Source organism: Microcoleus sp. Pol7_B2 (assembly GCF_036701035.1).
Classification (GTDB): Bacteria; Cyanobacteriota; Cyanobacteriia; order Cyanobacteriales; family Microcoleaceae; genus Microcoleus.
On the sequence record NZ_JAUBQB010000050.1, the window covers coordinates 1 to 52,765 of the forward strand.

Annotated in this window: 41 protein-coding genes, 1 tRNA gene and 1 pseudogene; 19 read left to right on the forward strand and 24 right to left on the reverse strand. The window is 44.8% G+C overall.

Translation table 11 applies throughout. The annotated features are described in order from the left end of the window. Positions 1-229: 229 nt before the first annotated feature. Positions 230-583: a metal-sensing transcriptional repressor gene (locus QUA57_RS18430; protein WP_242723064.1), complete on the reverse strand. Its 354-nt coding sequence runs from the start codon at positions 581-583 to the stop codon at positions 230-232. A gap of 177 nt (positions 584-760) precedes the next feature. Here QUA57_RS18430 and QUA57_RS18435 point away from each other — a divergent pair, with 177 nt between their 5' ends. The 3 genes from QUA57_RS18435 to QUA57_RS18445 all read left to right on the forward strand — a co-directional run bounded on the left by QUA57_RS18435 (position 761) and on the right by QUA57_RS18445 (position 4,451). Beyond that, positions 761-2,005 carry an HhoA/HhoB/HtrA family serine endopeptidase gene (locus QUA57_RS18435; RefSeq protein ID WP_333062835.1) on the forward strand — a complete coding sequence of 415 codons (1,245 nt, stop codon included), beginning with the start codon at positions 761-763 and terminating at the stop codon, positions 2,003-2,005. Between the two features lie 243 nt (positions 2,006-2,248). Next, positions 2,249-2,899 carry an RNA ligase family protein gene (locus QUA57_RS18440; protein WP_333062834.1) on the forward strand — a complete coding sequence of 217 codons (651 nt, stop codon included), beginning with the start codon at positions 2,249-2,251 and terminating at the stop codon, positions 2,897-2,899. 316 nt (positions 2,900-3,215) lie between these two features. Next, entirely contained in the window at positions 3,216-4,451 is a 1,236-nt protein-coding gene (locus QUA57_RS18445; RefSeq protein WP_333062833.1) for a DUF4062 domain-containing protein, read from the forward strand. A 27-nt stretch (positions 4,452-4,478) separates the two neighbouring features. On the opposite strand, the gene QUA57_RS18450 is transcribed toward QUA57_RS18445, so the two are convergent. From QUA57_RS18450 to QUA57_RS18470, 5 genes are all read right to left on the reverse strand, one after another. Then, positions 4,479-5,351: a macro domain-containing protein gene (locus QUA57_RS18450; RefSeq protein ID WP_333062832.1), complete on the reverse strand. Its 873-nt coding sequence runs from the start codon at positions 5,349-5,351 to the stop codon at positions 4,479-4,481. Positions 5,352-5,415: 64 nt separating this feature from the next. Then, on the reverse strand, positions 5,416-7,005 hold the full coding sequence (locus tag QUA57_RS18455) for a hypothetical protein (protein ID WP_333062831.1): 1,590 nt from the start codon (positions 7,003-7,005) through the stop codon (positions 5,416-5,418). 137 nt (positions 7,006-7,142) lie between these two features. Further along, positions 7,143-8,336: a glutathione S-transferase family protein gene (locus QUA57_RS18460; protein ID WP_333062829.1), complete on the reverse strand. Its 1,194-nt coding sequence runs from the start codon at positions 8,334-8,336 to the stop codon at positions 7,143-7,145. Between the two features lie 235 nt (positions 8,337-8,571). Next, complete coding sequence (locus QUA57_RS18465) at positions 8,572-9,453, reverse strand: tetratricopeptide repeat protein (RefSeq protein ID WP_445251925.1); 882 nt, start codon at positions 9,451-9,453, stop codon at positions 8,572-8,574. A gap of 358 nt (positions 9,454-9,811) precedes the next feature. Next, positions 9,812-13,069, reverse strand: coding sequence for an ATP-binding protein (locus QUA57_RS18470; RefSeq protein WP_333062826.1), 3,258 nt, complete (start codon positions 13,067-13,069; stop codon positions 9,812-9,814). 396 nt (positions 13,070-13,465) lie between these two features. On the opposite strand from QUA57_RS18470, the gene QUA57_RS18475 reads away from it, so the two are divergent. The 7 genes from QUA57_RS18475 to QUA57_RS18505 all read left to right on the forward strand — a co-directional run bounded on the left by QUA57_RS18475 (position 13,466) and on the right by QUA57_RS18505 (position 20,309). After that, complete coding sequence (locus QUA57_RS18475) at positions 13,466-14,401, forward strand: circadian clock protein KaiA (RefSeq protein WP_333062825.1); 936 nt, start codon at positions 13,466-13,468, stop codon at positions 14,399-14,401. Between the two features lie 187 nt (positions 14,402-14,588). Beyond that, on the forward strand, positions 14,589-14,903 hold the full coding sequence (kaiB, locus tag QUA57_RS18480; RefSeq protein WP_006632119.1) for a circadian clock protein KaiB: 315 nt from the start codon (positions 14,589-14,591) through the stop codon (positions 14,901-14,903). Between the two features lie 346 nt (positions 14,904-15,249). Continuing rightward, a complete protein-coding gene (gene kaiC / locus QUA57_RS18485) occupies positions 15,250-16,812 on the forward strand; it encodes a circadian clock protein KaiC (protein WP_333034672.1) in 1,563 nt (520 codons plus the stop codon). A 412-nt stretch (positions 16,813-17,224) separates the two neighbouring features. After that, positions 17,225-17,392 (forward strand): hypothetical protein, encoded by a 168-nt coding sequence (locus QUA57_RS18490; protein WP_333034675.1) that lies wholly within the window; start codon positions 17,225-17,227, stop codon positions 17,390-17,392. Between the two features lie 78 nt (positions 17,393-17,470). After that, a complete protein-coding gene (locus tag QUA57_RS18495) occupies positions 17,471-17,689 on the forward strand; it encodes an EAL domain-containing protein (protein WP_333062836.1) in 219 nt (72 codons plus the stop codon). Between the two features lie 182 nt (positions 17,690-17,871). Beyond that, positions 17,872-18,687, forward strand: coding sequence for an alpha/beta hydrolase (locus QUA57_RS18500; protein WP_333062823.1), 816 nt, complete (start codon positions 17,872-17,874; stop codon positions 18,685-18,687). A gap of 5 nt (positions 18,688-18,692) precedes the next feature. After that, the gene (locus QUA57_RS18505) at positions 18,693-20,309 is read left to right on the forward strand and encodes a diguanylate cyclase domain-containing protein (protein WP_333062821.1); all 1,617 of its coding nucleotides are present in this window, start codon (positions 18,693-18,695) and stop codon (positions 20,307-20,309) included. A 72-nt stretch (positions 20,310-20,381) separates the two neighbouring features. Here QUA57_RS18505 and QUA57_RS18510 read toward each other — a convergent pair. Next, positions 20,382-20,454 (reverse strand) — tRNA-Arg (locus QUA57_RS18510). A gap of 367 nt (positions 20,455-20,821) precedes the next feature. Between QUA57_RS18510 and QUA57_RS18515 the strand changes: the two genes are divergently transcribed. From QUA57_RS18515 to QUA57_RS18530, 4 genes are all read left to right on the forward strand, one after another. Next, entirely contained in the window at positions 20,822-23,692 is a 2,871-nt protein-coding gene (locus QUA57_RS18515; RefSeq protein ID WP_333062820.1) for an ATP-binding protein, read from the forward strand. Continuing rightward, on the forward strand, positions 23,685-25,121 hold the full coding sequence (locus QUA57_RS18520) for a response regulator (protein WP_333062819.1): 1,437 nt from the start codon (positions 23,685-23,687) through the stop codon (positions 25,119-25,121). The genes QUA57_RS18515 and QUA57_RS18520 overlap by 8 nt, the downstream gene beginning before the upstream one ends. Positions 25,122-25,247: 126 nt before the next feature. Continuing rightward, positions 25,248-25,643, forward strand: coding sequence for a response regulator (locus QUA57_RS18525; protein WP_333062818.1), 396 nt, complete (start codon positions 25,248-25,250; stop codon positions 25,641-25,643). Then, positions 25,640-28,246, forward strand: a complete 2,607-nt coding sequence (locus QUA57_RS18530) for a PAS domain S-box protein (RefSeq protein ID WP_333062816.1) — start codon at positions 25,640-25,642, stop codon at positions 28,244-28,246. The genes QUA57_RS18525 and QUA57_RS18530 overlap by 4 nt, the downstream gene beginning before the upstream one ends. A 102-nt stretch (positions 28,247-28,348) precedes the next feature. Here QUA57_RS18530 and QUA57_RS18535 read toward each other — a convergent pair whose 3' ends face one another. The 6 genes from QUA57_RS18535 to tkt form a co-directional block, all read right to left on the reverse strand. Continuing rightward, entirely contained in the window at positions 28,349-29,437 is a 1,089-nt protein-coding gene (locus QUA57_RS18535) for a response regulator (protein WP_333062814.1), read from the reverse strand. 125 nt (positions 29,438-29,562) lie between these two features. Then, positions 29,563-31,065 carry an ATP-binding protein gene (locus QUA57_RS18540; RefSeq protein WP_333062813.1) on the reverse strand — a complete coding sequence of 501 codons (1,503 nt, stop codon included), beginning with the start codon at positions 31,063-31,065 and terminating at the stop codon, positions 29,563-29,565. Between the two features lie 91 nt (positions 31,066-31,156). Further along, entirely contained in the window at positions 31,157-31,306 is a 150-nt protein-coding gene (locus QUA57_RS18545; RefSeq protein ID WP_333062812.1) for a hypothetical protein, read from the reverse strand. A gap of 305 nt (positions 31,307-31,611) precedes the next feature. Continuing rightward, positions 31,612-32,058 carry a response regulator gene (locus QUA57_RS18550; protein WP_333062810.1) on the reverse strand — a complete coding sequence of 149 codons (447 nt, stop codon included), beginning with the start codon at positions 32,056-32,058 and terminating at the stop codon, positions 31,612-31,614. 48 nt (positions 32,059-32,106) lie between these two features. Beyond that, complete coding sequence (locus QUA57_RS18555) at positions 32,107-34,905, reverse strand: PAS domain S-box protein (protein ID WP_333062809.1); 2,799 nt, start codon at positions 34,903-34,905, stop codon at positions 32,107-32,109. Positions 34,906-35,395: 490 nt separating this feature from the next. Further along, entirely contained in the window at positions 35,396-37,411 is a 2,016-nt protein-coding gene (gene tkt, locus QUA57_RS18560) for a transketolase (RefSeq protein ID WP_333062807.1), read from the reverse strand. 482 nt (positions 37,412-37,893) lie between these two features. On the opposite strand from tkt, the gene lysS reads away from it, so the two are divergent. Beyond that, positions 37,894-39,447, forward strand: a complete 1,554-nt coding sequence (gene lysS / locus QUA57_RS18565; protein WP_333062805.1) for a lysine--tRNA ligase — start codon at positions 37,894-37,896, stop codon at positions 39,445-39,447. Positions 39,448-39,591: 144 nt separating this feature from the next. Here the strand turns inward: lysS and QUA57_RS18570 are convergent, their stop codons facing one another. From QUA57_RS18570 to QUA57_RS18590, 5 genes are all read right to left on the reverse strand, one after another. Beyond that, positions 39,592-40,191 carry a TerD family protein gene (locus tag QUA57_RS18570; RefSeq protein ID WP_333062803.1) on the reverse strand — a complete coding sequence of 200 codons (600 nt, stop codon included), beginning with the start codon at positions 40,189-40,191 and terminating at the stop codon, positions 39,592-39,594. Between the two features lie 81 nt (positions 40,192-40,272). After that, a complete protein-coding gene (locus QUA57_RS18575; RefSeq protein WP_333062801.1) occupies positions 40,273-41,727 on the reverse strand; it encodes a TerD family protein in 1,455 nt (484 codons plus the stop codon). A gap of 96 nt (positions 41,728-41,823) precedes the next feature. Further along, on the reverse strand, positions 41,824-42,396 hold the full coding sequence (locus tag QUA57_RS18580) for a TerD family protein (protein ID WP_333062799.1): 573 nt from the start codon (positions 42,394-42,396) through the stop codon (positions 41,824-41,826). A gap of 54 nt (positions 42,397-42,450) precedes the next feature. Then, positions 42,451-42,984, reverse strand: a complete 534-nt coding sequence (gene def / locus QUA57_RS18585) for a peptide deformylase (RefSeq protein WP_333062798.1) — start codon at positions 42,982-42,984, stop codon at positions 42,451-42,453. Positions 42,985-43,066: 82 nt separating this feature from the next. Then, the gene (locus QUA57_RS18590; RefSeq protein WP_333062796.1) at positions 43,067-44,314 is read right to left on the reverse strand and encodes an HhoA/HhoB/HtrA family serine endopeptidase; all 1,248 of its coding nucleotides are present in this window, start codon (positions 44,312-44,314) and stop codon (positions 43,067-43,069) included. A gap of 206 nt (positions 44,315-44,520) precedes the next feature. Here QUA57_RS18590 and dnaA point away from each other — a divergent pair, with 206 nt between their 5' ends. After that, a complete protein-coding gene (gene dnaA / locus QUA57_RS18595) occupies positions 44,521-45,894 on the forward strand; it encodes a chromosomal replication initiator protein DnaA (protein ID WP_333062794.1) in 1,374 nt (457 codons plus the stop codon). A 65-nt stretch (positions 45,895-45,959) separates the two neighbouring features. On the opposite strand, the gene QUA57_RS18600 is transcribed toward dnaA, so the two are convergent. The 4 genes from QUA57_RS18600 to QUA57_RS18615 all read right to left on the reverse strand — a co-directional run bounded on the left by QUA57_RS18600 (position 45,960) and on the right by QUA57_RS18615 (position 47,929). Continuing rightward, positions 45,960-46,247 (reverse strand): hypothetical protein, encoded by a 288-nt coding sequence (locus tag QUA57_RS18600; protein ID WP_333062792.1) that lies wholly within the window; start codon positions 46,245-46,247, stop codon positions 45,960-45,962. A gap of 77 nt (positions 46,248-46,324) precedes the next feature. Beyond that, complete coding sequence (locus tag QUA57_RS18605) at positions 46,325-46,732, reverse strand: biopolymer transporter ExbD (protein WP_333062790.1); 408 nt, start codon at positions 46,730-46,732, stop codon at positions 46,325-46,327. Next, entirely contained in the window at positions 46,710-47,378 is a 669-nt protein-coding gene (locus tag QUA57_RS18610) for a MotA/TolQ/ExbB proton channel family protein (protein ID WP_333062789.1), read from the reverse strand. Before QUA57_RS18610 ends, QUA57_RS18605 begins: the two co-directional genes overlap by 23 nt. Before the next feature lie 395 nt (positions 47,379-47,773). Beyond that, the gene (locus QUA57_RS18615; protein WP_333062788.1) at positions 47,774-47,929 is read right to left on the reverse strand and encodes a hypothetical protein; all 156 of its coding nucleotides are present in this window, start codon (positions 47,927-47,929) and stop codon (positions 47,774-47,776) included. A 362-nt stretch (positions 47,930-48,291) separates the two neighbouring features. On the opposite strand from QUA57_RS18615, the gene dnaN reads away from it, so the two are divergent. Continuing rightward, positions 48,292-49,431: a DNA polymerase III subunit beta gene (dnaN, locus tag QUA57_RS18620; protein ID WP_333034715.1), complete on the forward strand. Its 1,140-nt coding sequence runs from the start codon at positions 48,292-48,294 to the stop codon at positions 49,429-49,431. A 216-nt stretch (positions 49,432-49,647) separates the two neighbouring features. Here dnaN and QUA57_RS18625 read toward each other — a convergent pair. Beyond that, positions 49,648-49,878 (reverse strand): annotated as a pseudogene (locus QUA57_RS18625) (sensor histidine kinase); the annotation flags it as partial. A gap of 79 nt (positions 49,879-49,957) precedes the next feature. Here QUA57_RS18625 and QUA57_RS18630 point away from each other — a divergent pair. After that, a complete protein-coding gene (locus QUA57_RS18630) occupies positions 49,958-50,452 on the forward strand; it encodes a hypothetical protein (RefSeq protein ID WP_333062787.1) in 495 nt (164 codons plus the stop codon). 216 nt (positions 50,453-50,668) lie between these two features. On the opposite strand, the gene QUA57_RS18635 is transcribed toward QUA57_RS18630, so the two are convergent. Next, entirely contained in the window at positions 50,669-52,108 is a 1,440-nt protein-coding gene (locus QUA57_RS18635; RefSeq protein WP_333062785.1) for a HAMP domain-containing sensor histidine kinase, read from the reverse strand. A 340-nt stretch (positions 52,109-52,448) separates the two neighbouring features. On the opposite strand from QUA57_RS18635, the gene QUA57_RS18640 reads away from it, so the two are divergent. Then, a complete protein-coding gene (locus QUA57_RS18640) occupies positions 52,449-52,598 on the forward strand; it encodes a hypothetical protein (protein WP_333062783.1) in 150 nt (49 codons plus the stop codon). Positions 52,599-52,765: the final 167 nt, after the last annotated feature.

A 52,765-nucleotide genomic window follows, 5' to 3' on the forward strand; every position in this document is an offset into this window, starting at 1 on the left:
TGGTTAATCCACAGCACTTTAAAAACTGGTTTACAAGCTGCTGCTACTGTACTTCATAAACCTGGAATCGGCTGTAAATTATGTGTTGTGGCAATGGGGGTGAGGGGGAGAAGATGTGATGCTTTTCCCGCGTTTTAGAAAGATGCTCAAAAAAAGCGCCAGAAATCATAACTTGCAAGTTTTGTTTAATTTGCAGGTTTTGTTATATGGAGGTAAAAATTGGCAACTGCTAAGGCAAAAACCGATCCAAAGCCGCTTTCAACTCTTCGATTTCCGTATCGATATTGCCTTCTTTAGCGGCTCTGGCAATGCACTCTGTTAAATGTTCATCAAGAATGATTCTCGCCACGCGATCGAGCGCGCCTCGAACCGCCGCAACTTGCACGAGAACTTCGGGACAAGGACGGTTTTCTTGCACCATTGTTTTAATACCTCGGACGTGTCCCTCAATCCGAGACAAGCGATTTACCAGCCGCCGCATCGATTCTTCATCGTGATGGTGAGGGTGGGCTGATTTATCGTCGTGATGGTGGTGGGAATTGGAGGGCAAGGATTTGTCAGTAGAAGTATCAGATAGAATCATTGGGGTTACGAAGGAAATTTAAAAGTTAGAATTCAGAATATGTTGAGTTGGTGCGGGCTGGTGACTCATGTATTGTAACTGTCAAAATATATTTAGGATCTTCATAGTGGCAGATTATTGAGCCCGCACGATCGCACACGTTTACCAGACTAACCCAGACTAACAAAGATTGACGCTATGCGACTATTTAAGTTTTTTCGCCCCGCACCTCGAATCGGTACTCGTTGGTTCGCCCTAATTTTAGCAATGACGATCGCCCTGAGTGCGTTCGGTATCAATGCTGCACCCGTTGCCGCTGCTGATGGCACAAACCCGCCCAACTTACAGTTCCAGAATTCCCCAGCCACTCCCCCGAATCCCCAACTGTTAGCACTGCGGGGCGGGGAACTCCCGGCGGATACGGCCAGTTTTGTGACGGCGGCTGTCGATCAAGTCGGGCCGGCTGTTGTCCGCATTGATACCGAGCGCACTGTCAGTCGCAACCTCGACCCTTTAATGGAAGACCCCTTCTTCCGTAGATTTTTGGGAGAAGATTTACGGAGCATGACCCCCAGACAAGAACGCTTACGCGGTCAAGGTTCCGGCTTCATTATTGACAAAAGCGGGATTGTTTTAACCAACGCTCACGTAGTTGACAAAGCCGATCGAGTGACTGTCACCTTAAACGACGGCAGGACATTTCCAGGAGAAGTGCAAGGTACTGACGAAGTAACAGATTTGGCTGTTGTCAAAATTAATACTAAGCAATTAGACTTGCCGACTGCCACCTTGGGAGATTCCGACGCGGTGAAAGTGGGAGATTGGGCGATCGCCGTGGGCAACCCCCTGGGATTTGACAACACCGTCACCTTGGGCATTATCAGCACCCTCAAACGCTCCAGTGCAGCCGTCGGCATTCCCGACAAGCGGCTCGATTTCATTCAAACCGACGCCGCCATCAATCCCGGCAATTCTGGCGGCCCGCTGTTAAACAGCAGAGGAGAGGTGATTGGCATCAACACGGCGATTCGAGCTGATGCAATGGGTATTGGGTTTGCGATTCCGATCGACAAAGCCAAGGCCATTTACGCGCAGTTAGCCAAGGGAGAACAAGTCAGCCATCCGTTTTTGGGGATTCAGATGATTGCTTTGACTCCTGAAATGGCCAGAGAGAATAATTCTGACCCCAATGCTCCTTTGATTGTCCCGGAAGTTAAGGGAGTGTTAGTGATGAGAGTTGTGCCCAACACCCCTGCTGAGAAAGCAGGCCTTCGCAAAGGGGATGTGATAGTTCAAATTGACGGTGAGGGAGTGACTGAGGCGGAACAGTTGCAAAGTTTGGTGGACAACAGCAAAATCGGTCAAATTCTGAAACTGAAAGTGCGCCGCGGTTCCCAGATTAAAGAAGTAGCCGTTCAAACTGCTCAACTGATGGATTTTTAGAAGTGAAGAGGAAGGGGGGAAACTGTTAAAAACCACATAAAGTTTGTATGTAGTGAGGATTTTAGTCAAATCTTAATATGTTTAGGTAAGCTGTTGTGCATTTAAGTTGTATGTTGACGGCGGGTTTTCCTGCCCACCTCACAGGAGTGAAAAACTATTTTACCAGGAATTTAAATGCACACACAGCTTAATAGTCACTAAAATCTTCACTACAAACGAGTTTTATTATTGGTGATTGATAATATGACACGAGTTCAACTTGCCTATCCCAAAATTCTCGATAGTAAAAATTGCCCTCATGAACTATGTATAGCTTTTGAGAAGTACGATGGCACTAATTTGCATTGGGTTTGGGAAGTTGAACTTGGTTGGTATGCTTTTGGTACGCGCCGCAGTAGATTTGATTTGGATGAGATGGGAATTGCAGAATTTAATGCTGCACATCCAGGTTTAGAAACAGCACCTGAAATATTTAAAAGAGACTTTTCTAGTCCCTTAGAGTCTATATTTCGAGAGAACGAACAGTATCACTGCGCTGAAATTACTGTGTTTACAGAGTTTTTTGGTGCTCACTCGTTTGCGGGAATCCACCAAAAGGACGATCGCAAACAACTGGTGCTTTTTGATGTGGAAACTGAGAAAGGTATGGTTGTTCCCGATCGGTTTATTCAGGATTTTGGTAAATTAAATATTGCGCGAGTGATTTATCGCGGCCAACTGACGGCCAAGTTTATGGACGATCTTCGCAAGGGGAAATACGGTGTAGATGAAGGTGTTGTGTGCAAGGGAGGCCGCAATGCTAATAATCTGTGGATGGTGAAGATTAAGACTGATGCGTATATGCAGAGATTGCAGCAAGCTTTTAAGGATGATTGGGAAAATTACTGGGAGTAATATAAAATCTGAAGGCTAACTTTTTCCATGAATCGATCGAGTAGTGCGATCGGTGAAACCTCATTTTTTGCTCCCCCTTTACCAGAAGTGTTGACAAAGAACCTATCTTGTGCTGAGATGGCAGTGCTGAAGGTGCAAAGCGGAAGTATCAATTTTTGATTTGGAGAGTGGGACGGCGCGATCGGTTTACATCACGCAGCAGTCTGTGTGCGGTCTGTTAAAATCTTTGTAACTTCTGTGTTTTTACCTATAAACTAACCAAATGGGGAAAAATATCACAGTAGAAAGTTTCTGAATTAATTGTCACAAATATCCAATGGGTTACGATAGCTGGAACAACCTCTTAATTGACACAACAGCACGTCCCCAGCCTTTAGCTGAGGAGCGCTTCCGCGAGTGGGTTGCAGGTAAGGGAATTTTCATTAGTTCTCGGAGAGATGCCGAGATGAATCCTGTACGACAAGCTGCTCGAAAATATTTATACGAAATAGGTGCTCATCCAATTATGTGGGAGGAGATGACACCAAGAGATGAAGCTTCTGAACAAGCTTATTTAAACGGTGTCGATCAATCAGATATTTTTGTGTTATTAGTTGGTAGAAGTTACGGTATCGCCGATTTCACAGGCTATTCACCCATCCATAAAGAGGGAAATCAGGCTACTAAACGCAAGATCCCACGCTTACTTTTCATGCTAGAGGGAATTCAAGACTCTGAGCGAGACGGGCGATTAAATGATTGGCTGTTGTCGCTCTACAAGGAAGTTTCTGTTGCATCTTTTTCAACGACGCATTCTTTTGTTTCTCAGCTTGATGCTCGATTGCGAGAGATGGCTGCACGAAGTTACCGCTTTTGGATTAAACTCGGTAATCTCGTCTTTCCCGGTTTAGTCAAGAGTGAATCAATTCCATCAAGAGGGGGAAATCATTTTACTGTAACTGCACGAGTAACCCAAGGAAGTGTGCGTCATGCCCTTCTAAGCCTGGGCAAACCATATAGATCCGACCAAGCATATATTAATTCCATAACTTGGTCCGATCAAAGTTTCCCCATCCAAGTCGATTCTGTTTCAACAGACTCGGAGTTTACAACGGAGAACTTAGTACGTATTGAATGTACAACACCTCAGAATTTTCATGGATATTCGGGAGATACCAGCAGGATGATATCAGTCGGTGGAGGTGTTCGTGGAAACTCTTTAGGACCAGCCGATCTTGCGTATATTTGGGCAACCTTGGCTATTTTTGGTAAAGAGGTGGAGATAGATAGCAGTCTTCTAAGTCTGGCGCAATCATTCACAAGACCTGATACATCACCGTTGCCCGAACTCCTGCGTAAAACAAAGGCATCAGGCTGGATTGCTGAAGGGTTGACAAGACTGTACATAGTTGAGGAGTTTCTACAACGGTATCCTGGGTATTTTGAATACTTGAATGTTGAACCTGCTACAGCAACGGGAGTCCGGGTTGATGCTTCTTTTGTAATTGTGTCAAGCTCAATAGCCGATAAGAAACCTATTCGGATTCAAGGATTTGTTCCTATAGTAGGTTAGTTTTTGTTAGCAGAATTTCAAAAACTCTCAGAAGCAGATAGATTCTAGAAATTCCTGTAAATCATAGAAATCTATAGAATCTAAATCTTCGACGTAAATCATTACGGTTAATTTTTTAGTAATGAAGGTTCGCTTTGTTTCAACGATAAAAGAGGTAATAATTAACTTGGCTAACTCAGTTCTAGATAAGCCGACACGAGCAAGGTCAGAGCCAATGATAGGTATAGCTACACCTGTACCTTGGCACTTTTGACGAACTTCTTTCCAGAGCTTATTCAGCGAAGTCATAATATAGTCGGTATTTGATTGAATATTCAAGTTATTGTTCATGTATCCATAAGCTGTCAAGAAATAGCATTTATTATGTGAACTGAGTGTAATTACTGTACCGATGGGGTATCGCCAAGTTTTTCCTCGACTTTTATCAAAATCTTCCTGGCGCTCGGTGTGATACGGTTGGAGGGCTACTTCAATATCTGCATCCAATCTGCTGCGATCGCCTCTATAAACCTTTGTAAGAAACTGTCCTTGAATACTGGAGTCTCGAATAATCTCTCCTATTTCTGTATCAAAAGTATCGTTACAACCAATGACTAAATGCCCGTTTTCATCAAAGAGATCACCTATTTTGATTTCAATATTTGAATCAGGAGAAATAAGTTTTTTAGATATAGCCATTCGAGGTCGGCATTGAATGATAGCAAAAATGAACGACAAAACTGCAAGTCCAAAGTAACCCAGCCAACCTATGTTGAGCTTCTCTGGGAAGACCAGCGTAGCAGGTTCAATAAATAGCCACAGTAAACCAAATGTACTTACGAATGAATTTACGAATCGTGGAAAGCTAATTTTAGTAATTAGCTTTAGATAGAGGCGGATTTTCACAGATTTATTTGACATTAGGTGTTAATTTCAAACTTTGATTGTACTAGATTATTCCTAACTGGATTGCCTGTTGCAATATTTATGCGTTACCAAGATCGCGGTAGCTCGTTATTCTTTTCCCAGATTTTGCTAGTTGAATAAGTTTGCTAACATTTTTATGAGGACTTGCTCGCCAAAAATCCGAACGACTTCGGCTAGCGATAGTGTCATACTTCTGTGCTGTGAGCTCTAAGTCATCTGCTGTATTGAAAATAGTTAAGATTGCCGATCCATATCTACCTTGTTGTAGTATTGCATCTTGAATTGACTTAATGATAAATCTATTCGTTTCCCAACGCCAAGTAAATGATCCAAAATAAGGGAATTCTTCATTTAGATGAACCGATTTTAGAGAAAGCAAGAATTCAAAAAGATCGAACCAATTTAAATATTGAACTTCTTCTTCATAAGGATATAGCTTACTTTTGATTAGCGGAGCAAGATGGTCGCTGACGGGAGTGTTTCTTTGTTCAAATCCAGGTTCTATAAGTTTCCCTAGACGGTCATAGAATACAGATATCGGATCTAATTTGTTTATTAAGTTAAATTCACGATCGTAGTCAAGTGAATAGATTTGACGCTCTAAAGCTTCTCGCAAAAAGTTAGTTTTCCTTGAACGAAGTGCAGAAATTCCTACAGTGTAGAGTAGAAGTAAAGCAGGATAAATCTTGATATTATTTACCCCTAGGTATCCACTTTCAACCTTTCTGGTACTGAGACGCTCTATCCAGTCACCAACAATAGCTAGCCAATCGACTGAGGAATCGTTTCCATATTTGCAAATCGTGGCAATTGCATAGATAGAAGGTGTAGTGGCTGTTTCTAAAATTTGAGCAATTACTGAAATGGTTTCTACTGTTGGTTGCTGACTCAGAAGAGCAGCGAGATCAGGAGAGCTAAGAACAAATTGAACCTTGGCGATTTCCTTTTCCTTTACCTCTTCCATGTCTTGAACACCGAAGGGAGACTCAAGTAGTTTTTTAACAGAGGTTTGAGCCTCTGTTAGGGTTTCAAACGAAATTTCAAAATTGGGAGAAGTTAGAACTGGTTGCGTTGGCAGTCTGAGCGCCTGTTCGATTGATTTTGCTTCCTGCTCTGCTGCTCGTCGCTCTCTATCCTCCCTAGTGATTTCTAAAACTGATGCAGTAATATGTCGGAAAACTTTCTCTCTGAACTCTTCAATAGTTTTATAGGTATCAGTCAATCCTTCCTTGTTTAACTCCTCTTTGTATTTTAGAAGGCGTTCGTACTGTTTTAGATCGATTCCTGAAGGGGGTGCTTCTTTATCCGAAAAGTAGACAATGCAGCGTTTTCCTTCATTATGTGCTCTCTCAATCTCTTCTACAGTACCTGAGTCGGCTTGAGGAGTGGGTGTCCCAAGTCGAGTCCAGAAGACAGCTATCAGGAGATCGCAATTGTCAACCAGTTGACGATTGATAATAGCTTGTCCGCGTTCCTCAAGATCAGGGGTTCCATCTGTTTCGCATCCCAAAGGCATCAGAACCATTTTCATGTCTGAAGAGTGCATTGAGTTCCAGTTGGCAATTTGTTGTCGAATAATTCCCCGCTCTTGAGTAACGTCTCCAGGGCTAGCAATTAGAACACGATAAAGCTTGGTATCAACTGGCATATTGTTGGGGTAATATTCTACTACAAGATTAACGATAATTACCTGGATCATCACCCTGAGTGATTTCTGAGTTTAAGTTTTCCTCTATGCCTCCAAAATTATCTTCAATGAAGATAGGAGTAATTTCCGATCGTCCCCTACACAAAATTAGCCGGATCTTGATCTCGCCGATGCTTCAGCAGAATCGGAGAACCTTGGCCATCACCCACCAAAGCCGCCGTTTCCTCCAACGCTTCCCTCAATCGCTTGGCCGCGTAGATGGACATATCGCGGGGCACATTCACCCGATCGCGCAAATACCGCAAAGCCGCATCAGAACCGGGCGGCGGCGTACAAACTTCGCCAGTCATCATCAAAGTTAAAGCACAACGCAAAGCCTCATCAAACAAGTTGTCATCAGCAGGATTGACTCGAACGATATTGCGGTGGTGCTTGATAACGCGGTGAAGTGCTTCAGCGCGGGAGGTTTCCGGTTCTGGATACATCACATCCGGCAGTCCAGCCCAAGGCCCATTATCCACGCGGGCTTTATTGACAAGCATCTGAGGTTCGCCGTTTTCATAACACCCGCCCATCTGAGGCGGTAAATCGTGGACGTGGGTGTGAAAATCGCTCTGAGTGCCACGATAGGTAGGACGGGTTTCCATCGCCGCAAACCAGTCAGCAAAGCGCGGGTTTTCTTCCCGCATCGAGTAACCTTTGTAGTAGTAAAGACTGGCATTCATGCGTTCGACGTAGGGCGTAAAGATCACATCCGCAGTGCCAAATTCATCGAGGAAATAAGGCCCCGGAGTGCTGGCGAGAGCCTTTTCTACCTGGGCGACGACGCTGATAAATTGGTTGCGGTTGTGCTGTTCTACTTTTGCTGAACTTGCTGGGTAGCACAGCCAAGAGCACCAGGCTCTAAATAGCAGTCGCTCTAGCCGCCGCAGGGGAATCACTGCGGGGTTTTCCATTCCCAAACCCAAGGGGCCATAGACTCGTTCCAGCGCGATTAAGATATCATCGCTTTCGGTGATGATGCGGCCGTCTAGTTCGATCGCCGGTAGCATTCCCGATGGCACTTTGCGTTTGTACCAAGTTTCTTTTTCCCCATAGCAGAACATAGTAACTTTCTCAATGCGGTAGGGGATTTGTTTTTCTTCCAGCCACAGCCAAATTTTTTGGCAGTAGGGACACCAAGCATGGTTGTCACGGTACAGGGTGACTCTCACCTCGGATTCGGTTTTGCCAAAGAGGCGCAAGCGGGATTGAGCGTTGGTTGGCCCGTTGACGCGATCGACTTCAAAGTCTGTGAAGGCTTCTAATTCTGTCCAGCTTAGGGGGGTCATGCGATTTTAGATATTAGATATTAGATTTTAGATTGGAGAATTGAAGACAGCGACTGCTTCGTGGCAATAATAGAACTTACGCACCAACTCTATCTGTAGGGTGCGCTGTGCGCGCACCTTATCCCTACCCATAGCGTATTCAACTATTTTTTGGTCTTAGTGCTGAATAAGATAGTTGGTTCTCAGTTAAAAAAGGCTTTGAAGACTCAAGTCCTCACTAGAAACTTAACTACAATTAAGGCGACAGTTGGGGAGGGGGTGGGGCGTCTTGAATTTTAGCCAGTGCTGCTTTCATTTCAGGAGTGGCTAGCAACTTTTGGGTATCTGCGATTAAACGATCGCCCCAGAGGTTTTCTTTGAGATATTCTACGGTAGCATAGCGTTTGTCGAGCGTTAGAGCTGCTTCTCCCATCGCTAAGCCTTTTTCTTTGTCACCTTTGCCGTAGAGTGCTACTGCTAGAGCTAGCATTGATTCTGCTGCTTTGTCGTCGATCACGATCGCCTGTTCCCAGCGTTTGATGGCGCTATCCACATCTCCCATTTCGTATTTGACTAATCCGATATTGTTAATAGCTGGCCACAGGTTTTTTTCTAAAGCAAAGGCTTTTTCATATTGGGCGATCGCCTGATCGAACCGCTTCAGCTTATAAAAAGCATTGCCTAAATCAAATAATGCACCTGGAGTGTCTGGTTTTAACTTTAACCCTGCTTGCAAATATTCGACTGCTTTCTCGTAGTTCGCTTTCCGAAAGTGAGCTTCTCCCAAGACAAATTTAATTGATGGATTTTCTGGCGACAGAGATTGAGCTTGCCCCAAAGCTTCAATGCCTTTGTCAAACTGCTCGACTTGAAGGTACAAGCTACCTAACAAAGTCCAAGTTTGAGCATTCTTGGGGGCTAACTGTGTGGCGAGTTCGGCTCTAGGTACGGCAAGTTGGTACTGCTGCAGTCTGGCTAGCTGGACGGCTTCTTCTGCAAGGCTCAAGGCTGTTTGTTCCAGTTGGGCAGAGTCGATTTGCAGGGTGTAAGGCAGGAGTGCCTGTGCGACAGCAGGCTCGGGCATTGTCGACAAACCGAGTGCGAGTAGCAGAGATATTAAAGGAATGCGATTAGGCACTGTACAGCCCCAGAAAAAAATATAAGGGTTTCTCGATCGCCTATAATAACTCATATTTTTGAGTTTTGATATTGCTTCTTGACTCGCAACACCTCGGGGTTTTCATTTAAATACTTCTCAAATTATGTTTACATTCAGGATAACCGTTTTTCTTCACTGTTTTAGAGACGACTTATCACCTCACTACAAATAGGCAAACTTAGGAGTTATTAGAAACTCAAATAAGTTAATAAATAACGCTTCGCGCTTGTCAGTTAAAAAGTTACAATATTCTGTTTTTGCTCATAAATAATAGTTTATTTTTACTGGTTTAGAGAGGATTTAATTCCTCACTACCAACCTGGTAAATTTTTCATTTTCAGGAAATAGAGTGAGTCAATAAAGCCTGTTGAATTTTGTCTAACAATTGTGCTGCTGATAAGGAAGAAGGCAAAATTTTAGCAGATACTTCTTGCAGTAGAAAGTCGATCGCCTCGGATTCCGAATTTACAGCAGATCGATAATCCCAGACTAAAATTGGCAGTTTTACTGCCATTTGCCGCAAGTTCGACAGGGCCTGCAGCATAGCGGGGGATTCTGAGGGGGCATCTCGCAAACACAGCAAAACTAAGTCAACGCTTTGATATTGCAACTGCTGCAAAACTTCTGTCCAGCTCTGAGCGATCGACCCTCGAAATCCTGCGGTGTGGATGTACTGGATCAAAGCTTGAAAGTTGGGAGTAGAAAACTGGGAATTGGGGAGGGGAATCTCGGCATTTGTCGATCGCTCGCAATGTTCCAATTCTTCCGTCGGGTTCCCCTCAGAAGAGGAGTGCAAATCGGGTAAAGTCGAAATGTCGGCAAATAAAATGCTGGGCTTCCAACTCATGCCCGCAGCAACTTGAATCACTTGCCACAAAGCACTTGGCATTAACCCGGTTGGTGAAGTTTCACTGTCGTCGGGACTGCTAGTGGCTAAACAGGGAAATACCGACAATCCTTTGACTTGATTTGCCAGTTGCGTAGTTGGGGGGTCTAAAGTCACCAAGGGGAGAGAACCCAAATTTCGAGACCGACTTAACTGTTCGATAAAAGCTAAGGGGTTTTGCAGTTGACTTGTACCGTCCAAGACGATCGCATCGGGCCGCCAAATTCTGGCCACGAGTTCTGCTTGGCCGAGGTCGTCTGCTTCTAAAACCCGGCAGTAGTTGGGGTTGAGCAGTAAAGCGGAACCTTGAGACGAACTGTTTTGCGGGCTGAGCCACAACACGGTTAAAGAACTCCTTACTTTGGCGCTACTAGCATTACTGTGACCGATCAAGTCTGCCAGCAGCCGCCGCAAAGCGGGTTCTTCCACCGGCAAGATCAAAAAACCTTCGGCTCGGTTGACACTGGCCCGTTCTTTTTCGCCTCTGGTGGCCGTGACGATCGCCGGAATCGATCGGGTATCCGGGTCACTCTTGAGCAGCGTCAGCACGTCCCAACCCGAGAGCAGTGGCAGCAGAGGGTTGAGGAAAATCGCTTCGGGACTGAACCTGCGGGCTTTTTCCAGCGCTTCGGTGCCGGAACGGGCGACTATTACTTGGTAGCCCAAACCTGAGATGACGTTGGTTAAATCTTCGATATATTTGGGAACTGCTTCGACTATTAATACTAAACGAGAGGGAGAATTGGCGATCAGAGTCGGATATTGTGGTTTTAATAATTCTTCCTCAGCCGCTCCCGGTGCCGGGACTTCTTCACTGCTGTTTCCCGGAGGAGTTGGTGGCAGCAGCAGCGTAAATTGAGAGCCTTGGTTTTCTGAGGAAATAAACGAAACGTCTCCGCCGTGGAGCCGAGCTAGGCGTTGAGTTAGTACCAGTCCCAGTCCGGTTCCTTGAAAGCGCCTGGTGAGCGGGCTTTCTAGCTGTTGGAATTTCTGAAAGATTAGGTGCTGTTTGTCGGCGGGGATGCCGATGCCAGTGTCCCAAACTGTGAATGCGATCCAGCCTTCCCAAACATTCACTTTCAATCCGATTTTGCCGCCGATCTCGGTGAATTTTAGGGCATTGGAAAGGAGGTTAACTAGCATTTGCCGCAGCCGCAGTTCGTCGGCAACTAAGTGGCTCAGTTCCGGTTCTATTTCGAGTGTAAATTCTATTTGGGCGGAGGGTTCTGCGTTTGCTGTACCGTCCGTTTGGCTGGCGCTGGGAGGGTTTTTTTCTTCTTGCTGTTGCAGTTGTTTTGCTTGTTCAAAGGCTCTTTGGCAGGTTGATGCTATTTCGACTGCTTCGGGAATTAGTTCTAGCTGCCCGGTTTCCATCCGGGTCAAGTCTAATATATCGTTAACTATTGTCATCAAATGCCGCCCGCTTTTATGGATTAATTTGGCGTAGCGTGTTTGGCGGTCGTTGAGTTCTCCGATCAATTTATCTTTGAGGAGGCTGGACAAACCGAGGACGGCCGTGAGCGGGGTTTTTAGTTCGTGGCTGATGCAGGATAAAAATTCGTCTTTTAGTCGGTTGAGGTGGATTAAATCTGCGTTTTTTGCTGCTAATTCTTTGGCGACTAAATGTTCTTCGGTGACATCTTGTCCCATTACTAGAATTAGCTTGTCTGAGAGCGGCTGTTTGACAAATTGCCAGATCCGTTCTTGATCTTTTTGTACGGGGCATTCGCAAATGTAGGTGTCTGGTTTGCCGGCGGTGGGGCACCAAGCTGGAGCGGTTAAGGTTGAGGGGGAGGCGGCTGCGTACAAGGGCAGCGGGCAACTGGTGGCTGCGGTTGAATCACGCGCGGCGAAGCTATCCCGCAGGGAATCGCCCGATCTACTTGCTCCTACTAGGCTCCTGCATTCTTTGGTGATGGCCTCTAACTGCACGCTCTTGTATTCGCTTGTTAAATGGCTTGGTTTGCGGGGCGAGTGTTTACCCAAATTTGCTGCTGGTTCTGGAACTGGTTCTGGGCCTGCTCCCAGCAAAATCCGCCACGCTGCGTTTTGACTGACTATTTGTGCGGTTGGGGTTTGCAATCTCAGGGGCAAGGGCAGTTTTTCCAACAGTTCGACTAGGGAGTTCAGGTTTTCCGAAGGTTTCAATCCTGCTTCTAGAAAGCGCAGTTGAGCGTCTAGGGCGGTGGCGATGGCTTCGGAAACCGGTTTTAATTCGATTTCTTTGACGACTGTTTCCTCTTCTGTGAGGCAGCAGAGCGAGCTGCTGTTGAGTGCGGCGAATTGCAGCAGGCTCAGGCTGTCTAGCATTCCTAAAAATTGACCACTGGCATCTGTGACGGCGATCGGAGTGTTGGAGGGGGTGCCGGCGGTTTGGCGGTTTTGCCGGGCTGGGGTGTTCTGTTCCTCTGTTTGCAGGTACTCCCAGAATTCGCTGACGCTCATAGCGGCGGGTAATGCCCTGACTGGTTCGATCGCGATCGAGCTTTCTGACAAAGGTTGCTGCCCGTCGTTTGTGCGATCGGCCGCGCGGGCCCAAAGGCTGCGGAGGTACACTAATCCAAGCGGCTGTAGCTGTTCGTTGACTACTGCGACTCGATCGCAGTTACAGGATCTGAAAATTGACTGCAGCGATTCTACCGCACCCGTTTGGAGGCACAGCGGCACTGGCTCGATAAAATTTTTGAGACTGGGGGTGGTGAGTGGCATAACAAACCTGAGAGTCTGCTCGCGAGAGCAGTAATATTTTTGATGCTCAATGTAGCTGCGAATTTCTGTATCTTATTTGTTTTATATCAGTTCGCTATCAGGCTCCGTATCTGCACCGACACCGGGGAGTTCGATGCCTACGCCTGATTTGAGGCGACTAGCAATTATTTTAAGGCTTAAGCTTAATTGCAGAAATCACGCTCAGGGTGCTTGACACAAAAACCACGGAGTACACTTTGATTCTTCTTCTGGTAGAAGCGCATCACTTATTTTGCGGTTAAGATTGGTTAAAATAAATATTGAGATGATTGTTAAAATGTTAAGTTTTTTGTAAAGGAGATATCAACTCTGAGCGATCCAGCACTTTCAGGCAACTTAGGTGGTGTACCTACAGCTTTGCTTCCTCAACTTTCTATCGGTATTTTTGTCCGCTCTGAGGAAATTGCAGCCTCTGCGATCGAGCTTTTGAGAGGCGAACGCTATACTTTAACGCACATTAAGTCGGCAGTGGAGCTTTTGGGGTTCCTTAAGCACAATTATCACCTTGATTGTTTGGTTTTGGAGGTGGATGGGGCTCTGCGATCGCTTCTGGGCAAGCTGCAAGAACGATCGCTCTTTTTGCCTGCTGTGATTTTTTCGCCTCACGCACACGTCGATGGCAGGCCCGAAGCACCATATTCAGATGGTTTTGAGGCCGCAGCCAGTACCGCCAACAAGAGTCTAGACGAAAGCTGTGCTTTTTTTTATCACCCTGCTGAGGTGCAACTGGCAATCGCTCGTTCGAGCGAAATAGCTGCGGGTATCGATCAGGCGATCGCACAATTTCTGAAACTTTCAACTCCGGTTCCTGTCAATTACCAATCCGTAACGGTCGATGCGACAGCCCAATTGACTGCTCAAAGTTTGCTCAGCCGACAGCAGCGGCGACTGGCGGAAAAACTACGGGAGCGATTAGGATACTTAGGTGTGTATTATAAAAGAAATTCCCAGATTTTTTTGAGAAATCTGTCGGTACCAGAGAAGCAAAAGTTTTTGGAGCAACTCAAGTCAAGTTATCGCGACATCGTTTTGAATTATTTTTCTCAAGATGTTGCGGTCAACAATCAAATAGATGAATTTGTGAATTTGGCTTTTTTTGCGGACGTTCCCGTGACTCAAATTGTAGAGATTCACATGGAATTAATGGACGAGTTTGCTAAACAGCTAAAAATAGAAGGGCGCAGCGAGGAAATATTGCTGGATTACCGTTTGACCCTGATTGACGCGATCGCTCATATGTGCGAGATGTATCGGCGATCGATTCCGAAAGAGACCTCTCAAGGTAGAATGTAGAAGGGATTAGGCATAATTTAAAAAAAAAAGGTAGAAGGTAGAATCTAACAAAAAAGAAAGGAGCCGACTAACTGCCGCGCGAGCGCGAGGCGGAAATTATTATAAAATAACAAAGAACAGCGGATTTAAGACAAATAACAACTACAACTAACATCTGACAACTAATACTCAACATTTAAAAAAGTTCATGAGTCCTCTGAAGAAAACCTACGTTCTGAAGCTGTACGTTGCGGGGAATACTCCCAACTCAGTGCGAGCTTTGAAAACCCTAAAGGACATCCTAGAACAAGAATTTCAAGGTGTCTACGCGCTGAAAGTCATAGATGTTCTCAAAAACCCTCAGCTAGCAGAAGAGGACAAAATATTGGCAACCCCGACGCTGGCCAAAATCCTGCCGCCGCCGGTGCGAAAAATTATTGGCGATTTGTCCGATCGTGAGAAAGTTCTGATAGGATTAGATTTGCTCTATGAAGAACTTCGCGAAGAAGACCTGAATTCATAAGATAATCAGGTGAGAGTCAGTCGATTTTAGATTTGAGACTTCGGTTTGGCGTGAAACGTTCGGCGAGCGCTCAGTCGAAGCGTCGAGTCGCGCGAGCGTCGAACGATGTTAGATTTTAGATTTACTCCACAGATGAATCTGGGAGGTTGAACAAAAGTCTAAAATTTTTATTTCTCCACGACAGGAGTGCGTGGCACGGTATCGGTTTTTGGGCGGGGTCATTAGTCAGCAGTCAGCAGTCATTAGTTATTGAGCAAGAGCCAAAACTAAAAGCTGGGTACAAAGACTCATGATCGGCGGTTAATGAGTGACAACTAAAGAATACTGAGAGTTGACAAAAATCGACATGAATGAAATTAGTCAAACGGTTCAACGAAAAGGATTGGTAACGCCAGGAGTTGAAAAAATTCGCACGATGATTGAGGGTTTCGATGACATCAGTCACGGCGGAATGCCACTCGGCAGAACCACCCTAGTCAGCGGCACATCAGGAACGGGAAAAACTTTATTTGCTGTACAATTTCTCTATAATGGAATTACCCATTTTGACGAAGCTGGAGTGTTCGTAACTTTTGAAGAATCTCCGACAGATATTATTAAAAATGCTTGCAGTTTCGGTTGGGATTTGGCACAGTTAATCGAGGAAGGCAAGCTATTTATTTTGGACGCTTCCCCCGACCCGGAAGGTCAAGATATCGTAGGAAATTTTGATTTATCAGCCTTAATTGAGCGAATTCAGTACGCCATTCGCAAGTACAAAGCCAAGCGGGTTTCAATAGATTCTGTTACCGCCGTATTTCAGCAGTACGATGCAGCATCGGTGGTGCGCCGAGAAATTTTTCGCTTAGTTGCGCGCCTCAAACAAGTAGGAGCAACTACAGTTATGACGACGGAACGGGTGGAAGAATACGGCCCGGTAGCGCGGTTTGGAGTGGAAGAGTTTGTGTCGGATAATGTAGTGATTGTTCGCAACGTTTTGGAAGGGGAACGCCGCCGCCGCACAATGGAAATTTTGAAGTTGCGCGGTACAACTCACATGAAGGGCGAATATCCTTTCACTATGACTAATGACGGAATTAATATTTTCCCATTGGGGGCGATGCGATTAACTCAAAAATCTTCAAACGTGCGGGTTTCTTCGGGCGATAAAACTCTCGACGAGATGTGCGGTGGCGGTTTTTTCAAAGACTCGATTATTTTGGCTACGGGTGCAACGGGAACAGGCAAAACGCTATTGGTGAGCAAGTTCTTGCAGAATGCTTGTATGAACGGCAATCGGGCGCTGCTGTTTGCCTATGAAGAGTCGCGTGCTCAGTTGTTCCGCAATGCTTATTCTTGGGGCATTGATTTTGAGGAAATGGAAGAGAAAGGACTGCTAAAGCTGCTGTGTACTTACCCGGAATCGGCAGGTTTGGAAGACCACTTGCAGACTATTAAATCAGAAATTGCTGAGTTCAAACCTTCTCGAATTGCTATAGACTCGCTGTCGGCCTTAGCTAGGGGTGTCAGCAATAATGCTTTCAGGCAATTTGTGATTGGAGTGACAGGTTTTGCGAAGCAGGAAGAAATAACCGGCTTTTTCACGAATACAAGCGACCAGTTTATGGGTTCTCATTCGATTACGGACTCTCATATTTCTACGATTACTGACACGATTATCATGTTGCAGTATGTAGAGATTCGAGGAGAAATGTCGCGGGCAATTAATGTGTTTAAGATGCGGGGGTCGTGGCACGACAAAGGAATTAGAGAATACACAATTACTGAAAGAGGGCCGCAAATTAAAGATTCGTTCAGTGGTTACGAACGGATTATCAGCGGTTCTCCTAGTCGGATTACAATTAATGAGAAGAGTGAGCTATCGCGGATTCTCCAGGGTGTGCAAGGTCAAGACGATGAGGATATTTGAGAGTTAGCAGTAATTCGTCGTTATTAAAAATAGGTTGGGTTGAGCTAGGAAACCCAACTTTTTTAATTTGAGGAGTTTGTGAACACTATAGAAACCGCGACAATGTTTTGCAAGTTCTTAATTGCTGAAATAGGAGTTTTTATTGCCTATCGAACCCAATACCTATAGTTTTTACACAGCAACAACAATACCTTGGGCAAAATCCAATACCCTGGCGATCGCAAATCTCTTGAATTGCCCTTGGAAGGCGAATGCTGGCTGTATGATCAACCTCAGCTCGATTGGCAAACATGTAGCCTTGCTGGTGTTAAAGTTATAGTAGGAGGGCATTCTCCTGAACGAGCTTGGGTTCATGGCCATCGATATATTCCCATCGCCGAAAAAACTGGATTGATTTTGCCCGAAGAGCAAATTGATTTTAGAGCAAGCTTGCGGGCAATATCAGCAGTGCCTAGCAGCAGGACTAATTCTTCCTAATATCGCGGTGAATTTGTCGGCACGTCAACTCAGCCAACCGACTTTAGTCGCTAAGAGCGATCGCATTGTTGAGCGCACCGATATGAAGCCAAAATATCTATAGCTAGAGATTACGGGAACGGCAATGATGCTTAATGTTGACATTAGCTACAATCTTTTGATCCCATGATCGGAGCATGGTATTGGGATTTATGTAGATGATTTCGGGACGGGGTATGCTGCTTTTAACAACCTGAAAAATTTTCCGGTGAAGTCGCTTAAAATTGCTCGCTCATTTGTCCGCGATTTAGCCAGCGATCTGAGCGATCGCGGAATTGCCAAAGCCATAGTTGCAATCCCAGATGGCTTAAATCTGAGCATAATTGCCGCAGGAATGGAAACCCCAGCGAAATGGGAATAGTTACAAGCGAGCGCCTAGGAAATCGGGCAGCGTTATATGTTGAGGAAGCCTGCCATTGCTGAGTCTGCTCTTCATTTAATCCGACATCCTTAATTGTTGTCTACCACTATGTGGGATCATCAATCCTCCCTCATGAAAGCGCGCAAAAGTCTTATAATTAATTTAATGCTCGTGTAGCTCAAATGACTAAAAATATTTTCTTACGGAATAATATAAAAGTGTTTGGACAAGGCACCCAGACGATGATGTTTGCTCATGGATTTGGGTGCGATCAAAATATGTGGCGTTTCGTAACACGGGCCTTCGAGAAGGATTACAAAATTATCCTATTTGATTATGTAGGTTCGGGACAGTCTGATATTAGTGCCTACAGTTATGAACGGTACAGCGACCTCAATGGCTATGTTCAGGATGTCCTCGATATCTGTGAAGAATTGGCCTTGACTGATGTGATTTTTGTCGGTCATTCTGTCAGCAGTATGATCGGCCTTCTGTCCTCCATTCAAACTCCTAATTACTTTAATCGCCTGATTTTCGTAGGGCCTTCACCTTGCTACATCAATGATTTACCAAATTATTACGGAGGGTTTGAGCGCAAAGATATTGAGGATCTCCTCGATATCATGGAGAAAAATTACATTGGTTGGGCAAGCTTTCTGGCGCCAATGGTGATGCAGAATCAGGAGCGTCCTGAGTTAAGTGAGGAACTTGAGACAAGTTTTTGCTCTACCGATCCGGTGGTTGCAAGTCGCTTTGCCGAGGTAACTTTTTACTCTGACAATCGCAGTGATTTACCCAAGGTATCAGTACCTTCACTGATATTACAATGCGCTGATGACGTGATTGCTCCCACCGAGGTAGGGGATTACCTCCACCGCCACCTACCTAAAAGTACGCTACGGCTGATGAAAGCTACGGGACATTGCCCGCACCTGAGTCATCCACAAGAGACGATCGAGATGATTAAGGAGTATTTGAGTGTACCTCATACTACCTGATTTGTATGGCAAACATGACCTACCAGATAGACGAGCTACTCAACACGTCACCCTGTGGATTCCTCTCGTTTGCTGACGATGGTACGATCGTAATGGTCAACGCCACATTACTGCAATTACTCGGATACGAAACCGATGAACTGCGGCAACGGAAAATGGATTCCATTCTGCCAATGGCCAGCCGGATTTTTTTTCAAACCCATTTTTTTCCGCTGTTGAAGCTCGACGGTAAAGTAGAGGAAATTTACTTCTCATTAAGGTCAAAGCAGGGCAGTGATATACCCATGCTGATCAACGCTGTGCGTCGGAATCAGGGAGGAAACTTTGTCAACGATTGCATCTTGATCTGTATCCGCCAGCGTATCCTATACGAAGGTGAAATTATTAAAGCCAAAAAAGCAGCAGAGGCAGCTATTCTGGCCCAAAAACAAGCAGAAATCGCTCTCCGGAAACAGTACGACAAGGCGATATTACTTCAAGAAATTACTCAACACATCCGTCAATCTCTTGATTTGTCTACAATTTTTGAGATTGCTTCCCAGGACATTCGCCTGTTCCTTGATGCCGAGCGCGTCGGCATATTTAAGTTCGATCCTGACAGTAATTTTGGATATGGTGAGTTTGTCTCAGAATCCGTAGGCGAAGGATGTAAATTGGTAAGCAAAAATCAATTTAACGACCAGTGTGGTGGTGAACAATATCCTGATTCATATCAAGAATGGAGAATGCAGGTAGTTGAAAATATCAATAATATTGACCTTCAACACTGTTACCGCGCTCTTTGGAAACAATTTCCGGTTCGGGCTAATTTAGTTGCGCCGTTGCTCAATGGACAAGATTTGTGGGGGTTGTTATGTATTCATCAATGTTCTGCTCCTCGGCAATGGGAAGAATTTGAAGTTGACCTTGTTAAACAGATTGCTAATCAGTTAGCGATCGCCATTAAACAAGCGGATATTTTTCATAAGTTGCAGAAGGAATTGGCAGAAAGGCAGCAGGCCCAAGCGCGGATGAGAGAAATTAATCAACAACTGGCACTCTCTAACGAAGAACTAGCCCGCGCTACTCACCTCTTAGAACAAGTGGTAAATATTGATGGGTTGACTCAAATTGCTAATCGCCGCTGTTTTAATGACCGCTTAGAGCATGAATGGCAGCGGCTATACCGGGAACAAAAACCTATTTCTCTTTTGTTGTTTGATGTGGATTATTTCAAACGTTATAATGATTGCTACGGTCATCAAATGGGGGATAGTTGTCTGTTCAAACTTGCTCAGACGGTGCAAGAGGTGGTGTACCGTCCGGCGGATTTAGTGGCGCGTTACGGCGGAGAAGAATTTGGCATCATTTTGCCTAATACAGATATTGAAGGAGCGAGTTCGGTGGCCCAACGGATTCACGCTGCTATTCAAGCTTTACATATTCCTCACAAAACCTCTGATGTGAGCGATGTAGTTACTATTAGTATGGGTATCGCCAACTTGATTCCGATTTCGGAACTATCATCGGCTGACTTGATTGCGCTCGCCGATCGTTCACTCTACCGTGCCAAGCAGCAGGGGCGCAATCAGTCCGCGACCTGCGACTACAGTGGAGATTCGATTTTTGACACTGACGCTTAAATCACAATAATTGAGACCGAGGACAAAAATTTGTCCCCCGTCTCTCAAAATCAGTCATTTTATAAATTTAAATGAGCACGGAGGGATTTGAACCCCCGACCCTCAGGACCGGAACCTGATGCTCTATCCACTGAGCTACGTGCCCTCGACTGTTTACAGTATAACACGTCTTGCGGAAAATGGCGAGTGCCGATCGCAAATTTCTTGGCCTGCCTCCAAACCGCTTGACCCATGCGGGTTAAACTCGCCCGCGCGATGATCAAATATCAGGCTGTTCTCAAAGCCAGAGACTGCAACTTTTACCTAAATGGTAACAATAATACGACAAGGGGTAAAATAATAGACTTTAATCGAGCAAACATTAGGTTCACATTCGATCGGGGTCGAGCATCTACCACAGCTAAAATAACCCGCATCAATTCCCCCTAGCTAATCGGCAGTAAATGGTGCTGCAGTTAAGACAGGTTGTGCAAATACGGTTCTAGACTAAGTTCACCAAACTTCTCAATCTTATGGTTTCTAAAATTTTAGACAAATTACCGCTGCGAACTGTTCTGATTGTTCCATTTGTACTGCAAATCGTGGGAGCCGTGGGACTCGTAGGATATCTGTCTTTTAGAAACGGACAAAAAGCAGTTAATAACCTTGCCAGTCAGTTAATGAGCGAGGTCACTTTGCGTGTCGAGCAAAACCTGCAAGTTTACCTGACAACTCCCCATCAAATCAATCAAACCAAGCTGGATGCTGTCAAACTCGGGTTGTTAAATATGGAAAACTTATCAGCTTGGGAGAAATATCTTTGGCGGCAAGTACAATTATATCCCTATATCAATTTTACCTCGGTTGGCAACAATAGGGGAGATTATAGATCCGGTGAACAACTGTCTAACGGCTCCCGAACGATGAATGTGATAGAAAAATCTACTGGGTTAAATTTTAATTCTTACAATACGAACGCTCTCGGCGATCGCACTACAGTTACCACCGTTGTCAAAAACTATGATAATCGGCAACATCCTGCGTACCAAAAAGCCGTAAAAGTCCGCAAAGCTACTTGGAGTTCGGTTTTTGTTTCGTTACTAGAACCGACATTACTGATCAGCGCTATCCAACCCGTATACAGCGACAAAAATCAGCTAGAAGGAGTCTTATTTACTGCCTTGCGTCTCGACCATCTTGGGAGATTTCTCAACAATCTCAAAGTTGGCAAATCCGGTCAAACATTTATTATAGATCGCCAAGGTACTTTGTTAGCAACTTCCACAACAGAAAAACCGTTTCGCACTAAAGGTAATGACAGACAATTGTTTAAAGTAGAAGAAAGCAGCAACCCTTTCACTCAAGCGACAGCTAAATATTTGAATGCAAAATTTAAAAAATTAGACCAAATTAAAAAATCCGAGTTATTGAGCTTTGAAATAGATGACAAGCGACAATTTTTAAAAGTCTTGCCATTCCAAGACGGCAAAGGTTTAGACTGGGTAATTGTGGTAGTTGTTCCCGAAGCAGATTTCACCAAAGAAATCGATGCCAATACCCGCACAGCGGTTTTGCTTTGTTTCGCAGCTTTAGGAGTAGCTGTGGTGATTGGCATTCTGACTTCTCAGTGGGTGACAAATCCTATTTTGAGCTTAAATACAGCAGCAAAAAATATTGCTAAAGGTGAATGGGATAAAACAGTAGAAAGCGAACGCTCAGACGAATTGGGGGAATTAGCCAAGTCATTTAATAGCATGGCTCAACAACTGCAACAATCTTTTGAAACTTTAGAACAGCGAGTGCAAGAGCGGACAGCCGAATTGGCTGTAGCTAAAGACAAAGCGGAAGTAGCGAACCAAGCTAAAAGTACCTTTCTTGCTAATATGAGCCACGAATTGCGATCGCCTCTCAATGCAATTCTCGGCTTTTCCCAACTGATGACTCGCAGCCAAACTCTATCCCCAGAGCATCAAGAAAATATTAGCATAATTAGGCTCAGCGGAGAACACCTCCTTACCCTGATTAATAACGTGCTGGATTTATCTAAAATTGAATCAGGTCGCACCACCCTCAATCCCCATAAAATAGACCTCTATCGCCTGCTCAATGACTTGGAAGATATGTTTCAACTCAAAGCAGATGACAAGCACTTGCAGTTGGTTTTTGACCGCAGTCCCGATGTGCCACAATACATAGAAGCTGACGAGTTAAAGTTGAGGCAAATCTTAATTAATCTGCTCAATAACTCTCTTAAATTTACCGAAGATGGCGGTGTATCGGTCAGAGTTAGCAAGCAGTTATTAGGAGGCATAAATCAGCAGGACAAAGGGGGAAAAGTTGATAATCCTGAAACATCAAAAAATACAGAAATTACCCCAAGTAAGGGTCTTAAGATATCTCAAGTTAGTCAGTCGGAAAATCAGATTTTTGTTCTCCAAAATGACGAGGCAGCTTCTACCTCTTCCTTCTTCCTTCATTTTGAAGTCGAGGATACTGGTTCGGGTATTGCTACCAATGAATTAGACGATATTTTTGAACCTTTCGTGCAAACCAAGAAAGGCAAAGATTCGCAAGAAGGTACTGGCTTGGGATTGCCCATCAGTCGCAAATTTGTGGAATTAATGGGCGGCGAAATGAGCGTCTGTTCTGCTGTTGGTAAGGGAACTAATTTTAAGTTTGACATTCAAGTTATTGCGGTCGATGCGGCTGATATTGAAAGCGCCAAACCGACGCGCAATGTTATTGCCCTGGCACCCAACAAACACACCTATCGAATTTTGATAGTAGACGACAAACCGCTAAATCGCCAATTGTTAATTAAAATTCTCCATCCTCTGGGTTTTGAACTAAAAGAAGCTAATAACGGTCAAGAAGCTATTGAGATTTGGGATAGTTGGGAACCGCATCTAATTTGGATGGACATGAGAATGCCTGTGATGGACGGCTACGAAGCTACGAAATATATTAAAAGCACTATTAAAGGTCAAGCTACTGCGATTATTGCGCTGACAGCGAGCGTTTTGGAGGAAGAACGGGCAGTTATTTTATCGGCGGGCTGCGATGCTTTTATGCGAAAACCTTTCCGGGAAGCCGATATTTTTGATTCTATGCACAAACATATCGGAGTGCGCTATATTTATGAAGATCCGGGTCAAACTAATTTATCGGCAATCAAAGAGAGCGATCGCGCTATGAGTGCGGCTAATTTCGTAAAATTGCCGGATTCACTGGTAGCTGATTTAAAGCTAGCAATACTAAATGCAGATATGGATTTAATTGATACTTTGATAGAGCAAATTCGATTAAAGGATGCAGTAACGGCAAGTGCGATTACAACTTGTATAGAAAATTTTGAGTACGACAAAGTTTTAAAGTTAATATCTCAAACAATATCACATGAATAACGACCTTCCTAGGACCTATCGCGGTAATATTTTAGTAGTTGACGACACCCCAGCTAATTTGCGACTGCTAGCCGGAATTTTGAATGGCAAGGGCTATAAAGTCCGCCCCGTACCTAGCGGCGAGTTAGCGCTTTCGGCGGCCAAAGGTATGCCTCCCGATTTAATTTTGCTGGATATTATGATGCCCGAAATGAATGGGTATGAAGTTTGCCAAAAGCTCAAAGCTGATGAACGAACTTGCGACATCCCGGTAATTTTTATTAGCGCAATTAATGACGTACTTGATAAGGTCTTTGCCTTTGCTGTGGGCGGGGTAGATTATATTACAAAGCCCTTTCAGGTGGAAGAGGTTCTAGTGAGGGTAGAAACCCATTTAGCAATGTGCCAGTTGCGAAAAAAACTCCAACAGAAAAACAATGAACTTACAGTTACTTTAGACAAACTGCAAGCTACTCAGAATCAATTAGTGCAATCGGAAAAAATGGCGGCATTAGGGCAACTGATTGCGGGTATTGCTCACGAAATTAATACGCCGTTGGGGGCGATTCGATCGTCTATTGGAAATATTACCAGCTTTTTGGATAACAATCTCGAAAGTTTGCCAGTTTTTTTTAAACAACTGTCAGCAGAACGCCAGCAAGATTTCTTGCGTTTAATGTACATTTATAGTCAACAAAATTACTCTTTATCTACTCGAGAAAAACGGGTATTAAAAAAAGGCGTGAAGCAGCAACTCGAGTCGGAAGGCATTGACAATTCTGACAGCCTTGCTAGCATTTTAGTCAATATCGGATTGCAAGGAAATCTGCAAGAATTCTTGTCGTTGCTCAAAGATCCTGACAGCGAAAATATTATAAAAACAGCCTACGACTTTGCTAGCATTCACAGAAGCGCTCGAACGATTTCTACCGCTACTGATCGCGCTGCAAAAGTGGTCTTTGCTCTGAAAAATTATGCGCGTTACGATGTAAATGGGGAAAAAATACAAGTGAATATTACGGATGGAATTGAAACGGTATTAACTCTTTATCAAAACCAAATCAAGCCGGGTGTGGAAGTTATCAGAAACTATCAAGATAAATTGCCTGTGGTACTGTGCTATCCAGACGAACTTAATCAAGTTTGGACAAATTTAATTCACAATGCCTTACAAGCGATGGACAATCAAGGAACTTTAACAATTGACGCGATACAACAAGATACCAGCGTCTTGGTAAAAATTATTGACAGCGGTAAGGGGATTCAACCAGAGATTATTCAGAAAATTTTTGAGCCTTTTTTTACTACCAAACCTGCGGGGGAAGGCAGCAGGTTGGGGCTGGATATTGTCAAAAAAATAATTGAAAAACATCAGGGTCAAATTGATGTGGAGTCGATGCCCGGTAAAACAGCATTTACCGTTTCTTTGCCGATTAATTTAACTGAGTAGGTAAAGCGCCGGAGACTGAAGTCGGGGGCGAAAATTTGCAGTCTACCCGCGCAGAATGTAGAATTTGAAAAACAGTGGACAGCCCCCTGGGGGTTTACCCTGCCACACTAAAGAAGGAAACTAGCGATGTCTAAATCAGCAATTTTGTGTGTGGACGATGAAGTAGGAGTTTTGGAAAGTCTGGAAATTGAACTGCAACAGGCATTTAACGGTAAATATCTTTGCGAATTTGCTGAGAGTGCTGCAGAAGCCCTGGAAATTATTGAAGAGCTATGTGAAGATGAGGTTAACATTTTAGTAATTGTCTCTGATTGGTTGATGCCCGGAATGAAAGGAGATGAGTTGCTGATTAAAATTCATCAAAAATATCCGCAAATTGTGACAGTGATGCTGACAGGACAAGCCGACAAAGAAGCAATCGAACGCACAAAAACTCAAGCAAATCTTCATGCTTTCATAGAAAAACCTTGGCGGACTCAAGAATTAATTGAAGCAATCAAGTCTGGTCTAGCAAATTTATGAAAAAACCAGTCATTATTTGTGTCGATGATGAGCAGACTATACTTGATAGTCTGGAAATAGACCTGTTAAAAGCATTTGAAGATAAATATTTAATTGAAACGGCCCAAAGTGGCGAAGAAGCTTTAGAGTTGCTGTCAGAACTTTTAGCAGAACAGTATGAAGTTCCTTTGGTTATTTCGGATCATATCATGCCTAGTATGAAAGGAGACGAACTATTAAGGAGGGTTCATGTTATCTCGCCGAACTGTCTCAATATCATGTTGACGGGGCAGGCTGATTTGGATGCGGTAGCCAATGCTATTAACTATGCTAAATTGTACCGATATATACCTAAACCTTGGCAATGTGATGACTTAAAATTAACTGTCACTGAGGCAATATATAGATATTTTCAAGATAAACAATTAGCTGAAAAACAAAGAAAACTTCAGGAAATGAATCAGGAGTTGGTAGAATTAAACCGAAAGCAGGCGATACTGATGGCAAAACTCCATGAAAACGAAAGTCGATTGACGCAATATTTAGAAGCTATGCCCTTGGGCGTGTGTGTACTTGATGCAAACGGGCAATCTTTCTACGCTAACCAGAAAGCGCGGGATGTATTGGGCAGCGGCACTGTCCCGCATATTAATTCAGAGCAAAAAGCAGCAATTTATCAATTCTATAAAGCCGGGACTAATCAGAGATGCCCCGTTGAAGAATTGCCAATTATGCGGGCACTTAGGGGCGAAAATGTGCGGACTGAGGGTGTAGAAATTCGTACAGCTAATAAGATTATTCCAGTAGAGAGTTGGGCAACTCCAATTTATGATTCTACAGGCGAAATTTCCTATGCCATTATTGCTTTTAGTGACATAACTGAACGCAAGGAAGCTGAAGCGGCGCTAATTCAAGCTGAAGAGAAGTATCGCGGAATATTTGAAAATGCTCTAGAAGGTATTTTTCAGACGACGCCGGACGGACATTTTATCAGTGCGAATCCTGCTCTGGCGGAAATTTACGGCTACGATTCCGCGTCAGAATTGATAGAAAGTATTAATGATATTCAGCAGCAATTGTACGTGGAACCGAACCGCCGTCAAGAGTTTCTGGCGCTGATGAAACAGCACGGTACTCTGTGTGAGTTTGAGTCTCAGGTTTACTGTCGAGATGGCAGGATTATCTGGATTTCTGAGTATGCGCGCACAGTTTATGATGCTAACGGTGAAGTGCTTTACTATCAGGGTTTTGCTAAGGATATTAGTTTGCAAAGACAGGGGGAAGTAGAACGAATCCGGTTTACTAATGATTTAGAAAAAGCTTTGGCAGCCGAAGAAAAGTTAAATGAAGCACTGTCAGAAAACGAAAGCCGATTGACTCAATTCCTGGAAGCGATGCCGGTGGGAATATTTGTTGTGGATGGTAATGGTAAACCTTTTTACATGAATTCTTGGGGCGAAAGGATACTAGCCCAAGGTTTAATTTTTGATGGGGGTACTGACCAATTTCCTGAAGCTTATCATTTTTACGATGCTGGAACTAATCAATTGTATCCGAGGGATAGCCAACCTATTGTTCGGGCGTTGCGGGGAGAATTTGTGCGTATGGACGATCTAGAAATTCATGGGTCCGATCGCATTGTGCCGATCGAGGTTTGGGCGACTCCAATCTACGACGAACGGAAAAACATAGTTTACGCGATCGCAGCTTTTCAAGACATCACGGAACGTCTAGAGGTAGAAACCGAGCGCCGGCAATTCACAGACGAGTTGCAAAAAGCTTTAGCAGCAGAAGAAAAATTAACAGATGCTTACGGGCGGTTTGTGCCGCACGAATTTCTCCACTTTCTGGGATATGAAAGTATTCTGGAAGTAAAATTAGGGGATCAGGTACAGAAAGAAATGTCGGTGCTGTTTTTAGATATTCGCGATTTCACTTCTGTTTCTGAAACGATGAATCCCGAAGAAAATTTTCAATTTATTAATGCTTATTTGTCGCGGATGGAACCGGCCATTACTAACAATTTTGGTTTTATTGATAAATACATTGGCGATGCGATTATGGCGCTGTTTGATGGCAGTGCGGACGATGCTGTGAAAGCTGGAATTGCTATGCTAGAACAGCTTAACGAGTATAATATTAGTCGGCATCAACCCGATCGCCCGCCGCTGCAAATTGGCATTGGAATCAATACGGGTTCTTTGATGTTAGGCACGGTGGGCGGCCAAAGTCGGATGGACAGCACGGTGATTAGCGATGCGGTAAACTTAGCCTCCCGCGTGGAAACTTTGACGAAAGAGTATGAAGTTTCGATGTTAATTACTCACAATACTTTTATACAGTTAAACGATATTTATGATTTGAGGTTGATCGATCGCGTAGCAGTTAAAGGCAAATCGCGAATGGTAACACTTTATGAAGTATTTGCGGCCGATCCGCCAGAGTTACGACAGAAAAAGTTAGAGACAAAGACAATGTTTGAGCAAGCTGTGGTACTCTACAATAGTGACAAGTGTGGCGAAGCTATAAGATTGTTTTCGGCCTGCTTGGAAATCAACCCTAATGATAAGGTAGCTCAAATTTATCTGCAGCGGTGTCTGAAAGGAGCGATCGCTCCTGCATAATACAATTTTAAATTTTAGAGTTTAGAATTGGGAATGATTTATTCCATAACGGTTGGGAGTTTGCCTACAGTTACATTTTTTTGAAACTGGTCTAATCATTGTTTATACAGGCAGGAAAACGCAAACTATGGTTTCTTGCTGCGGCAAACTTTCTATTTTAAATTCTCCTCCGTGCAATTCGACCAGGCGTTGAACAATAGCCAGGCCCAATCCCAAACCTGCTTGTTGGTAAAGTTTGCGATCGAACTGCCTGTAAGCTTCTAGGTGTGCAATCTGATCGGTAGTCATGCCGCGGCCTTTGTCTTTGACAGACAGAATAAAAGTCTGATTTTCGACGAAAGTGCTTAATAAAACTGGCGTTCCTTCTAATGAAAACTTGAAGGCATTGTCCAATAATTCTTCAACAATTTTTGCGAGTCTGACAGAATCCATAGCTACCGACGAATCTTGCAAGTTTAATTGTAAATCTTCTGTTCTATTCGCGTGTTTTGCTTGCTGCCGCGCTTTTTGACTCAGCAAAGACTTTACACAGCTAAATTCGCTATTTCGCATCTCCTTTAGCAGTTCGGGATTTGTGGCTGCTATCTCCAGTTCTGCATACAGCAAAAAGTTCTGAATCAGTCGATACAAGCGATGACCGGAAGTTTGAATTTGACCGATCATCTCTAAGATATCTGATTCCTCTAAGACCTGATATTCTGACAGAATCAGCTCAGAAAAGCCCAGAATTGCATTCAAAGGAGTCCGCAATTCGTGGGGCAGCGACATACTAATATTAGTGCGTAATTCGTCTAGCGTCTTTTGAGATTGTCGGCTAATTGTTTTTTGTTTTTCAAGTCTAATAGCAATGGCTTTTAGCAGTTCTTGCGGCGTACACGGCTTAGTAATGTAATCGTCAGCTCCCAGTTCCATGCCCGTGCGAACGTCAACTTTATCGGCTTTGGCTGTGAGGAAAATAAACGGAATTGTGGCAGTCAAGGGTTCGGAGCGCAAAGCTTTGATGACGCCGTGACCGTCTACTTCCGGCATCATCATGTCGCACAAAATTAAATCCGGGATTTTTTCGATCGCCAATTTGATGCCGACTTTGCCGTTAATCGCTCCTATTCCTTCAAAATTCTCGGCTTCCAGCAACTCTAAAATATTCTCTCTAATCGCTTCTTCGTCTTCTATTACCAAAATCTTAGCCACGGTGATAGCTCCTTTTAGTCAGTAGTTTGTTGGAAAATTCTGGGTTCAGACACTTGATAAGTTTGTTTGTTAGGCGCTTAATTAATCGTTAAGTAGCGGATATGTATAGTTAATAATTCAGTTGGTTATTGATTGGGAGGGCAGATTAGAGGCAAGGTAATAGTGAAAGTTGTGCCTTTTCCTTCTTGACTGTCGATCGCGAGTTGGCCGCAGTGAAGTTCCACAGCCCTCTTTACAATTGCTAAACCGAGACCTGTTCCCGAAATATTGCCGACATTTGTAGCTCGGTAAAAAGTTTCTAATATTCGCTCTCGATCGGCTTGGGGAATGCCGATGCCCTGGTCTTGAACTTGGAAAACAGCTTCTTTGTTTTGACAGTTGAGGTGCAAGGAAACTGTACTGCCGACAGGGGAATATTTGATGGCATTTGAGAGGACATTTCCCAAGATTTGCTGCAGCAGTTTTTCATCCATTTGAGCCTCGCAGTTGCCGCCTTCATATTGAAAGGCGATCGGGTGTTGGTTGCTGTCGTTGAGCTGCTGCTCTTCTACCAGTTGACGGCAAAATTTTTCTAGGTTTAAGGAAACCGGTTGAAACTGCAAGGTATTGGCTTCGATTTTGCCAATTACGAGGATATCTTCTAATAACTCTGTCATGCGTTTAATTGCTAATTGAATCCGCACAAAATGAGTAGATTTTTTATCTTGGGACCACTGAGAACTGTAATCTTGCAGCAATCCAGCGGAAAATTGGATGGTTGTCAAAGGTGTGCGGAACTCGTGGGAAACCATTGTGACAAATTTAGCTCGCAGTTCTGAAAGTTCTTTTTCTCGTGCGAGGGCTTTGAGAATTTCCGCTTCTGCTCGTTTGCGATCGCTAATGTCACGGGCTTCAGCAATCAGCAGCAAAACTTGTCCTGTCTCATTTTTAACAGGTTTCAGTGAGAAATCAACTGTCATAATTTGGCCACTTTTGCCTAACAAGTCGATTTCGCTGCGGAAAAACTCGCCGCGACTTGCTTTGCCGATCGCGCATTGCAATTGTTCAGAAACCTGTGGCGACTGGGCCCAAATCGCCATTTCCCACATCGGGCGGCCCACAATACCCTCCGATCGCAATCCGGCAAAATCGAGGGTTGTCTCGTTCACTTCCAGCACAATTCCTTCGGGAGTCAGCAGCTTGGTTAGCTGAAATGATGAGTCAAAAATCGCCCGAAAGCGGCGCTCGCTTTCCCGCAGCATTTGAAAGGTTTGAGAACGTTCGATCGCGTAGCGGATCGTCCGCACTAATAATTGAGTAGTAATTTGACCTTTAACAATGTAATCTTGAGCTCCCAAGCGAACTGATTCGAGGGCGATCGCCTCATCGTCCAAGCCTGTCATTACCACCATTGGCACATCAGGAGCAACTTCTCGCAGCCGAGTTAGCGTTTCCAAACCGCGGCTGTCGGGCAAAGAAAGGTCGAGCAAAACTACATCAAAGGATTGTTTGCACAGTTGTGCGATCGCCTCATACAGGAACTCAACAGACACCAGTTCCCACTCGACGCCCACAGATACTTCTAACAGTTCTGCAAGTAAATCAGCATCAGCAGGATTGTCTTCTACTAACAGAATCTTAATCCACATAGCTTAGACGTTTTTGACTGTAAAAATTTTACTCTACCAATCTTAGGTTAAACTTTTCCGCTTTCCCATGCCATTTTTAACTTGAAAATTATTATTTGGGAACTATCACCACCAGCCACCAATCCTTAATCGATCTCACCAGCTTAGCGACTTGACTAAAATCGATAAGCTTAGTGATGTAGCACCGGGCTGACAGGGCATAAAACTTGAGCATCTCTTCATCGACTGCTGAGGTTGTCATAATTACCACCGGAATCCTTTTTAACTTGAGTGCTGAGTTGATTTAAATCAATATTTCCAACTGTTCTTTTTAGGCAAAATCAAGTTAAGCATAATTAAATTGGGACGAGAAGGCGAACAGAAAAGCCTGCTTATTCCATAAAATTATTGCTTATACCATATCTTATACTATTTGCAAATGATTAAAAATTGGCTTGTCGCCAGCTTTTATAAAGTCCATTTAGCCTCGCTGAGCAAATCATCCACCAGCAGAATTTCCATAGGTTAAAAGTTTTTAGCTCGCTCACAAGCAAAGCATCTGTTCGTTTAATTTAGAGGAAGTTTGACGACTGCCAGCCAGAATTCCTCAATTAACCTGACTACTTTAGTAAATTCTACGAAGTCTACCGGCTTGGTTATGTAACAGTTGGCGTGGAGCGAGTAGGACTTAAAAATATCTTCTGGAGCTGCTGAAGTGCTGAGAATCACTACAGGAATTAATTTTAAGGCTGGGTCAGTTTTAATTTCTTCTAGCACTTCAACACCGCTTTTTTTCGGCAGATGCAAATCGAGCAAAATCAAATCGGGACGAGGTACCCTAAGATAGGGTTCTTTTCGGCGCAAAAACTTGATTGCTTCGACTCCATCCTCCACAAAATGCAAGTTATTCAATATTTTACCCTGATTGAGGACTTCTATTGCCAAATCGGCATCGCTGGGAGAATCCTCAATCAGCAGAATCTCTATAGGTCTAACAGTGCTTCGATCGCTCATAACCGGCGTATCCTTTAAAGTATAAAAACAAAATTGAACTTTGAGGCTTCAGGTACTAATTATAGGAATAGTGAAGTAAAAAGTCGCTCCTTTTCCCTCCTGAGATTCCACCCAAATCCGACCGCCGTGGCGTTCAACAATGCGCTTGCACATCGCCAAACCTATACCAGTACCGGAATATTGGCGGCGGGAGTGCAGGCGCGCAAAAATGATAAAAATGCGATCGGCATACTGCGGATCGATGCCAATTCCGTTATCGCGGACACTGAACACCCATTCGCTCTCTTGCCTGCAGGCAGCGATATGAATCAACGGGATATCTTGGCGACAAAATTTGATGCTGTTGGCGAGCAAATTTTGGAATAATTGCACCAGTTGAAATTCATCCGCCATCACGGTTGGCATCGCGTCGGAGGTGATTACAGCTTTTGTTTCGGCGATCGCAATTTGCAAATTGCACATAGTTTGCTTAACCACAGCGTTGCAGTCCGCCTGCTCAAACTCCTGACCCCTCGTTCCCAGGCGCGAATACGCCAACAAATCGTTAATTAACTGCTGCATTCTGGTGGCGCCATCGACAATATAATGAATATACTTATCTGCGCGATCGTCCAAATTTCCTTGATAGCGCTGGGCCAGCAATTGAGTGTAACTGGTAACGGCTCGGAGCGGTTCTTGCAAATCGTGGGAAGCTACATAAGCAAATTGTTCTAATTCCTCGTTGGAACGCTTCAAATCTTCTGTAAGTTGCAGCATTTGCTCCTCTGCTTCTTTGCGGCCTGTAATGTTGTAAACCAAGGCGCAACAAGACAGCAGATTACCCTGAGAGTCCATGACGGGACTGGTAGACATATGAGTCCAAATATCTTTGCCGTCCTTACTTTTGAATTTAAATTCGTGTTGTTCAGCAATACCTTGCTTGCGCCGATCGACCTTATCAAGAGCTTGTGGTTTTTCCGGTTCGTCCATGAAATCAAAAAGCGACCGCCCGAACATTTCTAATTCACTATAGCCGAGCATTCGCGCCATTGCGTGGTTCACGTAAGTAGTGAGGCCATTTCTATCAATTACCCAAATACCTTCTTCTGCTAATTCAACTATTTGCCTGTACTTGAATTCGCTTTCCTGCAAAGCAGTTTCAGTTAGTTTCCGCTCAGTGATATCTTTCATAAAACAGTGGTGACCGTTAAATATCCCTTGTACGTCGCAAGCTTTTACCATCGTTAATTGCTTGTAAAAAAACGAGCCATTTTTCCGAACGCCTCTAGCTTCAACTTCTACTTTGCCAGAAATTAGCATTTCCTGATAAGCTGATAGCATCATCTCAACATCGTCCGGATGTACGGTGAGCTGCCATTCCAGGCCAAGCATTTGTTCCGGTTCGTAACCGCATTTATGAGCGTAAGCTCGGTTAACCTTCACGTAGCGCCCCTCAATATCCAGCCGTGAAATGCCTTCCACCGCATTTTGCATGGCACTGGTTAGGTCGCGCAGCTCTTTTTCAGCTTGTTTGCGATCGCTAATATCCTGACCGATACCCAAAAAACCGTTAATATTTCCGTTACTATCAAATAAGGCAGTCACCGACAGCAGTACCGGAAACCGCGAACCATCTTTGCGAATGTAAGTCCATTCATTTTCGTCAGCGATTTCCCGGCACGGCAAGGCAAATAATACTTGAATTCCCGGCTCTATTTTCACTCCCAATTCTTGAGAAAGAACTTCAGCTCTTTGAGCGAGCTCCAGAGGCTCGTGAATTATTGCTAGCGTGACTTTTCCGACCACTTCTTCTAGCGAATAACCTAAAAGTTGCTCTGCCGCCCGATTAAATGTTTTAATTGTACCGTCGGGATCTGTAGAAATAATTGTGTAGTTAGCGCTATTAAGAATTCCATTTTGCAGTTGCGTCAATTCCAACAAAGTGAGCGCAATTTTTTCGCGGTAGGCTATTTCTTTTTGCAATGTCTGGTTAGAAATTTCAATTTGAGCAGTGCGCTCAGCAACTCGATGCTCCAGAGTTTCATTGAGCCGTCGATTTTCCTCTTCTACCTGCTTGCGTTCTGTAATATCAGTAATAGTACACACATAACTTTTCACCTCCCCATTTTCTCCGATTTGACCGACAGCTTGACCGAATACCCAAATGATTTGAGTGTGATTAATGCCTTGAAAGCGGTACTCAGATTTAAACGGCAATTTCTCCTGCGTGGGGCTATACCATTCAGTAAAAACCCGATCGCGGTCGTCTGGATGAATGCCTTGCAACCACCCTTTGCCCAAAGCTTCATCGCAGGTAATTCCCGAAATTTGACACCAGCGCTCGTTGACATACAAGCAGTCTCCTACAGCATCTGCATAAAATATTCCTACCGGGGAAGCTTCAGTTAAAGTTTGATAGCGAGCTTCCGTTTCTCGGCGCTCCATAATTTCTTTTTGCAGTATTGAATCGATCATCCCTAATTGAGTTGGACTGAGGAGAGTTAATGCTTGGGGAACTAAAGGAATTAATGCGAAAGCGGTGTAAGCAGAAATCGCGGCTGTAATAATTTTCAGACTGCCAGAAACCCAATAAACAGGATGCCAAAGCGTCCAAACTTCCATTATATGAGTAGTGCCGCAAGAGATAATAAACGCTGCCAGCAGCCAAAAGATGTTACGGAAGGGCAAGTCTTTTCGCTGACCGATAAAATAAATTAGGGATAGCGGTATTGAATAGTAGGCCAGGGCAATTATAGAGTCTGACACTATGTGGAGCGCGACTAGCTCTCGCTGCCAAAGGTAACAGTAGCCTTGAGGAATATAATTCCCGGTGAATAACAGGTGATTTAAAAATTTCCAAATCATCATAAATGGAATGGGTAATCGAGAATTGGTAATTGGTAATTGGTAATTGGTAATTGGTAAGCGGGAATTGGTAATTTAACCCAATGACTTATAACCTATCTCAAATTTTTGAAAGATACAGTCTTGAACGCACCGGGGGCTAAAAACCCGGTTTCTGGTTAGATGCCTTGTTGCCAAACCGAATATTGTCGTAGAAACTGGTTTTTCTTCCGTAACTCTTAATATAGCAATTCTCAATGATTCGCAAGCTGTAGCGAGCTCTAGGTTGGGTAGAACGAAGTGAAACCCAATATTCCGATTTTAGATTTTAGATTTTAGCTTTTCCTTCCTTCTTCCTTATCTTCTAGATAACTAAAGGCTTCTCTCCTAGATAACTAAAGCCTTCTTCCATCCATCGGTTACATCTGTTACATCCGTTGTCGAACTTCTTCCTTCTTCTATAAAAAATGGGGCGAGCTCAAAGCCCGCCCCACCAAAAATTATGCTGCTGCTATTAACCCAACAGCGCCTGAGCCTTAGCTACCACATTATCAACGGTGTAGCCAAACTTTTCTAAAGCAACGGGGCCCGGTGCAGAAGCGCCGAATGTGTCGATGCTGATGCTGTCGCCTTCGGAGCCCAAATAACGTCCCCAGCCGAAGCTACAAGCTGCTTCAACTGCCAACCGTTTAGTAACAGCTTTCGGCAGTACAGATTCGCGGTAAGCGGCATCTTGTAAGTCGAACAATTCCCAGCAAGGCATCGAAACTACTCGCACTTTATTGCCTGCGGCGCGCAATTTTTCAGCGGCATCAACGCAGAGGTATGTTTCGCCGCCGGTGCCGATTAAAATGATGTCGGGGGTGCCGCCGTCGTCAGACAAAATGTAAGCGCCTTTTGCGGTTCCTTCGATCGAGCTTCCAGCCAAGTTAGGCAAGTTTTGGCGCGACAAAGCCATTAAAGTTGGGCGAGTGCGGCTTTCAACTGCCACTTTGTAAGCGCCGGATGTTTCATTACCATCCGCAGGGCGCATTACCAACAAATCGGGAATTACTCGCAGAGAAGCGAGAGTTTCCACCGGTTGGTGAGTCGGGCCGTCTTCGCCCAAGGCTACGGAGTCGTGAGTCATTACATAAATAACTCCAGCTTCCGATAGTGCAGAGAGGCGAATTGCTCCCCGCATATAGTCAGCAAATACCAAGAAAGTGGCGCAGTAAGGAATTAAACCGCCGTGCAGAAGCATACCGTTGGCGATCGCACCCATGCCGTGTTCCCGCACACCAAAGCGCAGGTTACGTCCTTCGTACTGACCTTTTTGGAAATCTTTTTCACCCTTGAGCAAAGTCATGTTAGAAGATGCCAAGTCAGCGGAACCGCCGATCAATTCAGGTAGAACACCTGCCAAAGCATTCAAACATTTTCCAGAATGATTCCGAGTCGAATCTGCCTTATCTTCCGGCTTGTATGTCGGCAAAACTTTATCCCAACCTTCGGGAAGTTTGCCGGCAACCGTGCGCTCATATTCTGCAGCTTCTGCAGGATATGCTGCTTTATAAGCATCAAAAGCTTTCTGCCATTCTTGCTCAGCTTGAGCACCGCGATCGACTGCTTTGCGGAAGTGTGACAAAGCATCCTCAGGAATCTCAAACGGTGCGTGTTCCCACTTCAAGAAATCGCGAGTTGCTTGCACTTCATCGCTACCCAAAGCAGCACCGTGAGCGCTGTAGGAATTGCGCTTGTTTGGAGAACCGTAACCAATGACGGTGCGGACTTTAATCATGGACGGTTTGTCCGTGACTTTTTTTGCTTCTTCAATAGCTTTGTGAACTGCTTCTAGGTTAGTATCTTCGTCTAGAGCGGTATTGTCTACTGTAATAACGTGCCAATTGTAAGCTTCAAAACGCTTGCCCACATCTTCAGTAAAGGCCAAGCTTGTGTCGCCTTCAATAGAAATGTGATTGTCATCGTACAAGGCAATTAATTTGCCGAGTCCGAGGTGTCCTGCCAAAGAACAAGCTTCGCCAGAAACACCTTCCATGTGGCAGCCGTCACCCAAAATTACATAGGTGTAGTGGTCAACAATTGTGTGGTCGGGCTTGTTAAACTTAGCAGCGAGGTGAGCTTCTGCCATTGCCAAACCGACGCCATTAGCAATTCCTTGTCCCAGGGGGCCGGTGGTAACTTCTACGCCTTCGGTCATGAAGTTTTCGGGGTGTCCGGGGGTTCTGGATTCCCACTGGCGAAATTGCTTGATGTCGTCGATGGTGACGCTATCGTAGCCGGTCAAATACAGGAGGGCGTACTGTAGCATACAGCCGTGGCCGGCGGAGAGGACGAAGCGATCGCGATTAAACCACTTGGGGTTTTTGGGGTTGAACCGCATGAACCGATCCCACAGCACGAAGGCCATAGGGGCAGCGCCCATCGGCAGTCCCGGGTGTCCTGATTTTGCTTTTTCTACCGCATCGATGGCCAAAAAGCGGATAGAGTTGATGCAGAGTTCTTCGAGTGATTGAGTTGCAACAGCCATAATTCTGGTTTTTATATGTTAAGAGAGAGTGTGTGTGGTCGATTCTGACAGAGGTGCGATGAGCCGAGTTCGATCGCTCGCGTTTCTGCTGTTCAGTTTCTGTGGAACTGCCGTGAGGCTGCACTACTTATCATCTCACCAGTTGCGCTCGACATACAACTTAATTTTTTAATGTTTCGGTCGCTTTGTGCACTCGATCGCAAATTGTTATCGGAGATATTTCTGGGGCGAGTGCGGCTCTGTGCGATCGGGTTACGAGAGGGTGTAACTTAATTATTTGGCAAATTGGCTCTCAAAACCACCCTGTTATGATAGAGTTTGGTGTTTCTGACATCTTGCAGCTTTGTCACGAACAGGCAAGATGCCTGTTCCACAAAGAGTGAATTTTCTTGTGGGGCGTTGCTTTGAGCAACGCCCGATCGCACGATCGCCAGAATAGTGCAAGATGTCAGATATTTGTAATTTTAATCAGGCAATAACTAATGACTCTCAGTGAAGCCGAAGTCCGCAGTCAAAAAGTAGACGAACTGCGATCGCAAGGCATAGAACCGTATCCCAGTGAATCCTACGCGCGATCGCACACAGCCAAGCAAGTTCGCGAAATATTTAGTCAGCCGGGAAAAGAACTCCAAAACGGAGAAACTGACCCCGAAGAAATTTCCCTGCGATTAGCTGGCCGCATCACTTCCAAGCGAGACAGCGGCAAAATTGGTTTCATCGATTTAAAAGACGCCACAGACAAAATTCAACTCAAAATCGAGAAAGCAATCGTCACCGGCGAAGTCGGTTTGAGCTTTGAACAAATTAAAAAATTGCTCGATGTCGGCGATTTTGTCGGCGTCGAAGGTATCGGCTGCCGCACCCCCAGGGGAGAACTTTCTATTTTAGTGAGGGAATTAAAGCTTTTATCAAAAGCTACCATTCAATTTCCCGATGCTTATTACGGAATTAACGACCCCGAAGTTTGCCGCCGTCACCGCGAAATGGATTTGGCAAGCAACCAAGATGCGCTCAACCGTTTTATGCTTCGCAGCCGCATCGTTCAAAGCATCCGTTCCTATCTCTGGCAAGCCAATTTTTACGAAATAGAAACGCCAACACTGCAAGCTATTTACGGCGGTGCTGCTGCTAAGCCCTTCATAACTCACCACAATGCTTTGGATGTGGATTTGTATTTGCGAGTGGCTCCCGAATTATTCTTAAAAAGAGCAATTTGCGGCGGTTTCGAGCGAGTATTTGAACTAGGGAAAGCATTTAGAAATGAGGGAATTGACAGCACCCACAATCCCGAGTTTACCTCTTTAGAAGTTTACCAAGCTTATGCTGATGTTTTCGACATTTTAACAGTTGTCGAAGACGTGATATGTTTCGCAGCGGCGGCGGTATTTGGGGATGTCAAAGAAATTGAAAATCAGGGGGAAACGATTAGTTTAGAACGCAAGTTCGACTACAGCGAAAAATATCCCGGTTTCAGCGGCAAACACTGGCAAGTGAAAACGATGGTAGAAGCTGTCAGAGACGAGTTTGGGCTGGATTTTGACAGTTTGGACTTGGAAAGTGCGATCGAATCTGCAAGCAAACTAGAAATGCACCTGTCTAAGTTAGAACAACAGAGTTTAGGCTACGTGCTGTATGCAGTTTTTGACAAATTAGTTGTTCCCAAACTAATTCAACCTACATTCATCATCGACTACCCTGTTGAAGTCAGTCCCTTAGCAAAAGGACATCGCAGCAAGCCGGGATTTGTGGAACGTTTCGAGCTGTTTATTAACGGTACAGAATACTCGAACGGCTTCTCAGAATTGAACGATCCGAAGGAGCAAAGAAAGCGGTTTGAGGAACAGTTAGCACAGAAAAATGCGGGCGATGACGAAGCGCATCCAATGGATGAAGACTTTATTCAAGCGCTATCTTTGGGAATGCCTAACTGTGCCGGAATGGGCATCGGTGTAGACAGATTGGTGATGCTTTTAACTAATACTCAAAGCATCCGCGATGCGGTGATGTTCCCGACAATGCGGCCGATTAAAGATTGATTGGAGTAGCTTTTTTGCCAATGTCTAATAATCACATGGGGATTTTTTAACCGCAGATATCAGCGGATTAACACAGATAAACGCCGATGGAATTTCATCGGCGTTTATCTGCGGTTATGTGCGGTTAAAAAAACATTTTTGATATCACCGCATAAACGAACCGACAACACCGTTCAAATCTTCAGCCAAAGGATTTCCCAAAGCCTTAAACTTCCACTCGCTGCCTTCTCGATAAACTTCTCCCATCAACATATTTAATTTTCCTTCATAAGAAGGGTCATTTGACAAGCGATAGCGAGCTATTTCTTTCCCGGCGGCATCTACAGCCCTCACGAAAGCATTTTGTACCAGGCCGAAATGCTGTTTTCTCTCTTTTCCATCGTAAATATTTACGCCCAAAATAATTTTGTGATATTGTGCTGGCAAAGAGCTCAGTTTCACCAATATTTGTTCGTCGTCTCCGTCTCCAGCCCCCGTGAGATTGTCGCCTGAGTGAACAACTGTTTTGTCCTTTGACTCCAAATGAGAGTAATAAATTACATCTTCTTTGTAGTTCTTTATTTTGCCATTTTCTCCCAGCAGCAGAGCGTAGGAATCTAAGTCAAAATTTGCACCGCTGCTTCGGCCGAAAAGACCTTTTTTAGCTTGTGCAACATCCCAGCCCAAAGCCATTGTCAGTCTGGACAAGTCGTATTCGCTTTTGCTGAGAACGATTGATTGTCCTTTTGTCAAGTTGATAGCCATAGTTTTGTGATTGTGTAAGGTTTATTGTGAAGTTGAATGATTGCCCTAAGCTAACATTTTGTTTGCTGGCAAAAGCTGTTTCTAGGGTAAGAGATTTTTGATTCGTGCTGATTTTACCCAATGCGGATATTCGGCGGTCAACAAATCGTATAATTCCTCATCGGCAATATGTTCCGGGTCTTCTAAACTGAAGAAATCGGCGTTGTCTAGGTAGCGAGCGCCCATTTCGTCAAGCTGTTCTAAAAAGCTAAAATCGCTGGCTACGGATCTTGCTAACCACCCTTGGAATCCCTTACTTTTGACATCTTTCTGCGACTTGCCGATCGCCATAAACTGCCAAAATATCGGCTCGTGGGACGACCATTGTAGCTGCTGCTTGCTTTCCGACTCGTCCGCAGTTTCTCCATCGGTTACAAACATGACGTAGACAGGTCGATCGGCTTTAATAGCTGCGTAGCGCCTGCTACCGCGACCGTCAGGAAAATAGAACTTTCTAATTTCCTTGATCACTTTACCGTAGTAAGTACCTCCTTCTAAAGGATACTGTTGCAGTATATAGTGGATGAAGTTTGAGAAATTGTTGATCGACATTTCACCGGGATTGTGGGGGTTGACTCCAAACAGAAATATGTCGATCGCTGCGTTGTCATCAAACCGACATCCCAAAGCCAAAATCTTCTCTGCCAAACGCTGAATCTTGCCTGAACTGTACAGCGAAGACATGGAAGCAGAAATATCGAGGCAAAGCGCTACTTGAGCATTGTGATTTGTGAGATTTGCTTTCTTGAGCGAGATATCGGCTTTCTTAGCAAGATTAAAAATGTGCGGCGCTTTCTCCTCAAGCTTTTTGTCTAGTGCTATAGCTTTCTGACTTTTGTGGCTATCTTCAATAACTGGTAATTTAGGCGGTTCTACTGTACGTTGTGCTGGTTTTTCTTGCTGTTGAATCTCAGAATGATACTTATCAACAAAACTCTCCAACCCTGCTTTATATCCTTGTCCTACGGCCTGAAATCTCCAAGCTGCATCCTTTTTATACAACCGTCCAAACTCGACTGCCGTTTCTTCAGAAAAACCTTCTGTTAAATCATACCGGGCTAGTTCGCTGTCGGTTTGGCGATCGTACAATCGGATAAAAGCATTTCTGATTTGGCTGAAATTTTGATGTTTAGCGTGTGCGTCGTGAATCGTGACCACAAAAACCATTTCCTCAACAGCAGCCGTTACCTTTTCTAAGTCTACATAAATTGTCTCGTCATCCCCTTGAGTTTGACCAGTTTGATTATCTCCCGAATGGGCGATCGATCCGTCCGGCGACTGCGAGTTATTGTAAAATACAAAGTATCTTTCATCGGGGATTTTGCCATCCGAACCTAATGCAAAAACCGAGGCATCGATATCGCAGCTTTGCGGGTTTGGGTTGGATAAATCTTGTTGAGTTGCTATTTCCCATCCCAGGGCGATCGCAACTTTTGTTAAACTTGGAGATGTTTTAGAAAGATTAAATCTTTCGCCTTTCTTTAATTGAATTCCCATCTGGTTTATCACCTCATGAGTCTGGCTTAAAATCGAGGGAAACATTCCTACTTCCGAATTTTCCCTCGATTTATTTAGCTAGTAGCGATCGCCCTTTTATCCGGCATACTTGTCTACAAAGCTTTGCAAGCCGGAATTGTAGCCTTGTCCTACAGCTTGGAACCTCCACTCACCGTCTTTCTTGTAAAGTCTGCCAAACTCTACCGCTGTCTCCCTAGAAAAATCCTCGTCCAAATCGTACTTCGTTACCTCTGTGTTAGTAGTAGTGTCGTAAATCCTGATAAAAGCATTCCGCACTTGACCGAAGTTTTGCCTTCTCGATTCTGCTTCGTGGATAGTTACCACAAACACAATTTCTTGCACCGCCGGATCGACTTTTGTTAAATCGACTGTAACGGTTTCATCATCGCCAAATCCTTCTCCGGTTCGGCTATCTCCCAGATGTATTACAGAAGTGTCCGGCGACTCCTTGTTGTTGTAGAAAACAAAGTATTTTTCGCCGGGAATTTTGCCAGTAGCCCCCAACATAAACACGGAAGCATCTAAGTCAAATGCTGCGCCTGTGTCTGTAATATTGGTATCCCATCCCAAACCAATCCCGGCATTTTTTAGCCCCGGTGCTTCTTTAGAGAGATTGATTCTCCCGCCTTTTTCCAAATTGATAGACATTCGCCCTCCTATTCACAACATCACTGGCGTTACTACTAGCAATTATATCAAGTGTTATAGTAAGTTGACAATTTGCTTTTGGTACTCGTCCTCTGTGATTAGTTCGTGGGTATTTTCCACTCTGTCTAAAAACACGATTCCATCTAAATGGTCGTGTTCGTGTTGAAAAATTCGGGCCACAAAGTCTGTCAATTCTTGTCGGTGGAGTTTGCCGTCTCTACTGGTGTATTCTATCTCGATCGCCCTACTTCTGGGCACCAATCCCCGAATCCCCGGAATACTCAAACAGCCTTCCCAGTCTTTGACTGTCTCTGTTGATGCAGCCACAATCCGGGGATTAATCATCGCTGTGGGCTCCATGTTGGGTGCTTGGGGATAGCGCAGGTTGGGGCGCGATGCGACGATGAACAGGCGATCGGACTGAGCCGCTTGAGGGGCGGCAATCCCCACTCCGTTTGCCTGCTGTACGGTAAATATTAAGCTGTCAATCAACTGTTGGATGCGATCGTCCTTAATATTCTCGACAACTTGCGACTGGCGGCGCAGTACGGGATTTCCTAATTGAGAAATTTGCAAGATTTCTGCCATATTAATTAGTCATTGGTAATTGGTAATTGGTAATAACCATCAACTGTCAACTGTCAACTGTCAACTGTCAACCGTCAACAGATTATCCAACTTTTTGAACCGGCAAACTCCCCGGTTTAACAGTCAAATTAACTCTTTGCCCGTTACGGTTAATTTCCATTTGCAACAGCCCGCCAACCTTAGCATTTTGCACGAACTCCTGAACAGCTTCCGACTGAATAATCGGCTGATTATTAATTTTTTGAATCACATCTCCAGCCCGCAAACCGGCTGCTGCTGCGGGAGAATTAGGAACAACGCTAACAATAGCCACACCCCGATCGACTGCAACTCGCAGGCTGCTGTTAGCGTTGCTGTTAATTTGCTCCTTAACCTCTGGATTCAGCGTCGCCATTTCAATTCCCAAATAAGCGTGTTCGACTTTCCCCGTCGTAATCAGTTCCTTCGCCACCTGTTGGGCCGCCTGAATGGGAATCGCAAAGCCCAATCCTTGAGCACCTTGAATAATCGCCGTATTCATGCCAATAACTTGGCCCGAAGCATTCAGCAGCGGGCCGCCGGAATTCCCCGGATTAATTGCAGCGTCTGTTTGAATAAAACCGATCCGCTTGTCGGGTACGCCCACGTCAGAGCTCGATCGCCCCGTAGCGCTAATAATTCCCGCAGTTACGGAATTGTCCAAACCCAAAGGATTGCCAATGGCGATCGCCCATTCTCCAGGCAACAGCTTATCCGAATTGCCGATCGCCACTACAGGCACATTATTCGCCTCAATCTTCACCACAGCCACATCCGTCACCTTATCAGCCCCCAACACCTGCCCCTGAAAGCTGCGGCCGTCCTTGAGAGTTACATTTACCGTATCGGCTCCCTCTACAACGTGAGCGTTAGTGAGAATCAGGCCGTCGGCACCGATGACAAAACCCGAACCAGTACCCCGTTCGAGCCCGCCCCGGCCCCCCGAATTCGGTTCTCTGCCAAAAAAATCTTCCGGCGACAGCCCTCTATTTCCAGGTTTCACCCGGCGCGAAGCATCGATCCGAACCACTGCCGGGCCAACTTTTGCCACCGCAGCCACAATAAAATTCACATTAGCCGCGTCGCCTGACAAGGAAACCGGCGGCAAGACTTTGCTAACTCGATCCTTTTCCTTTGTATTAGGAGGCAGTTGCAATTTCGGTTCCAGCGCCCTTTGTCCCGAATCGCCAGAATTTCCACGAAATTGAGAAACCGTCAGACGATCGCCCAACATGGCGGCCCCGGCTCCCGTTACCAGCAGCAATATGTAAATTGCCGGTTGCTTCCAAAATTTGCCAGTAGAACTCTTCATGGCCATGTTTTAAGGCTTTCCTGCCAAATCTAAATATTTGCTGAACAGCTCCCCGATACCTGGTTTGGGCTGCAGAGCCGCCAAATTTTTGGGCGATGGCGCCCCGCCCCGCAAGCTACGGCAGACTCCCTTAAACTTTAGCATCTGAGGACTAAACTCTCTAGAGTAGAATTAATATCTTGAATGCCGATCGGCAGAGGTGAGCAGTGGACATTCCCCTCGAAAGTCTGTGGAATCAGATACTTGAACGTCTCCAGGTACAACTGAGCAGACCTAGCTTTGAGACGTGGATCAAAACTGCCCGCGCCGAACAACTCGAAAATAACTGTTTGATCGTCAGCGCCCCCAACCCCTTTGCTCGCAATTGGTTGCAAAAATATTACAGAGAAATCCTTGCCGATGCAGTGTACGAAATTCTCGGCTATCCCGTAGACATTTACTTGACAATTGCTGGGGGCAACGAAACAGGTGGCAGCAGTGACTCAGCCATGATTTGGCCTTCCCCCATCGCCGCCGATGTCCCCGAAAGCCACTCGCTTCACCCCCCCAAACCCGCCAATTTAAACCCGAAATACTTATTTTCCCGCTTTGTCGTCGGTTCCAACAACCGCATGGCTCACGCGGCCTCCCTCGCGGTAGCCGAGTCTCCGGGCCGAGAATTCAATCCCCTATTTTTGTGCGGTGGCGTCGGTTTGGGCAAAACTCATTTGATGCAGGCGATCGGTCATTATCGCTTGGAAATTGACCCCAACGCCAAGATCTTTTACGTTTCTACTGAGAAATTTACTAACGATTTAATCGCGGCAATTAGGAAAGACAGTATGCAAACTTTCCGCGATCATTATCGAGCAGCCGATGTTTTATTAATAGATGATATCCAATTTATTGAAGGCAAAGAATACACTCAAGAAGAATTTTTCCACACTTTTAATACTTTGCACGAAGCCGGAAATCAAGTAGTTTTAGCTTCCGATCGCCCGCCGCAGCAAATCCCTCGCCTGCAAGAGCGTTTGTGTTCCAGATTTTCCATGGGATTAATTGCCGACATTCAATTGCCCGACTTGGAAACTAGGATGGCAATTTTGCAGAAAAAAGCCGAGTATGAAAATATGCGTCTGCCGCGAGATGTCATTGAATACATTGCTTCTAGTTACACTTCCAACGTTAGGGAATTGGAAGGTGCTTTGATTCGGGCGGTAGCATATCTTTCAATTACCGGTTTGCCGATGACCGTGGAGAATATCACCCCGGTTTTGAACCAGCAAACTGAAAGCTTAGAGGCGACGCCAGATGCAGTAATTGCAGTTGTGGCTGAAGAGTTTGATGTTTCTGTGGAAGATTTGAAAGGCATTTCTCGCAGGCGAGAAATTAGTCTTGCCCGTCAAGTAGGGATGTATTTAATTAGGCAGCATACTGGTTTGAGTTTGCCAAAGGTGGGCGAAGTGTTCGGCGGCAAAGATCACACGACTGTGCTTTACAGTTGCGACAAAATTGCTCAGTTGCGGAACACTGACCCGAATTTGGCTCAAACTTTGCGTCAGTTGAGCGATCGGATTAATGTTGTCAGCCGTAAAACTTAATTTGAAGTCAGTTGTCTGTTGACAGTTGTCTGTTGTCATCACCCAACACCGTCAACAGTTACCAGTCAACAGTCAACAGTCAACAATTCCCATTCCCAATTCCCAATGCCCCATAATAGACAATCTTGCCTGTGGAAAAACCTGTGGAAAAGTCCCCCTCCGTTTGTGGAAAACTTTACTCGATAGCCCGAAATAGTTTTTGCACAAAAATGGGCGGGCGATCGACCGCACCAGCTTTCCCACCAGTTTTCCACAGGTAATATCAATTCCGGCTGCGCCGGAATGATATCAAATCCTTGCTTCAAAAGTCGGGCGTAAAGTCGAATCCCGAGGCCAACAAATAATTCGCGCAATTTTCATTTTTTTGACCCTCCTTCTACAGTCAACAGTCAAGAGTCAACAATGATAAGGAGTGCAACCGGAATCGATATCATGCTGGTCTGCGAGTCGCAACGGCTAGTTTAACTCCTTTAACTTGTCGCACCCGATCCATAACGGCTACAGCCAAGCCAAAATCAACCTTTTCGTCAGAGTTAATCACGGCAATCAGGCCTTGACGAGTAGCAGCTAAGGCGCTCAGTTGTGCGGGCAAAGCCTCTACCGTTGTGGGCTGACGATCGAGACTGACTTGTCCTTTTGAATCAATCGTGATGGTGACTCGGTTCGTTACCTGTGTCGGCTGGCTCGAAGTCGCTTTGGGCAAATCCACAGGCAGTCCTTCAGGGTTGGTTAAGAACAAGCTAGAGAGAATGAAAAATGTGAGCAGCGAGAACACCACATCAATCAGCGGTACAATATTAATTTGTGGAGGAATTTCAGGGTCTTTGGGTAAGTTCATATTCTTTTTGTGCAATTCGATAATGACGACGATAGAGCAGTTCTAGCTGCCCTGCATATTCTTCAATTCGGCCAACTTCGCGCTGATATAAGCCCCGGTAAATGCTGGAAAATGTCAGAGTGATAATGCCCACGAGTAATCCGGCAGAAGTGGCAATCAAGTCTTCGCTAATGCCTGCGGTCAAACCCGATTTATTTGTCGCTCCAAGGTTGCCAATATTAATCGAGGCAAATGTGGTCATTAGCCCAAATACTGTGCCTTGAAGACCGAGCAATGGTGCTAGCGCAACGATGGTGTCAAAAATATGATTGAACCGCTTCAGTAGCGGAATTTCGATTTTTCCCTCGGTTTCTAGCGCTAGAATAAATTCTTCAGGTGTCGCGTCTTCAAGCTGCAACGTGCTGAGGAAAATGCGGGCGATCGGTAAGTCAACATTCTGCTTGAGCTTATCGATCACACTTACCATGTTATTGAGTTGATAGAACCGCAAAACATCATGAGCAACTTGCTTTTGTCGTCTGTAAATTTTGATCCAGAATATGGCGCGTTCGCTCGCCAGCGTTACCGATAGAATTGAACAAAGCAGCAGCGGCCACATGACAAGACCGCCTGCCAAAAATTGTTCACGTATTGCTGAAAAATTCATCCACTTCTCCTAATTGACCGCTGGTAGTACCAGCAATTTTGCTCGACAGCACTGATGATAATCTATCTCAATAAAAAATCCAATACCAAAGGCAGATGAATTTGAGTCTTCCAAAGCCATACGAGGAAATTGGCATCATCTTGAATCAACGCCAGCCGATCTAGACGGGGTGACAAGCAGGTTGAAAGCAAGGCTGGGTCAAGGTTTTGAGTTGAGTGACCAAGCGAAAGGCTCTTCGCTGGCGTAACTCAAGAAAAGAGAGTGGCGATCGTAGAGAATCAGGTTCAAGCATCTCTCGGACGATCTTATGAGTCAATAAGCCTGTCAATAATCCACTATTTTTTTTGAGGTTCAGGGGCTTTAATGCTTTTACCATCAAGGTTCCACAGGCATTGTCACCCCGTCAACAGCCGATCGCCAAACCAAGTGAGACTGGAACCTGCCCGCACATGGGCTGGGCGATCGCTCGTAGGATCTGCACCCTTGCTGTAACGAAGCGCTACGCTCTTAAGCACTGTAGCGTGCAGCGTAAAATCTCGCTGTACAGTCAACAGTCAACACTCAACAATGATTCCGGCGCAACCGGAATCGATATAATTCTTAGCTACAAGTCACGCCCAGCAAACAATTAACTTTTTTTTCCACAGTTTCCACAGGGCGATCGATACAAAAATAATTCAATAAATTAAAAAATACTAGCGATCCCTGCACACCTAACATAGATAATTCGCGACGCGCGCTGACTTCAGAAACCCGGTTTCTACGAAGCCTTCTCGTTTTTACAGACAAAATTTTGCCTAGAAACCCGGTTTCTAGCCCCATGCTTAAGCCCTACACACAGAAAAACTGACCCGCCGGCTTTCTGTGATACGATTTGTTTCTGTTTCAAATCCGGTTAATTAACCTTCCTACCATGAAATTGGTTTGCACCCAAAGTGACCTCAACGCCAACCTCTCGTTGGTAAGTCGGGCCGTTCCCTCCCGCCCGACACATCCGGTACTCGCCAACGTGCTCTTAGTAGCGGATGAGGAAAATCAGCGGGTTAGCTTGACAGCTTTCGATCTCAGTTTGGGCATTCGTACCAGCTTCGCAGCAGAAGTAACAGGCGGCGGCAGTTTTACCATACCCGCTAAATTACTCAACGATATTGTTTCGAGACTCCCAGATGGAGAGATTACTTTAGAAGACGAAGCGGGGGACACCGTAGCATATCTCACTTGCAGTTCTGGCAGCTACCAAGTTAGAGGCATGGGCCCGGAAGAATTCCCAGAATTGCCCGCCATCGAAGGCGGAACAATCCTCAAATTACCACCGGAAGCCTTGATAGAAGGACTCAAAGGAACTTTATTTGCTACTAGCCCCGACGAGGCAAAACAGGTACTTGCAGGCGTGCATTTAAAGGTATTGCAAGATTGCCTGGAATTTGCAGCTACAGACGGCCACAGATTGGCAGTAGTTCAAACTGCAAATGAAAAAGCTGAAGGCGAAGAAACCCAAGAAGAATTTGAGGTGACTGTCCCCGCTAAAGCATTGCGGGAAGTAGAAAGAATGCTGGTGATGCGGCAGTGGACTGAACCTGTCACCCTGCATTTTGAACACGGTCAAGTAGTGTTTGAGTGGGCAGACCAGCGGCTGACAACCCGCACCTTGGAAGGGCAATATCCCGCATATCGGCAGTTGATTCCGCCCTCCTTTGAGCGGCAAATTACCTTAGAAAGGCGATCGTTCTTAGCAGCAGTAGAAAGAATAGCCGTTTTTGCAGACCAAAAAAACAATATTCTCAAATGCAGCATCGACGAGGAGAATCAGGAAATTACTTTGTCTGTAGATGCTAAAGATGTCGGCTGTGGCAAAGAGTCAATGCCCGCACAGATTTCGGGAGATAGCATAGATATTGCTTTCAACGTGAAATATCTGATTGATATTTTAAAAACGGCTCAATCCCCAGAAATTCAACTGCAATTAAACGGTGCTTTAGCCCCCGTAATTTTCCAGCCTTTGGGTGGAGTCAATGCTACATTCTTGGTGATGCCAGTTCAGCTAAGAGCTTAAAAAGAGTCAGTAGTCATTAGTCAACAGTCACCGATGCTGCAACCGGAATTGATCTAATTCATCTGCGTTAATCGGTGTTGATCTGCCCTCATCTGCGGTTAAAAAAATATAATTTCTCAGGCCGCAGATGACAAGGGATTGACCTGATTAACGCAGATAAAGAGAAGAGAGATAGGAATAATTCCGATGCTAATAGCTTTGATATGACTTATTCCTTCAAATCAATGGCAACAAAATTTCAAATTCAGTACCTGTACCGGGCGTAGAATGCAAATTCAACTTGCCTTTATGCTTTTCCGTAACAATTTGATGGGTAATTGCCAAGCCCAAACCGGTACCTTTGCCTGCGGGTTTAGTAGTAAAAAACGTCTCAAAAATCCGCCGCTGAATTTCTGGCGGAATTCCGGGTCCGTTATCGGCAATTCTGATGGCTATCCAAGCGTTATTTTGATTTTTTTCGGCTGCTTCGGGGCTAAAGGTGACTGTCCCCGCTAAAGCATTGCGGGAAGTAGAAAGAATGCTGGTGATGCGGCAGTGGACTGAACCTGTCACCCTGCATTTTGAACACGGTCAAGTAGTGTTTGAGTGGGCAGACCAGCGGCTGACAACCCGCACCTTGGAAGGGCAATATCCCGCATATCGGCAGTTGATTCCGCCCTCCTTTGAGCGGCAAATTACCTTAGAAAGGCGATCGTTCTTAGCAGCAGTAGAAAGAATAGCCGTTTTTGCAGACCAAAAAAACAATATTCTCAAATGCAGCATCGACGAGGAGAATCAGGAAATTACTTTGTCTGTAGATGCTAAAGATGTCGGCTGTGGCAAAGAGTCAATGCCCGCACAGATTTCGGGAGATAGCATAGATATTGCTTTCAACGTGAAATATCTGATTGATATTTTAAAAACGGCTCAATCCCCAGAAATTCAACTGCAATTAAACGGTGCTTTAGCCCCCGTAATTTTCCAGCCTTTGGGTGGAGTCAATGCTACATTCTTGGTGATGCCAGTTCAGCTAAGAGCTTAAAAAGAGTCAGTAGTCATTAGTCAACAGTCACCGATGCTGCAACCGGAATTGATCTAATTCATCTGCGTTAATCGGTGTTGATCTGCCCTCATCTGCGGTTAAAAAAATATAATTTCTCAGGCCGCAGATGACAAGGGATTGACCTGATTAACGCAGATAAAGAGAAGAGAGATAGGAATAATTCCGATGCTAATAGCTTTGATATGACTTATTCCTTCAAATCAATGGCAACAAAATTTCAAATTCAGTACCTGTACCGGGCGTAGAATGCAAATTCAACTTGCCTTTATGCTTTTCCGTAACAATTTGATGGGTAATTGCCAAGCCCAAACCGGTACCTTTGCCTGCGGGTTTAGTAGTAAAAAACGTCTCAAAAATCCGCCGCTGAATTTCTGGCGGAATTCCGGGTCCGTTATCGGCAATTCTGATGGCTATCCAAGCGTTATTTTGATTTTTTTCGGCTGCTTCGGGGCTAAAGCCGACGTTTGGGCAGGCGGATGATAGCTGTCTTGAATTTTGTCGATCGCCCATAACATAATTTTGAATTAATTCCGAATTAACGCAGTCTCCGTCAGAACTATCTATTACCTCAGTTTCAATAGTAATCGCAGGCATAAAATCTTTTTCTGCTTTTACCTCTTCCAAAGCGTCGATCGCATTGCTGATGATATTCATAAATACCTGGCTCAACTGACCAGAGTAACACTTGACCAAAGGCAAATCTCCATAGTTTTTAACTACTTTAAACCCGTACTTCAGACGATTTTTCATAATTAGCAGCGTACTGTCAATACATTCATGGATGTTAGCTTGTTTCAAGTGGGTTTCGTCCATGTGAGAAAAGGTGTGCAGGCTGGTGACGAGTTCGGTCAGCCTCTGTGATGAAACTTTCATACTTTTGAGAATTTCCACCCAATCTTCTTGCAAAAAATCAAATTCTATGTGTTTTTTGAGTTGGTCAATTTTTTCGTTTTCACCGACAATGTGTTCGTAAGCAGACAGCAAGTCCATGATGTCTGTCAAATAGTTGGACAAAAAGCCTAGATTTCCGCTGATGCAGGTGACGGGATTTCTAATTTCGTGGGCGACTCCAGCTACCATCTGCCCCAAACTGGCTAGTTTTTCGGTTTGAATTAGTTGAGATTGAGTTTGCTGCCTCAGCAATTTTGTTGCTAGTTCATGAATGTTGGATTGGGCTACTAACAGTTCGTGCACGTCTAGCAAACTATAAGTTTGAGGCGAAACTTGAACCACAATCGGTTCGTAAAGCAGTTCTTTCGATCGCAACAGCGACTTCCTGGCTGCATCCACGATTAAAGTATTGCTGGGAAAAATTAAACTCTCAGTTTCGGCAAAGCGGTACAAAGCCCTCACAGGTCGCTTTAAAAATAATTCTCGCCCAAAAGGACGGCTGATAAATTCTAAAAATCTCCGCCGGGAAATCATACCGGCAAATTCACCTTGATGAGTGACAATGACTCCTGGTAACAGTGGATTAGCTTCTAACATCTGAGAAATTCGGATTCCCCAATCCGTAGCTTCTACCTGAAAATCGTAAAGCGACAATTGTTGGAGAGTAGAGTCTAAACAAAGTTCTCCTAGGTCAGCCTCGGAGATGGGTTGGACGGGTCTTTCTACGCAGGAGGTATTCAACATAAATTTATCAGCACGCTTTTTTGGGTTCTATTTGCCAGCAGACATTCAGCTACCAAAGGTCAACAGGTGAGTTGTTGAGTGTTTTGACCGGCATCCCCCTGGCACACTGCATTTTAAATTACACACAAAACTGACTGTAGCAAGGAAAATTTTACCACTTAAAGTATTAGGCAAGATTGAGTATCACCGAGATAAATGCGCCCTGGTAATTATACCTGACTTTATTTTATACTGACTTGAGCGGTATTAGCGCTGGGTTCAGCTATTTAACTATTCATTAACCTTAAGTGATCCTCTTAACCTTTTGTTAATAAATTATTACCCTGAGAAATATAATTAATTGATAATAGAAGAAAATCGGGATTGCCCGATCGCCAACACGATGCACCCGTCAGCAGACAAGTTAAAAGCCCAAATTGGGGCGATCGCGTCCCTGAGTTTTAGCTCGCTAAGGGCGATGGCGAGACGCCTTGCAAGCTACGGCATTTGAGGCGATTTCATCCCATCTCCCCGATCCGGTACTCGCAACCCCCCGTAACGCTCAGCCAGCGACACACCTGCCAGTGCGTCCCCTATAGGTCAATACGGTTCAGTTAAGAGCTATGCAGTGCTTAAAACAATAAATACAGGAGGATTCATTATTATTCCAGTACCTCT

Excerpts from the sequence above, each read along its gene's own strand:
- dnaN (WP_333034715.1), top strand. The coding sequence starts at position 48,292 with ATGAAATTGGTTTGCACCCAAAGTGACCTCAACGCCAACCTCTCGTTG.
- QUA57_RS18545 (WP_333062812.1), bottom strand. The coding sequence starts at position 31,306 with ATGACAACCTCAGCAGTCGATGAAGAGATGCTCAAGTTTTATGCCCTG.
- QUA57_RS18570 (WP_333062803.1), bottom strand. The coding sequence starts at position 40,191 with ATGGCTATCAACTTGACAAAAGGACAATCAATCGTTCTCAGCAAAAGC.
- QUA57_RS18575 (WP_333062801.1), bottom strand. The coding sequence starts at position 41,727 with ATGGGAATTCAATTAAAGAAAGGCGAAAGATTTAATCTTTCTAAAACA.
- QUA57_RS18525 (WP_333062818.1), top strand. The coding sequence starts at position 25,248 with ATGTCTAAATCAGCAATTTTGTGTGTGGACGATGAAGTAGGAGTTTTG.
- QUA57_RS18500 (WP_333062823.1), top strand. The coding sequence starts at position 17,872 with ATGACTAAAAATATTTTCTTACGGAATAATATAAAAGTGTTTGGACAA.
- QUA57_RS18505 (WP_333062821.1), top strand. The coding sequence starts at position 18,693 with ATGGCAAACATGACCTACCAGATAGACGAGCTACTCAACACGTCACCC.
- QUA57_RS18450 (WP_333062832.1), bottom strand. The coding sequence starts at position 5,351 with ATGTCAAATAAATCTGTGAAAATCCGCCTCTATCTAAAGCTAATTACT.
- QUA57_RS18635 (WP_333062785.1), bottom strand. The coding sequence starts at position 52,108 with ATGTTGAATACCTCCTGCGTAGAAAGACCCGTCCAACCCATCTCCGAG.
- QUA57_RS18530 (WP_333062816.1), top strand. The coding sequence starts at position 25,640 with ATGAAAAAACCAGTCATTATTTGTGTCGATGATGAGCAGACTATACTT.
- QUA57_RS18440 (WP_333062834.1), top strand. The coding sequence starts at position 2,249 with ATGACACGAGTTCAACTTGCCTATCCCAAAATTCTCGATAGTAAAAAT.
- QUA57_RS18550 (WP_333062810.1), bottom strand. The coding sequence starts at position 32,058 with ATGAGCGATCGAAGCACTGTTAGACCTATAGAGATTCTGCTGATTGAG.
- QUA57_RS18610 (WP_333062789.1), bottom strand. The coding sequence starts at position 47,378 with ATGAATTTTTCAGCAATACGTGAACAATTTTTGGCAGGCGGTCTTGTC.
- QUA57_RS18515 (WP_333062820.1), top strand. The coding sequence starts at position 20,822 with ATGGTTTCTAAAATTTTAGACAAATTACCGCTGCGAACTGTTCTGATT.
- QUA57_RS18520 (WP_333062819.1), top strand. The coding sequence starts at position 23,685 with ATGAATAACGACCTTCCTAGGACCTATCGCGGTAATATTTTAGTAGTT.
- QUA57_RS18430 (WP_242723064.1), bottom strand. The coding sequence starts at position 583 with ATGATTCTATCTGATACTTCTACTGACAAATCCTTGCCCTCCAATTCC.
- tkt (WP_333062807.1), bottom strand. The coding sequence starts at position 37,411 with ATGGCTGTTGCAACTCAATCACTCGAAGAACTCTGCATCAACTCTATC.
- kaiB (WP_006632119.1), top strand. The coding sequence starts at position 14,589 with ATGAGTCCTCTGAAGAAAACCTACGTTCTGAAGCTGTACGTTGCGGGG.
- QUA57_RS18470 (WP_333062826.1), bottom strand. The coding sequence starts at position 13,069 with ATGCCACTCACCACCCCCAGTCTCAAAAATTTTATCGAGCCAGTGCCG.
- lysS (WP_333062805.1), top strand. The coding sequence starts at position 37,894 with ATGACTCTCAGTGAAGCCGAAGTCCGCAGTCAAAAAGTAGACGAACTG.
- def (WP_333062798.1), bottom strand. The coding sequence starts at position 42,984 with ATGGCAGAAATCTTGCAAATTTCTCAATTAGGAAATCCCGTACTGCGC.
- QUA57_RS18445 (WP_333062833.1), top strand. The coding sequence starts at position 3,216 with ATGGGTTACGATAGCTGGAACAACCTCTTAATTGACACAACAGCACGT.
- QUA57_RS18605 (WP_333062790.1), bottom strand. The coding sequence starts at position 46,732 with ATGAACTTACCCAAAGACCCTGAAATTCCTCCACAAATTAATATTGTA.
- kaiC (WP_333034672.1), top strand. The coding sequence starts at position 15,250 with ATGAATGAAATTAGTCAAACGGTTCAACGAAAAGGATTGGTAACGCCA.
- QUA57_RS18460 (WP_333062829.1), bottom strand. The coding sequence starts at position 8,336 with ATGACCCCCCTAAGCTGGACAGAATTAGAAGCCTTCACAGACTTTGAA.
- QUA57_RS18455 (WP_333062831.1), bottom strand. The coding sequence starts at position 7,005 with ATGCCAGTTGATACCAAGCTTTATCGTGTTCTAATTGCTAGCCCTGGA.
- QUA57_RS18630 (WP_333062787.1), top strand. The coding sequence starts at position 49,958 with ATGCGGCAGTGGACTGAACCTGTCACCCTGCATTTTGAACACGGTCAA.
- QUA57_RS18590 (WP_333062796.1), bottom strand. The coding sequence starts at position 44,314 with ATGAAGAGTTCTACTGGCAAATTTTGGAAGCAACCGGCAATTTACATA.
- QUA57_RS18435 (WP_333062835.1), top strand. The coding sequence starts at position 761 with ATGCGACTATTTAAGTTTTTTCGCCCCGCACCTCGAATCGGTACTCGT.
- QUA57_RS18580 (WP_333062799.1), bottom strand. The coding sequence starts at position 42,396 with ATGTCTATCAATTTGGAAAAAGGCGGGAGAATCAATCTCTCTAAAGAA.
- QUA57_RS18555 (WP_333062809.1), bottom strand. The coding sequence starts at position 34,905 with ATGATGATTTGGAAATTTTTAAATCACCTGTTATTCACCGGGAATTAT.
- QUA57_RS18540 (WP_333062813.1), bottom strand. The coding sequence starts at position 31,065 with ATGTGGATTAAGATTCTGTTAGTAGAAGACAATCCTGCTGATGCTGAT.